This window comes from Porphyromonas levii DSM 23370 (genome assembly GCF_000379925.1).
In the GTDB taxonomy this organism is placed as follows: domain Bacteria; phylum Bacteroidota; class Bacteroidia; order Bacteroidales; family Porphyromonadaceae; genus Porphyromonas_A; species Porphyromonas_A levii.
Genome location: NZ_KB904235.1, coordinates 1 through 40728, shown reverse-complemented (window position 1 = coordinate 40728; position 40728 = coordinate 1). Strand labels below are relative to the sequence as shown.

General features: G+C 44.5%; 39 protein-coding genes, 4 tRNA genes, 1 pseudogene and 1 riboswitch. Of the genes and pseudogenes, 4 read left to right on the top strand and 40 right to left on the bottom strand.

Annotated elements, in window-relative coordinates; genetic code table 11:
* Positions 1 to 291: 291 nt before the first annotated feature.
* The 17 genes from lgt to rpsH all read right to left on the bottom strand — a co-directional run bounded on the left by lgt (position 292) and on the right by rpsH (position 10448).
* Entirely contained in the window at positions 292 to 1155 is an 864-nt protein-coding gene (gene lgt / locus A3GG_RS0102630; protein ID WP_018357774.1) for a prolipoprotein diacylglyceryl transferase, read from the bottom strand.
* A gap of 6 nt (positions 1156 to 1161) precedes the next feature.
* Positions 1162 to 1800, bottom strand: coding sequence for a DUF3575 domain-containing protein (locus A3GG_RS0102625; protein WP_018357773.1), 639 nt, complete (start codon positions 1798 to 1800; stop codon positions 1162 to 1164).
* 180 nt (positions 1801 to 1980) lie between these two features.
* Positions 1981 to 2478 carry a 50S ribosomal protein L17 gene (gene rplQ / locus A3GG_RS0102620; protein WP_018357772.1) on the bottom strand — a complete coding sequence of 166 codons (498 nt, stop codon included), beginning with the start codon at positions 2476 to 2478 and terminating at the stop codon, positions 1981 to 1983.
* Positions 2479 to 2487: 9 nt separating this feature from the next.
* The gene (locus A3GG_RS0102615) at positions 2488 to 3486 is read right to left on the bottom strand and encodes a DNA-directed RNA polymerase subunit alpha (protein ID WP_018357771.1); all 999 of its coding nucleotides are present in this window, start codon (positions 3484 to 3486) and stop codon (positions 2488 to 2490) included.
* A gap of 37 nt (positions 3487 to 3523) precedes the next feature.
* A complete protein-coding gene (gene rpsD / locus A3GG_RS0102610; RefSeq protein WP_018357770.1) occupies positions 3524 to 4123 on the bottom strand; it encodes a 30S ribosomal protein S4 in 600 nt (199 codons plus the stop codon).
* Positions 4124 to 4268: 145 nt separating this feature from the next.
* Complete coding sequence (rpsK, locus tag A3GG_RS0102605; protein ID WP_018357769.1) at positions 4269 to 4655, bottom strand: 30S ribosomal protein S11; 387 nt, start codon at positions 4653 to 4655, stop codon at positions 4269 to 4271.
* Between the two features lie 15 nt (positions 4656 to 4670).
* The gene (gene rpsM / locus A3GG_RS0102600) at positions 4671 to 5051 is read right to left on the bottom strand and encodes a 30S ribosomal protein S13 (protein WP_018357768.1); all 381 of its coding nucleotides are present in this window, start codon (positions 5049 to 5051) and stop codon (positions 4671 to 4673) included.
* A 93-nt stretch (positions 5052 to 5144) separates the two neighbouring features.
* Positions 5145 to 5261, bottom strand: coding sequence for a 50S ribosomal protein L36 (rpmJ, locus tag A3GG_RS0102595; protein ID WP_018357767.1), 117 nt, complete (start codon positions 5259 to 5261; stop codon positions 5145 to 5147).
* A gap of 129 nt (positions 5262 to 5390) precedes the next feature.
* The gene (infA, locus tag A3GG_RS0102590) at positions 5391 to 5609 is read right to left on the bottom strand and encodes a translation initiation factor IF-1 (RefSeq protein ID WP_018028987.1); all 219 of its coding nucleotides are present in this window, start codon (positions 5607 to 5609) and stop codon (positions 5391 to 5393) included.
* 54 nt (positions 5610 to 5663) lie between these two features.
* Entirely contained in the window at positions 5664 to 6464 is an 801-nt protein-coding gene (gene map, locus A3GG_RS0102585) for a type I methionyl aminopeptidase (protein WP_018357766.1), read from the bottom strand.
* 30 nt (positions 6465 to 6494) lie between these two features.
* The gene (secY, locus tag A3GG_RS0102580) at positions 6495 to 7820 is read right to left on the bottom strand and encodes a preprotein translocase subunit SecY (protein WP_018357765.1); all 1326 of its coding nucleotides are present in this window, start codon (positions 7818 to 7820) and stop codon (positions 6495 to 6497) included.
* A 23-nt stretch (positions 7821 to 7843) separates the two neighbouring features.
* Positions 7844 to 8287: a 50S ribosomal protein L15 gene (rplO, locus tag A3GG_RS0102575; RefSeq protein WP_018357764.1), complete on the bottom strand. Its 444-nt coding sequence runs from the start codon at positions 8285 to 8287 to the stop codon at positions 7844 to 7846.
* Positions 8288 to 8367: 80 nt separating this feature from the next.
* Positions 8368 to 8547 carry a 50S ribosomal protein L30 gene (gene rpmD / locus A3GG_RS0102570; protein WP_018357763.1) on the bottom strand — a complete coding sequence of 60 codons (180 nt, stop codon included), beginning with the start codon at positions 8545 to 8547 and terminating at the stop codon, positions 8368 to 8370.
* Positions 8548 to 8570: 23 nt separating this feature from the next.
* Positions 8571 to 9077 carry a 30S ribosomal protein S5 gene (rpsE, locus tag A3GG_RS0102565; protein WP_018357762.1) on the bottom strand — a complete coding sequence of 169 codons (507 nt, stop codon included), beginning with the start codon at positions 9075 to 9077 and terminating at the stop codon, positions 8571 to 8573.
* Between the two features lie 24 nt (positions 9078 to 9101).
* Positions 9102 to 9446, bottom strand: coding sequence for a 50S ribosomal protein L18 (gene rplR / locus A3GG_RS0102560; protein ID WP_018357761.1), 345 nt, complete (start codon positions 9444 to 9446; stop codon positions 9102 to 9104).
* A gap of 27 nt (positions 9447 to 9473) precedes the next feature.
* Entirely contained in the window at positions 9474 to 10025 is a 552-nt protein-coding gene (rplF, locus tag A3GG_RS0102555) for a 50S ribosomal protein L6 (protein ID WP_026215558.1), read from the bottom strand.
* 27 nt (positions 10026 to 10052) lie between these two features.
* Positions 10053 to 10448 (bottom strand): 30S ribosomal protein S8, encoded by a 396-nt coding sequence (gene rpsH, locus A3GG_RS0102550; RefSeq protein WP_026215557.1) that lies wholly within the window; start codon positions 10446 to 10448, stop codon positions 10053 to 10055.
* 773 nt (positions 10449 to 11221) lie between these two features.
* On the opposite strand from rpsH, the gene A3GG_RS0102545 reads away from it, so the two are divergent.
* Both A3GG_RS0102545 and A3GG_RS13300 read left to right on the top strand, forming a co-directional pair.
* Entirely contained in the window at positions 11222 to 12196 is a 975-nt protein-coding gene (locus A3GG_RS0102545) for a phage head morphogenesis protein (RefSeq protein WP_033408215.1), read from the top strand.
* 119 nt (positions 12197 to 12315) lie between these two features.
* Positions 12316 to 12459: a hypothetical protein gene (locus tag A3GG_RS13300; protein ID WP_167657137.1), complete on the top strand. Its 144-nt coding sequence runs from the start codon at positions 12316 to 12318 to the stop codon at positions 12457 to 12459.
* 198 nt (positions 12460 to 12657) lie between these two features.
* Here A3GG_RS13300 and A3GG_RS0102535 read toward each other — a convergent pair whose 3' ends face one another.
* The gene (locus tag A3GG_RS0102535) at positions 12658 to 14955 is read right to left on the bottom strand and encodes an outer membrane beta-barrel protein (protein ID WP_248637644.1); all 2298 of its coding nucleotides are present in this window, start codon (positions 14953 to 14955) and stop codon (positions 12658 to 12660) included.
* Positions 14956 to 15043: 88 nt separating this feature from the next.
* Positions 15044 to 15217 carry a hypothetical protein gene (locus A3GG_RS13590; RefSeq protein WP_169333143.1) on the bottom strand — a complete coding sequence of 58 codons (174 nt, stop codon included), beginning with the start codon at positions 15215 to 15217 and terminating at the stop codon, positions 15044 to 15046.
* 272 nt (positions 15218 to 15489) lie between these two features.
* On the opposite strand from A3GG_RS13590, the gene A3GG_RS0102530 reads away from it, so the two are divergent.
* Positions 15490 to 16263 carry a helix-turn-helix transcriptional regulator gene (locus tag A3GG_RS0102530; protein WP_018357755.1) on the top strand — a complete coding sequence of 258 codons (774 nt, stop codon included), beginning with the start codon at positions 15490 to 15492 and terminating at the stop codon, positions 16261 to 16263.
* On the opposite strand, the gene A3GG_RS0102525 is transcribed toward A3GG_RS0102530, so the two are convergent.
* The 21 genes from A3GG_RS0102525 to A3GG_RS0102425 all read right to left on the bottom strand — a co-directional run bounded on the left by A3GG_RS0102525 (position 16255) and on the right by A3GG_RS0102425 (position 39837).
* Positions 16255 to 17019, bottom strand: coding sequence for a HesA/MoeB/ThiF family protein (locus A3GG_RS0102525; RefSeq protein ID WP_026215556.1), 765 nt, complete (start codon positions 17017 to 17019; stop codon positions 16255 to 16257). The two genes, A3GG_RS0102530 and A3GG_RS0102525, sit on opposite strands and share 9 nt — an antisense overlap.
* Positions 17020 to 17577: 558 nt before the next feature.
* Complete coding sequence (rpoC, locus tag A3GG_RS0102520) at positions 17578 to 21873, bottom strand: DNA-directed RNA polymerase subunit beta' (RefSeq protein WP_018357753.1); 4296 nt, start codon at positions 21871 to 21873, stop codon at positions 17578 to 17580.
* A gap of 37 nt (positions 21874 to 21910) precedes the next feature.
* Positions 21911 to 25723 (bottom strand): DNA-directed RNA polymerase subunit beta, encoded by a 3813-nt coding sequence (gene rpoB, locus A3GG_RS0102515; protein ID WP_026215555.1) that lies wholly within the window; start codon positions 25721 to 25723, stop codon positions 21911 to 21913.
* Positions 25724 to 25840: 117 nt separating this feature from the next.
* Positions 25841 to 26215, bottom strand: coding sequence for a 50S ribosomal protein L7/L12 (gene rplL / locus A3GG_RS0102510; RefSeq protein WP_018357751.1), 375 nt, complete (start codon positions 26213 to 26215; stop codon positions 25841 to 25843).
* 92 nt (positions 26216 to 26307) lie between these two features.
* Positions 26308 to 26853 (bottom strand): 50S ribosomal protein L10, encoded by a 546-nt coding sequence (rplJ, locus tag A3GG_RS0102505; RefSeq protein WP_018357750.1) that lies wholly within the window; start codon positions 26851 to 26853, stop codon positions 26308 to 26310.
* Between the two features lie 33 nt (positions 26854 to 26886).
* Complete coding sequence (gene rplA / locus A3GG_RS0102500) at positions 26887 to 27588, bottom strand: 50S ribosomal protein L1 (protein ID WP_018357749.1); 702 nt, start codon at positions 27586 to 27588, stop codon at positions 26887 to 26889.
* 20 nt (positions 27589 to 27608) lie between these two features.
* Positions 27609 to 28055 (bottom strand): 50S ribosomal protein L11, encoded by a 447-nt coding sequence (rplK, locus tag A3GG_RS0102495; protein WP_018357748.1) that lies wholly within the window; start codon positions 28053 to 28055, stop codon positions 27609 to 27611.
* 156 nt (positions 28056 to 28211) lie between these two features.
* On the bottom strand, positions 28212 to 28778 hold the full coding sequence (gene nusG, locus A3GG_RS0102490; protein WP_018357747.1) for a transcription termination/antitermination protein NusG: 567 nt from the start codon (positions 28776 to 28778) through the stop codon (positions 28212 to 28214).
* A 43-nt stretch (positions 28779 to 28821) separates the two neighbouring features.
* The gene (gene secE / locus A3GG_RS0102485) at positions 28822 to 29046 is read right to left on the bottom strand and encodes a preprotein translocase subunit SecE (RefSeq protein WP_018357746.1); all 225 of its coding nucleotides are present in this window, start codon (positions 29044 to 29046) and stop codon (positions 28822 to 28824) included.
* A 33-nt stretch (positions 29047 to 29079) separates the two neighbouring features.
* A tRNA-Trp gene (locus tag A3GG_RS0102480) sits at positions 29080 to 29152 on the bottom strand.
* Between the two features lie 86 nt (positions 29153 to 29238).
* Complete coding sequence (gene tuf, locus A3GG_RS0102475; RefSeq protein ID WP_018357745.1) at positions 29239 to 30426, bottom strand: elongation factor Tu; 1188 nt, start codon at positions 30424 to 30426, stop codon at positions 29239 to 29241.
* 170 nt (positions 30427 to 30596) lie between these two features.
* Positions 30597 to 30668 (bottom strand) — tRNA-Thr (locus A3GG_RS0102470).
* Between the two features lie 16 nt (positions 30669 to 30684).
* A tRNA-Gly gene (locus tag A3GG_RS0102465) sits at positions 30685 to 30757 on the bottom strand.
* Between the two features lie 50 nt (positions 30758 to 30807).
* Positions 30808 to 30889, bottom strand: a tRNA-Tyr gene (locus A3GG_RS0102460).
* A gap of 364 nt (positions 30890 to 31253) precedes the next feature.
* A complete protein-coding gene (locus A3GG_RS0102455) occupies positions 31254 to 32300 on the bottom strand; it encodes a 2-oxoacid:ferredoxin oxidoreductase subunit beta (protein WP_018357744.1) in 1047 nt (348 codons plus the stop codon).
* Between the two features lie 19 nt (positions 32301 to 32319).
* A complete protein-coding gene (locus A3GG_RS0102450; RefSeq protein ID WP_018357743.1) occupies positions 32320 to 34185 on the bottom strand; it encodes a 2-oxoacid:acceptor oxidoreductase subunit alpha in 1866 nt (621 codons plus the stop codon).
* 22 nt (positions 34186 to 34207) lie between these two features.
* Positions 34208 to 35569: an aldehyde dehydrogenase family protein gene (locus A3GG_RS0102445; RefSeq protein WP_018357742.1), complete on the bottom strand. Its 1362-nt coding sequence runs from the start codon at positions 35567 to 35569 to the stop codon at positions 34208 to 34210.
* Positions 35570 to 35597: 28 nt separating this feature from the next.
* Positions 35598 to 36716: a 4-hydroxybutyrate dehydrogenase gene (locus A3GG_RS0102440; RefSeq protein WP_018357741.1), complete on the bottom strand. Its 1119-nt coding sequence runs from the start codon at positions 36714 to 36716 to the stop codon at positions 35598 to 35600.
* Positions 36717 to 36735: 19 nt separating this feature from the next.
* Positions 36736 to 38034 (bottom strand): acetyl-CoA hydrolase/transferase family protein, encoded by a 1299-nt coding sequence (locus tag A3GG_RS0102435; protein ID WP_018357740.1) that lies wholly within the window; start codon positions 38032 to 38034, stop codon positions 36736 to 36738.
* 27 nt (positions 38035 to 38061) lie between these two features.
* Entirely contained in the window at positions 38062 to 38361 is a 300-nt protein-coding gene (locus tag A3GG_RS0102430) for a NifU family protein (protein ID WP_018357739.1), read from the bottom strand.
* A gap of 6 nt (positions 38362 to 38367) precedes the next feature.
* Positions 38368 to 39837: a 4-hydroxyphenylacetate 3-hydroxylase family protein gene (locus A3GG_RS0102425; protein WP_018357738.1), complete on the bottom strand. Its 1470-nt coding sequence runs from the start codon at positions 39835 to 39837 to the stop codon at positions 38368 to 38370.
* A gap of 255 nt (positions 39838 to 40092) precedes the next feature.
* Positions 40093 to 40330: riboswitch (cobalamin riboswitch) on the bottom strand.
* A 199-nt stretch (positions 40331 to 40529) separates the two neighbouring features.
* Between A3GG_RS0102425 and A3GG_RS0102420 the strand changes: the two are divergent.
* A pseudogene (locus tag A3GG_RS0102420) lies at positions 40530 to 40728 on the top strand (IS5 family transposase); the annotation flags it as partial.

Sequence of the window (40728 nt, the reverse complement as noted above, 5' to 3'; positions counted from 1 at the left end):
TCTTATTTAGCTTTTTATTTATGAGCGTTTGAAATGGTCTCCAATCAATGAGTTTGTCAATTTGCTCTAGAAACTCATTGCGTGCTCTAGAACTTCTCAATTCGGTAAACACCTCAGTAAATGAGGGTGCATTGTTGCTCGTTTGCTTGAATCCCATAACTATTGTCGCTATAAATCAATACTATATCCTCCCCTTAATTACACAATAAAGATACTAATAATCAATGATATACGCAATAATTTGAGACGGTTTTTCGTGCAACATTCTCATATAGTAAACTGTTTCAAAAATTATCTCTTCTCATAGATGCTATTGCCGCCACGCTGATACTCTTTTTCTGGGCGCTTGAGGCTAAATGCAACAGCAGCGATACCGATTAGGATAAATGGCAAACTGAGCCACTGTCCCATATTGAGACTCATATCGACCTCGAAGCCTACCTGATCATTCTTCACGAACTCAATCAAGAACCTAGCCACAAAGATCATAATCATAGCCACTCCAAAGATAAGGCCTTCGTGCTTGTAGGCATCTTTCTTCCAGTACAACCACATGCACACTCCGAATGTAAGGAGGTATGTCAATGCCTCATACAACTGGGTCGGATGCGAGGGTGCTGTGAAGATAGGCTCTGCCCCCATCTGCCATTGTGGGATATTTTCGATAAATCGGAATGCCCAAGGCACGTCGGTGGCATGCCCATATATTTCATGATTTGCAAGATTCCCAAGCCTAATCATCGCTGCGACTAACCCGGTAGGGACACAAAGACGATCAAAAGTCCATAGCATACTTTGTTTGCTCACCTTCTTAGAATACAGATAGACGGCAACCATTATACCTATCACACCTCCGTGGCTAGCAAGACCACCCTTCCAAGTCTGGAGGATTTCCAAAGGGTTGGCTAGATAATACGCTGGTTCATAGAAAAGGCAATGCCCAAGGCGAGCTCCTACGACCGTTGCAACAAGAATATAGACCACAAGCCAATTGTAGGACTGATCGCTAAGACCCTCGTGTTTCCACATCTTCCCTAAGATGCCACCCCCGAAGACAATAAGTCCGACAGCGAAAAGTATGCCGTACCATCCGACTCTAATGCCTCCAAATTGAAAGAGAATTGGATCTAGAGTCCAAGTAATAACTCCTATCATATTGTACTAAAATCTCTTGCCTATAGAGAAGACGAAGTTACCATAGATAGAGACAGGATCGGAATGCACGATATTACGACCTAATATGCAGCCCAACTCAAATGTCCAGTCTCTAGTGGTGACCCACCTATAACCGAGACCGACACCAAGACCGAAGGCTGAAACAGCACCCTTCTGCCCCTCTTCCAAAGCAACACGTTCGCCATCAACATAGACACTCTTGAGCATTAAACTACTATCATAGTAATTGTATGCAAGATTGGCCTCCACAAAGAAGCCTCTAAGGGAATTGCCTCTACTCTCTTTATAGAAGTGCCAACGCGCATAGGGCGATAGTGTGAACTTACCCATCTGGCTATTAGGCACGCCTACTATATCAAAGCTATATGCCATACGTCCTCCGAAGGAAATATCGGGGTTTAGGGTGTAGTCATAGGCAATCTCGGGATGAAAAAGTAAAGCAGTGCTCAGCAAGTTGAGCTTAACCTCGTGTGGTCGACTCACCAACCGCTCATAAGCGCTATTGTCGCTACCGCTCCAAGAAATAGAAACGCTCCTAGAAGAAGAGTTCTGAGCATAGATGCTCACTACGCTAGTAGCCAAAACGACTACGCCTAATGCTATACGACGAACAAAGTTTTCCATGGGAAATTATACTATACATTTGTACACAATCATTCAGCTACAAATCTACTAAAAAACTCAATATGAGCCTGAAGTTACTATGTCATTTATACTTACAATGGCTCCACAAGATACGAGAAAGGCTGGAAAGAATCTCGGAAGATTCTTTCCAGCCTTTGTAGGAGTTACACGTAGAGATTATTACTCAGCAGACTCTGCTGGTGTCTCCTCTACTACTGGTGCATCTGCCTTAGGTGTCTCGGTAGCTTTCTTGCTACGGCGGGTACGACGGGTCTTGCTACCCTTAGCTGCCTTCTTATCTTCCTTCACGCGGTTCTCGTTGAAGTCAACAAGCTCGATAAGGCACATCATAGCATCGTCACCCTGACGGCGTCCAGTCTTCAAGATGCGGCAATAACCACCAGGACGATCACCTACCTTCTCTGCGATAGTGCTGAATAGCTCTACTACAGAATCGCGGTTCTGAAGCTTTTGGAATACCACGCGACGAGCATGTACACTCTCGGTATTCTTTGCCCTAGTGATGATAGGCTCTACATATACCTTTAGTGCCTTAGCCTTAGCAAGGGTGGTGAAAATACGCTTATGCTGGATAAGCGAATTTGCCATATTTGAGAGCATAGCCTGACGGTGTGAAGCCGTACGACCAAGGCTATTGAATTTCTTATTATGTCTCATTGTCTATAATTACTCGTTGTCTAGTTTGTACTTAGAAACATCCATTCCAAAGGTGAGACCGAGACGATCAAGTAGATCATCAACCTCATTTAGCGACTTCTTACCGAAGTTTCTAAACTTAAGTAGCTCGCTACGACTGCACTTCACTAGGTCTCCAATAGTCTCAACGTCGGCAGACCTGAGGCAATTGAGAGCACGAACCGACAAGTCTACCTCAGAGAGTCTATTCTTAAGTAGCTGACGAGTCATGATCATACCTTCGTCAAAAGAGTCATCCTCCTGCTCGCTCTCTAGCTCTACATCGATATTCTCATCGCTGAAAAGAACCAAGTGCTGCATCATTGTATTTGCAGCATCCTTGAGAGCTTCCTTTGGCTGAATAGAGCCATCAGTATCCACCTCGATGAGAAGCCTGTCATAGTCGGTCTTCTGACCTACACGAGTATTCTCTACCGAAATCTTTACATTAGTGATAGGAGTATAGATGGCATCGATTGCAATCTGCATAGGGTCATCGAAAGTCTCAGCGATTTCTGAGGCGGGAATCCAACCACGACCCTGGTCGATTGTTAGCTGGATATTGAAGGTAGCCGACTTATCAAGACGACAAATCAGCTGCTCCTTATTGAGCACCTCAAAGTTCTTAAGCCCCTCAGAAATCTCCTTGCCGGTAAAGATATCATGCTCCTTACCACTCACCTTGATTACTGCGGTTTCTGCGACCTCACCTGGTGTCACCTGCTTGAGACGAATCTTCTTGAGGTTGAGGATGATATTAGTTACATCCTCAATCACACCAGGGACAGTTCCAAACTCGTGCTCTACGCCATCAATCTTGATACTATTGATTGCAAAACCCTCTGGACTGGATAGTAAAATACGTCGAAGAGCATTACCTATAGTCATGCCATAGCCTGGCTCGAGAGGCTTGAACTCAAACTTACCATGAGTTGGAGTATTCTCGAGCATCACCACTTTCTCTGGTTTTTGGAATGCAATTAAAGCCATATCTCTTCTGTAAAATTAATTGTAAAAAGGGGCATCATTACTTAGAGTAAAGCTCAACGATGAGCTGCTCCTTGATGGTCTCTGGGATATCAGCACGCTCTGGGATATGTAGGAATGTACCCTTCATAGAGGCAGCATCCCAAGAGAGCCATGCATACTGATTGTGAGAGAAAGTCTGTACAGCCTCGGTAACGACAACAAGCGACTTAGAGCGCTCGCGAATACCGATAGTCTGACCTTCTGAAACTGTGTAAGATGGGATATCAACTACTTGACCATCAACCACGATATGACCATGGTTAACGAGCTGACGAGCAGCATTGCGCGAACGAGCTAGACCGAGACGGTAAACAACGTTGTCAAGACGACGCTCAAGAAGCTGCAAAAGTACCTCACCACGCACACCAGGCATACGAGAAGCACGCTCGTATAGGTTGCGGAACTGACGCTCTAGGACGCCATAAGTGTACTTCGCCTTCTGTTTTTCGCGCAGCTGCAACCCATACTCAGATGTCTTGCCACGGCGTGAGTTGCCATGCTGACCAGCAGGGTAATTCTTCTTAGTCTTGGCATTGCCAAAGATAGGCTCGCCAAACTTACGATTAATTCTGGCTTTAGGACCTGTATATCTTGCCATTGTAAAATATTGAAATTTGCTTAGTAACCATGAAGCCTCACTACGCACAGCTGCGTCGGAATACCATCAGAGTGGTGCATCCATTAGTGATACTGCGTAGCAGCCTCATTCTAATATATTTCTCTTCTGTATGTACCTGAGGGAATCAAGGCTTACGACGCTTTGGAGGGCGACATCCATTATGTGGAAGTGGTGTAACGTCTACAATCTCCATGACCTCGATGCCAGCACCGTGGATCGTACGGATTGCGCTCTCACGACCATTACCTGGACCCTTTACATACACAGTCACCTTCCTTAGACCAGCGTCAAAAGCAACTTTAGCACAGTCTTGCGCTGCCATCTGAGCAGCATAAGGGGTATTCTTCTTAGAGCTACGGAAGCCCATCTTACCCGCACTAGACTGAGAAATTGCCTGACCTTGATTATTGGTAAGGGTGATAATGATGTTATTGAAGGAAGAGTGGATATGAGCTTGCCCGATAGGATCCACATGCACCTTCCTCTTCTTAATAGCAGTTTTCTTTGCCATACTTTCTTCCTTTACTTACTTAGTAGCTTTCTTCTTATTCGCAACAGTCTTCTTACGACCCTTACGTGTACGTGCATTATTCTTGGTACTCTGACCTCTCAAAGGAAGACCATTACGGTGACGGATACCACGGTAACAACCGATATCCATGAGGCGCTTGATATTTAGCTGTGTCTCGCTACGCAAGTCCCCTTCTACCTTATAAGTAGTAGAAATAATCTCACGGATAGCAGCAGCCTGATCGTCAGTCCAATCTTGCACCTTAATGTTTGGGTCTACACCTGCCTTGTCTAGAATAGTAGCTGCTGCACTACGACCAATACCATAGATATAGGTAAGGGCGATAGCACCACGCTTATTCTGTGGGAGATCGACACCAACAATTCTTATTGCCATATAAAACTTAGTTATTAGTTACGTGTAACTCTCTTACGTTATCTTTCTAAAACTCCGAAGAAACTCAGGAAAGCTAGCCACGAGAAGTAATACTTACTTCTGGCGCTGCTTCATCTTAGGGTTCTTCTTGTTAATGATATAGAGGCGTCCCTTGCGACGAACGATCTTGTCGTCTGCAGTGCGCTTCTTTAGTGATGATCTAACTTTCATATTCTCTCACTCTTGTACTATACCCCAGCTCTCACTAAAGGTGTGTATTACTCTTTTCTATTATCTTAATCAGCCAAAAGAGAGAAACTCTCTTCTGCACAAGGTACTATGGCACCTGCTCTGAGATGATTACTTGTAGCGATACGAGATGCGACCTTTAGAAAGATCATAGGGAGACATCTCCACCTTCACTCTATCTCCAGGGAGAATGCGGATGTAGTGCATACGCATCTTGCCAGAAATATGAGCGGTGATCTGATGCCCATTATCTAGCTCTACCTTAAACATAGCGTTGGAAAGCGCCTCCAATATCACTCCATCTTGCTCTATAGCGGGTTGTTTTGCCATAAATATACTTTCTTTACTCTCTTCAAATAATTTAATTACTGACAGACTTGTCTCTCAGAAAGGCATTCCTCCTAGGGCTTCCTCCACATAGTCGAAGGTGCTCATAAGCTTGGCCTTTCCATCAACGACTGCGATACAGTGTTCAAAGTGTGCCGATGGCTTACGGTCCTTGGTGCGTACCGTCCAACCATCATCATACATCACTACATTTTTACTGCCAAGATTAATCATAGGCTCTATACAGATACAAAGACCCTCTTCGATCTTGGCACCAGTGCCACGCCTACCATAGTTGGGCACATTAGGTGCTTCGTGCATACTCCTACCGATACCATGACCGGTAAACTCACGAACCACGCTATAACCACGCTTCTCACAGTAGGTCTGAACAGCATTGCCAATATCACCTATACGGTGACCAACTTGCACTGCCTCTATCCCCACATAGAGTGACTCATAGGTAGTACGCAGAAGACCTCTTACCTCCTCAGATACCTCCCCCACAGGGAAAGTAAAGGCACTATCGCCTACAAAGCCGTCAAGGATTGTACCGCAGTCTACACTGATGATATCACCCTCCTTAAGGATTACCTTATCGGAGGGGATACCATGCACTATATATTCGTTGATAGAAGTACATAAGCTACCAGGGAAACCACTGTAACCAAGGAAGGCAGGCTTAGCGCCATGATCAAGAATAAACTCGTGCGCTATTTTATCTAACTCCTTAGTAGATACTCCTGGCTTGATATGCTTAGCGAGCTCTCCATGAGTCATGCCGACAAGCTGATTAGCTTTTGCTAGTTTCTCAATCTCCTCAGCACTCTTTAGGTATATCTCTCTACGTCCTATCATAGCTTATGAATTGCCTTTTTAGACATCTTATCAATACAGATTGCCTGAGCGTCCTTTAATCCTACCAGTCTCCAATAGACCATCATAGTGGTGCTGTAGAAGGTGGCTTTCTACCTGCTGTAGGGTATCCAATACCACACCTACAAGGATGATCAAAGATGTACCACCGAAGAATTGACTAAATCCTGCCGACACACCGAAAAGCCTTGCGAAAGCTGGTAGAATAGCTACAACCGCTAGGAAGATAGCTCCAGGGAAAGTAATCTTACTCATCACGCTATCAAGGTACTCCTTGGTAGCCTTACCCGGCTTCACACCAGGGACAAATCCATTTGAGCGCTTAAGCTCATCGGACATCTGACCAGGATTAATGGTCACCGCTGTATAGAAGTATGTGAAGACGATGATGAGGAATGCAAAGATGAAATTATACCAGAAACTCTGACCAGTCACGAAGCCCTGCCAAAAGGTTGAGGTAGATGTCATCGATGGGAAAAGTGTTACAGGGATGAACATAATTGCCTGAGCGAAGATGATAGGCATCACGTTGGCAGCATTCACCTTAAGAGGGATATACTGACGTGCGCCACCGTACATCTTATTGCCCACAGTACGCTTAGCATACTGGACAGGCACGCGACGTGTACCCTGTACAAGCATGATAGCACCAGCAATCACCAATAGCAGTACTAATATCTCTATAATGAATAGGAAAATACCACCAGGGTTATTGAAGCGAAGTGTGAACTCCTGCACCACTGCAGATGGGAAACGAGCTAGAATACCTACAAGGATGATAAAGGAAACTCCATTACCAATACCCTTATCAGTAATACGCTCACCCAACCAAAGGGCGAACATCGAACCAGCAGCCATGAAGATGGTGCTAGAGAAGCTAAACCAAAAACCGCTTGGCATAGAAGCTCCTGCAGCAGCCAACTGATGGCTTAGGTTAATCAAATACACTGGTCCCTGCACCAAAAGGATTGCAATGGTGAGGTACCTAGTCCACTGATTGATCTTACGTCTGCCGCTCTCTCCCTCTCTCTGCATCTTTTGGATGGTAGGTACCACGATAGCCAACAGCTGCAACACAATAGATGCAGAGATATATGGCATGATACCAAGAGCCATGATAGAAGCGTTACTAAACGCACCTCCGGAGAACATATCCAGAAGCGCCATCACTCCACCGGCAGTCTGACTCTTCAGGCTAACAAGCGCAGAAGTATCAATCCCAGGAAGAACGATGTGAGTACCCAGACGATAGATAATAATCAGCCACACCGTAGTGATAATACGCTGTTTGAGATCCTCTATCTTCCAGATATTCCGGAGTGTCTGAACTAATTTCATCGGTTACTCTCTCTACTCAGTTATTATAGAATCACCAGCTCACCACCGGCCTTCTCGATCGCCTCCTTAGCGCTCTTAGAAGCTGCGTGTACAGAAAGCTTCACCTTGCTGGTAAGCTCACCCATACCCAACACCTTTACACGAGCATCCTTGTGCACAAGACCAGCTGCTACAAGCTCAGTAACACCAATCTCAGTGATACCCTTCTGTGCTAGCTCCTCAAGCTTACCAAGGTTTACAGGAGAATATTCAACCCTATTAGGATTGCGGAAACCGAACTTAGGCAATCTCCTCTGAAGAGGCATCTGACCTCCCTCAAAACCGAACTTCTGCTTATAACCAGAGCGGCTCTTTGCTCCCTTGTGACCCCTTGTAGAGGTACCGCCTAGACCACTACCTGGACCACGACCAATTCTCTTGCGAGTCTTAGTAGAACCAGCTGCTGGCTTCAAATTTGTTAGGCTCATAATGTCTTAATTCTTTTGATCTAAATTCGCAAGCGACTCGCTTATCAGGAGAGTAGAAGCTCCCACGGTCGCTCACTCGATTAATCTTCTACTACAGCAATTAGATGGCGTACCTTATGGACATTGCCGAGTACAGCCGGATTCTTAGGGAGCTCTACTACCCTATTGAGTTTCTTCAGTCCTAGTGCATCTAGCGCTGCCTTCTGATCCTTTGGGCAACGGATGCGACTACGCACCTGCTTAATCTTTATAGTCTCCATATATAATATATGTACTCTTACAATTATCCCTTAAATACCTTCTCTACCGAGATACCACGTACCTTAGCTACCTCAAGAGGATCACGCATCTCTGATAGTGCCTCAATTGTAGCCTTCACAAGGTTGTGTGGGTTGCTAGAGCCCTGGCACTTTGCAAGCACGTCGGTCACACCCACGCTCTCAAGCACAGCACGCATAGCACCACCAGCTACTACTCCGGTACCCTCTGATGCTGGTCTCAAGATAACACGTGCACCACCAAACTTAGCCTCCTGCTCGTGAGGTACAGTACCTTTGTGCACAGCCACCTTTACAAGGTTCTTCTTAGCAGCCTCAGTAGCCTTCTGGATAGCAACACTTACTTCACCAGCCTTACCAAGACCGTAGCCAATGATTCCATTCTCATCACCTACCACTACCATAGCAGCAAGCGTAAAGGTACGACCTCCCTTTGTCACCTTAGTCACACGGTTGATCGCCACTAGCCTCTCCTTCAGTTCGAGACCATTTACGGAGTTTACTCTCTTCATATTACTTACTATTTATGGTCAGTATTAGAATTTCAATCCACCCTTGCGAGCGCCCTCAGCTACTTCCTTCACACGACCGTGATAAAGATAGCCATTGCGGTCAAATACCACGCTCTCAATGCCTGCAGCGATAGCCTTCTGAGCTACACCCTCACCTACCTTATTAGCGAGCTCGCTCTTGGTGAGCTTTTCCTCAATACCCTTTGAGCTATATGCTGCGATGGTCTTGCCATTCACGTCATCAATCACCTGAGCATAGATCTGCTTATTGCTCCTGAATACAGAGAGCCTTGGGCGCTCTGCTGTACCATAAGTATGCTTGCGCACACGAGCCTTGATCTTTAGTCTTCTTTCTCTCTTAGTTATCATAGATTACTTATCCTTCCAAAAGTGTGATTACTTAGCTGCCGACTTACCTGACTTCCTACGGATGTACTCACCGACAAACTTAATACCCTTGCCCTTGTATGGCTCAGGCTTACGGAATGAACGAATCTTAGCGCACACCTGACCAAGAAGCTGCTTATCAGCAGACGAAAGGGTTACTAGTGGTGCTTTGTTACGCTCCATCTTAGTCTCTACCTTAATCTCGCTTGGTAGCTGAATAAAGATAGGGTGAGAGTAACCTACAGCAAGCTCTAGGAGCTGACCCTCATTTGAAGCCCTAAATCCAACACCGATTAGTTCAAGTGTCTTGGTATAACCCTCAGACACACCGACTACCATATTATTGAGCAGTGAACGATAGAGGCCATGAAGCGAACGCTCCTCTCTCTCATCTACACTACGCTCAAGGGTTAGCACACCATCCTCAAGGTTCAGCTTGATACGCGGATCTACCTTCTGAGTTAGCTCACCCTTTGGTCCCTTTACGGTTACTACATCATCCTTAATAGTAACAGTCACACCGCTAGGGATAGAAATTGGCATTTTACCTATTCTTGACATAACTTCTGTTCCTTTCCTATTAAGTGATTAGTAGATGTAGCAAAGCACCTCACCACCAATCTTGCGGTCAGCTGCCTCCTTATTAGTCATCACACCTTGGCTAGTAGATAGGATAGCGATACCGAGGCCGTTGAGCACACGTGGCATATCCTTGTAGCCTACATAACGACGAAGTCCCGGGCGAGAAACTCGCTCGAGATGCTTGATTGCATTCTGCTTAGATACGACATCATACTTAAGCGCAATCTTGATACTCCCCTGTGGGCCATTCTCATCAAACATGTAATTGAGGATGTACCCCTTCTCAAAAAGGATCTTAGTCATCTCCTTCTTGATGTTGCTCGCAGGTATCTCTACCACTCTGTGCTTTGCCATGATAGCATTGCGCAGGCGAGTCAAATAGTCCGAAATTGGATCTGTCATAAAAAAGTTGGTTAAATTAATCTGAAAGTCGAGCCTATACATCTTCTCTAGCCCGCACCTCAGACAATATTTACACTCATTACTTCTCACGAAGCACCCCTTGCTGTACGTTTTTCCACTTATAGGCAAATGGGCAACTCCCTAGAACTAGAGCCGCTGCTCTAGCCACAAAACATTGACTAGCTACCACCATTAGCACCCTCGAGAAGTACCACAGTGAAGCCACTCAACACTTTGATTAGGCACAAAGGTACTAAACATTCCTCAATTATCCAAATATATCAATCTTCGAAGTCACTATATCTCAATACAAAAAGGGAGTTGAAATAGATCCGCTACAGACATAAGGATATCACCGAAATAGGGAACAGAATTAGCAGCTACTAGGAGAGAACAAGTTGCTCCTACCTAGTCTACAAAGAGTCTCTCCCGCGAGGAACTGGAGTTTATATGGGGAGGAACTGGAGTCCCTCCCCAGAGGGACTTTCTTTCCTCAGGCGAGGCACTGACAACAGGTATGCAATTCCCCAAAGACACGCCCATAGATCAAAGTAAAGGAAAATAGGAATAATGGTGCAAGGTCATACTATTACTTACTTCGAAGAATATGCAATAGTTGGTGATGTGCTTCCTAAAATCAAATGAGCCATCTTAATTGATGGCTCATCATCGAAACGGACGCTCCTATTTGCGCAGGTCTACCTCCCGCACGAAGAAGGTACGTAAACTATTCGATATAAGCGAACAATGGTATTCAGGAGTTCACAATAGTGTTGGGAGCAAAACGCGAAAAGCGACAGAAGTTCCTGCGCTCTTTTGCTCAATTCCGCAAGGCTGTAAAAGGGGTGAATGTGCAGTGGAACGAGCAATGGCTACGCACGGAGTACAATACTGCGGTGCGCTCTGCACGCTCTGCAGCTAATTATCGTGACGCACTCCGCTCTAAGGATATGTACCCTAATATCGAGTACCTCGAAAGCATCGCAAGGGATAAGCGCAAGGAGCACCTTGGGTTTGTCGGTACTATCCTGCCTATCGATCATCCGTGGTGGGATACCCACCTGCCACCAGTAGAGTGGAACTGCAAGTGCAGCTGGAGACCAACCGATAAGCCCACTACCGATGTGCCTATCACCACTGAGGAGGTGCCTCCTGTGTTCCAAAACAATCCCGGCAAGACTGCAGAGTTCGTGAAGCTCAGCGAGCACCCCTACACCAAAAACCAAGGTCACGCCTCTTGCCCTGAGTGTCGCCGTCAAGGACTAACCAAAAACGCAGAGCTTATTGACTATGAGGACTTACTTTGTCCAATGCACAAAGCTGCCTGGGATAAGTTGCACGATGACTGGAAAGAACAACGAAAGTTAGCTGACAAAATAGTCAAAGAATGGTCTGGAAGGTCTATCCCTGAGAATGGGTCGCTTATAAAGGGCGATAAATTCCTTACCGGGAAGGTGCGGGTTTTTAGAAAGTCCATCGATGATCTGCTCGGTCACATTGCAGATGCTCAGCAAAAACTATTAGCGATGAAGATAGAGGAAATACTCAAAGAATGTAAGTATAAGCGTAATGCTGCTCTAGTAAAAACATCGCATAATCTGAAAAAGAAACAAGCTAGGGGAGCAGTTGGATTTGCCTACTATGAATTTGAAGTAGAGGGCGACATATACCAACTGGACATGGAAATCCGAACACAAGGATTTGAGACACCTTACTGTATCAGAAAAATAAAAAAGAAGAGTCTTTGAGACAGAGAAGCAGCCTAACATCAGCTGCCGTATCTCAAAAACCCTTCTGTTTATGCGACAAAGGTACGTAAACTATTCGATATAAGCAAACAATGGATATTCAGGAGTTCAAAAAAGTGATGGAAGCGAAGCGACAAAAGCTACAGGAGTTTATGCGCTCTAGTCAGCTCAAGGATGCTGTCGGGCGAGAAGCCATTGATCTACAGTGCTGCACGAGTAATCCCCTAAAGTACCTGTTTGGTAGTGCTGGAAGTTCATCTTGAACCTCGATTCTCCTCTGATTGTTTTGACGCCAATTGATTCAACCGCTGTGCATTAACCAAGGAGTGCGTCTCGCTCCTTGGTTAATGCACAGCACGCCGTATCTCTTAGATATTAGCTGTAGATCAATATGTTTAGTTATCATTGCTAAACACTATGGTCCACAAATCATAGCATCTTATTGAGATAATATTTTCATATTACATATTGAGTCGACTTATCGATTCGATTGCAGTACTCTTCCTTTGGCGGACATTCTTTTGATTAAATCGATAACGGATCTGAATGGATACACTACGTGTGTCTCTGTAAGTCTTATCATACAATCTAATCCCCTCTATTTTGGTCGATCCTATATCCCAAGCTGTTTTCAAGAGATCCGTTCCAAGAATAGAAATATCCATTTTCCCTCCAAAAAATTGTTTTCGTAATTCAAGATCCAATTGATGTTTCTGTCCAGCTTCAAAAATTCCAGATGTCAGCGGACTTTGATATGAATAATTTAACTCTATATCACACCACCTAGGTACAGTAAACGTTTGAGTTAGTCGAGTATAGAATAACGGTTTTTGCTTAATATTCAAATCGTATTTTCGACCATCAAGTTGCTCCAATTGGACCATTCCCAATAAGTTCAAGGAGTACCAGCCCCAACTCTTAGCAATATTTCCCATTAGTTGGATTCTATGATGATGATCAAAATTAGTTTTGGATATGATATAACCTGGTGTTGAATCATCCTTTTTCTGAATGTAATTATCAATATGATCCCGCGAGTATTGATAGTTTACACCAAGATAAAGGATCCTGTAAATAAACTCATACCCTATTCGGTAATTCTTCTCAGGCAATAAGTTCGGATTCGAATTTGACGACACAAATTGGTTAGAATAATAACTATTATTGCTTAAGTCTTCCAAACTTGGTCTGCGTGTCCCGGAAGTAATGCTGAAATTATGCATCGACATTCCCATTTTTCCAGCTATCTTCCCAACAAAGAAAATATCATTGTAGCTACGGTTAATATTATTCTGTGGCGCATTTGGATCTAATAATAGGCTATTTGCATGTTCAAAACGAACGCCCAAAGATGCACTCCACATTCTTAGAGGAAATGAATAGTTGAGATACCCCGCATACACTCTTTCGTGGTTAGTCCCCATATTTTGGTAGCTTGCATCTGTGTTTTGCTTTCTAGATCCATTAATGTGGTATACATCCACCCCTCCTTCAAAAGTTCGACTGTCAGTAAGGCTATAAGACAGATATGGTGAAAGCTGAAAAAGAGCATAATGTGCGTTAGTGGAGATTTGATGATTTCCGATTTTGACCATATCATTCTCTCTTGTTGTTTGCTGACGATTCATAGTTTTGATAAAAGCATCGGCATTGATTTCGAGTTTTAATCTGCTGGTAACATTCCACTCTGTATATGCATTAAAATGATGAGAGGTAATTTTGTTGTCGAGATAAGTATTAGAGATCAAATTTTGCCATTCCTGTTTGTTTGTATAATATCGAGTGTTATCTCCACTATGATCATTTATTTTACTACTTGACAAATTATATCCTACCCCCCACGTCAACGTTTTATGAGGTGTAAAGTTAGCCTTGATGAGTATATTTCTTGTCAAATCACTGACTGTATCTACAAGTTGAGTCTGGAGATATAACTGAGGAATAACTTGAGCATCTATGCGTTCTGTCTTATTCATACGACTATTCCCCTGATTGAGTTGAAGACTGATATTGCATTTATCATTGACATAGCCTAACAAGATATCTCCTAAGTATGAAACTGCATGGTTTAATTGGAGCTTACTCTTTGCTTGACCTGTGAAATTATCTTTTTGACGTTTAGTCTTGATGTGAAGGACAGCGTTAACACTGCCACGATATCTTGGTCCAGGATTCCGATCAAAAGTTATCGTTGTGATTACTTTAGGATCTATTGACTTAAGTTCATCATGAGAAAGCACCTCTTTATTATCTAATAATATAAGGATATTTCCTCCTCCAAGTAATGTTGCACCACCATTCCCATCCACTGCGACTCCAGGAAGTTGCGCCAAAAGTCGATCAATGCTCGATTGCTGCGCCAAAGGTGTACCTTCTACATTCACTTGTAGTTGATGATTACTCAATTTTAATCTTCTCGTATTTCCTTTTATTATCACCTCTCCTAGAGTATAGGACAGAGGACGCATCTCCACTTCTATAGGGAGTTCGTTTATGTTTATCTTTTGTGACTCATAGCCTATACAAGTGAAACACAAGTAATTCATTTGCATGGATTTTTCTATACTGAAAAGACCAGTACTATCAGTAACAACTCCCTTCAATAATGTACTATCTTTGCTATAAGCAACGACATTACAAAACTCCAATGGTAATTTATTTTCGTCTACAACCAAAGATTTAATAACTTCTTGTCCCCATATAGATGATATGTTGACACATAAAGCCAAAAGGACAAACAAAATTCTATATGTTCTCATATTCATAAATCATTTACTATGACAAGCTATACAATTTGGAGCTCCATAAAGGTCTCTCTTGTATTTTAAAGCTCTAACTCTACATGAATTACAGTCTTTTACTTCCAATGGTGGTCGTACTCATGCTAGGCTGCAAAGTTGTGTCGTAACAACAAACAGCTAGTTCAAAACATCCATCCAATAGAGAGCCGTACTCTGCACCACCTACAATTTCTGACAACATTTCTGTAGAAAACTCGTCGATGTTTAACTTATCATTCATAACTCGTATTTGTTAAAGGACGCCTACTCTTCAGAGTTTTTCGGCTTACACTCCCCATTTGAATAGTTGGGTCTATGGTAATCCTTAGGACACTATAGAAAGTACCTTACATTATCTTTACACTTGCAAAGTTCCCTACTTATTATCCTCCCTGCAATACCCAAAAGGGTAATTTGGGGACGTATTCTGAACTTTCACCCTTTCGGGTAATCTCTTTGCCTTTGAATGAGTATATTTGCATCATTATTATATGGATGTCAAATGGATATAGAATGAGTGTGATTCTTAACGAAAACAATCGCCTGCAATTACCACAGGACGTTCGCCCTCAAATAGGCAACGAGCAATACTGTGGCTTACAGCCTTATATTGACTCTGCAAAGGCATTTGCCCAAATTACATACAAGTCTCTTTATATCATCGACTATAATAGGATGAACTTTCTATATGTATCGGACAACCCTCTATTTCTCTGCGGAGAGAGCGTGGCAACGGTACAACAAGAAGGATACGACTTTTACTATAATCATGTACCGGAAGAAGACCTTGAATTCCTTACACAAGTCAATAGAGCAGGCTTTGACTTTTTCAAAGGAATTGCCGTATCAGAGCGCACTCAATACACCATATCCTACAATTTTAGAGTCAATAAACAAGAGTCCAAGGAAAGCGTATTGATCAATCATCAGATAACTCCCCTTAAACTGGATTCGATGGGAAATATCTGGTTAGCACTCTGTTTGGTGTCACTGGCTCCATCCCAAGAAAGAGGTGTCGCCTATATGACTGCGGTTAATTCTAATACGATGTGGCAGTTTTCCTTGAAGAGTGGTCGTTGGAAACAGGTTGAAAGTATTGTTCTGAGTGAATATGAAAAAGCCGTGATTCGGCTGGCGAACCAAGGCTTATCAGTTGGAGAGATTGCCAACGAGATTAATCGGTCGGAAGACTCTGTGAAAGGCTATCGAAAAAACATATTCCAAAAACTCGGAGTCGGGAATATATCCGAAGCAATTGCTGTGGCTACACACCGCAGACTAATTTAGATCATCGCACTCCGAATAGTAGTAGAATTTAGGAAATACCTTCACAAATTCTCCTCGAACAATACGCATAAGGATAGAGGTACAGATTCCTCCGACCAAAGAGGACGCAATAGATAGTTGTGGTGGTGGCAAAGTCATTCCCTCGTCTTCATACTTTCGTATCACCTCTTCTATCCATATTTTAGGTCGAACCCAATAATTGAAATAGTCAGTAACGTGCTGTACGGCTCGTTTTTCAAAACCCAAATAACTCTCTCCCTCAGAGAGCAAGCTCTCTAAGTTCGCCCCATCGGGAGAAACAACCATAACAATACCTGCAAACCCAACATTGTAGGGATGTAGTACATAAATTCCTGACTTTGCACATACACGGTCAAAAACGAAAGGAATGTCGCTATTGAAATCAAGAGTATTGATTGCTATATCATGCCCTGCGACAATATCCTCTATATTATCGTGATCAATAAATGTGTTTATGGTCGATATTTGTGCTTTAGGATTGATACTGAGCAGTCGTTTTTTCAATGCTTCTACCTTAGGGATACCCAAATCTTCCTCTGTATAGTTCTGCCTGTTGAGGTTGCTCTCCTCCACCACATCTCCATCGACCAACGTTATAGTTTCAAATCCTATTCGCAACAAAGTTTCCGCAATATTGCTCCCTATTCCTGCACCAGCAAGTAAGACTCGAAATTCTTTGATTTTTATTTGATCTTCATCGGAAATGTAGATTCGATTTCGTTCGTATCGTTTCATCTGAATGATATTTTGGTTAGACATTTACGCCAGCAAAGTTCTCATCTTATATGCATTCCTGCAATACCCGAAAGGGTAATTCTATATACGATTTAGCATTAATATGAGTTTTCCAAGAAGGTAACTCTCCCAAAACGGGCGTATTGTGTCGGTTTATTATTGTAGTCATCTAATACCTGAACAACTTCCAACCGCAAAGATGACTACAATAATAAACCGACAGTAACTCTCCCAAAACGGGCGCGTAAGGAGAGAATAAAATAGACTGTAGGTACCAAATCGTACCTACAGGCTATTTTATTCTCTCCTTACGCGCCCGTTTTGGGAGAGTTACTAATAAACCGCCACAATACGCCCGTTTTGGGAGAGTTACAAATAATCAACCTCCTCCCAGGTCACATAGAAGTCTAACTCAAAAAGACACCGAGACACAAAATAGCCTGTAGGTGCCAAATCGTACCTACAGGCTATTTTATTCTCTCCTTACACGCCCGTTTTGGGAGAGTTACAGAGCTGTGACGCTCTCAGGGCTTTTATCATTTCAAATTGAGGTAGTGTTTAGTCTGGCACTACAATGTCCTCCATGCGAGAAGCGTTTCGAGAGGCTTCCAAAAGGCGCTTACTCTCCATCTCACTCTTAGATGCCACTACAATCTTATCGTATTCACGAAGACCTGTACCAGCAGGAATGAGGTGACCGCAGATGACATTCTCCTTTAGAGCTTCTAGCTTATCAACCTTTCCTTCGATAGCAGCATTATTCAACACTTTTGGAGTCTCTTGGAAGGATGCTGCCGACATGAAGCTATTGGTCTGTAGTGCTGCACGAGTAATACCCTGAAGCACCTGCTTAGTAGTAGCTGGAAGTGCATCACGAACCTCGATCGTCTTCTTATCGGCACGCTTGAGTAGGCTATTCTCCTCACGTAGATGGCGAGTTGTGATAATCTGACCCTCAAAGAAGCGAGTAGATTCACCTGCGTCAGTGACTACTTTCTTGCCCCAAAGACGGCTATTCTCTTCTTGCACCTCTAGCTTATCTACGAGTTGCTGCTCAAGGAAGTTAGTATCACCAGCGTCAATTACCTCTACCTTACGCATCATCTGACGGACAATGACCTCGAAGTGCTTATCGTTGATAGACACACCCTGTTTGCGGTAGACATCTTGTACGCCATTGACGATATAGTTCTGTACCGCATTAGGTCCGAGAATCTCTAGGATATCAGTAGGTGATACGGAACCATCTGACAATGGCTCACCTGCACGAACGAAGTCGTTTTCCTGTACAAGGAGCTGACGTGTCTGACTAATCTGATACTTACGCTCTTCCCCTGTACTACTAGTGACAATCACTTCACGGTTACCTCGGCGCACACGTCCTAGAGTTACCTCGCCATCAATCTCAGCAACAACGGCTGGATTGGTAGGGTTACGTGCCTCGAATAGCTCAGTGACACGAGGTAGACCACCGGTAATATCACCAGACTTGACTACGGTACGAGGGATCTTGACAAGGATATCACCTGCCTTGACACTTGCGCCCTGTTTCTTTGTTAAGTGCGCACCCACTGGAAGGTTATAGGTCTTGATAACATCTCCCTCCTTATCTGTAATAGATAGTGCTGGGGATAGGTTACGATCCTTACTTTCAATGATGATACGATCGGAGTGACCTGCAGCTACATTGGAGTCGGTCTGTACGCGGAAAGTAGAACCCTCTACAACATCTTCGTACTGCAACTTACCAGCTGCCTCGGCAATGATAACCGCATTGAATGGGTCGGTCTCAAAGATAATATCATCTGCTTTGACTTCTACACCAGACTCGATAAAAAGCTTTGCACCATAAGGGATATTTTCGGTGATGAGGGTCATGTGGGTATGTGGGTCGATAACACGCATCTCAGCCTGACGACCAACGACCACCTTGAATGACTTACCCTCTTCGTCCTTAGCATCTACGGTTCGAAGCTCATCTATCTCAAGAATACCATCATACTTAGCTTTGATCAAACGCTCGATGGTATCGGTACTTGCCACACCACCGGCGTGGAAAGTACGGAGTGTAAGCTGTGTACCAGGCTCACCGATAGACTGGGCGGCTACGACACCTACGACCTCACCCTTCTGTACAAGGTGATTGTGGGCGAGGTTGCGACCATAGCACTTAGCACAAACTCCATGTTTGCTTTCGCAAGTGAGTACTGAACGAATCTCGACCTCTGTAATAGGTGAGCTTTGGATTTTCTCTGCCTTGATCTCGTCTATCTCATCTCCAGCAGCTACAAGGAGCTCTCCAGAAATTGGATGGATTACGTCATGAACAGACACACGACCTAGGATACGCTCATAGAGTGAAGCTACGACGTTGCTACCCTCCTTGATCTCCTTACGGACAATACCACGGAGTGTACCGCAATCCTCTTCGGTAATAATCACATCCTGCGACACATCCACGAGACGGCGGGTGAGATATCCTGCATCGGCGGTCTTGAGAGCCGTATCTGAAAGCCCCTTACGTGCACCGTGGGTAGAGATAAAGTACTCAAGCACAGAAAGACCTTCCTTGAAGTTGGAAAGGATAGGGTTCTCCATTGTCTGAGCACCTTCACCACTTCTCTGTGGCTTAGCCATAAGACCACGGATACCGCTAAGCTGCTGAATCTGGTTGGCAGAACCACGAGCTCCAGAATCCATCATCATAAAGATTGGATTGAAACCCTGATCGTCCTCCTTTAGCTCCTTCATAAGGATTGCAGAGAGGTTGTTATTGACATTTGTCCAAACATCAATGATCTGATTGTAGCGCTCATTATTGGTGATATTACCCATATTGAAATCATCAACAATCTCACTAACCTCCTCGTATCCCTCTTGGATCAGCTCTCCCTTCTCTTCTGGGATAATCACATCTGAAAGGTTGAAGGAAAGACCACCCTTGAAGGCCATATAGTAACCAAGATCCTTAATATCATCGAGGAACTGTGATGTACGAGAAATACCACAATACTTAATCACATCTCCAATGATGGTGCGCAGACTCTTCTTTCCGATTACCTGATTGAGGTAACCAAGTTCGGCAGGAGCCTTGCTATTAAAAAGAAGCCTACCGTATGAGGTCTCGACAAGATGTCTAATTGGGTTACGATCCTCATCTAGGTCATCTACCATTACCTGAATCTTGGCATGAATATCGATCTTACCATTGTTGTAAGCGATGCGTGCCTCCTCTGGAGAGTAGAACTTATAGCCTTCTCCCTCAACTTCATCACGGAGCTTAGTGATATAGTATAGACCAAGCACCATATCCTGTGATGGCACAGTAATAGGGGTACCATTAGCAGGGTTAAGGATGTTGTGTGAAGCTAGCATGAGGAACTGAGCCTCAAGGATAGCATCGTTGGAGAGAGGTAAATGCACTGCCATCTGGTCTCCATCGAAGTCGGCGTTGAACGCAGTACAAGCTAGTGGGTGCAGACGGATTGCCTTACCCTCGATTAGCTTAGGCTGGAATGCTTGGATACCAAGACGATGTAGGGTCGGTGCACGGTTTAGAAGCACTGGATGACCCTTTACCACATTCTCAAGAATATCCCAGATAACTGGTTCGCGACGGTCTACAATACGGCGAGCACTCTTTACGGTCTTCACAATACCACGCTCTATCAACTTACGGATAATAAATGGCTTGTAAAGCTCAGCTGCCATATCCTGTGGCAGACCACACTCATGCATCTTCAAGTTTGGACCTACGACGATAACCGAACGAGCAGAATAGTCTACACGCTTACCTAGAAGGTTCTGACGGAAACGTCCCTGCTTACCCTTGAGAGAGTCGGTAAGAGACTTAAGAGGACGATTAGAGTCGCTCTTCACAGCACCCGACTTGCCGCTGTTATCAAAGAGACTATCTACAGCCTCCTGAAGCATACGCTTCTCATTGCGAAGAATCACCTGTGGTGCTCTTGTCTCAATCAATCGACGAAGACGATTGTTACGAATAATCACACGACGGTAAAGCTCATTGAGGTCTGAAGTAGCAAAACGTCCACCATCCAGAGGTACGAGAGGGCGCAGATCTGGTGGAATCACAGGAACTACATCGAGTACCATCCACTCTGGACGAGTATAGCCGTGACTTGCACGGAAACTCTCTACGACCTGAAGTCGCTTAAGTGCCTCCTTCTTACGCTGTTGAGATGTCTCCTTAGAAGCCCTAGCACGGAGCTCATAGGAGAGGGTGTCAAGGTCAACCCTTGCCAATAGTTGCTGGATAGCTACAGCGCCAATATCCGAGAGGAACTTGTCATGGTCATCATCCTCGAGCTCTGCATTCCCTTCTGGAAGAGCTTGGAGACGATCCAAGTACTCCTCCTCTGTCAGCAAATCACCTACAGCAAGATCTTCAAATGGTCCAGGTTGAACCACCACGTAGCTTTCGTAATAGATTATCTTCTCAAGCTTCTTGGCAGGGATACCCAATAGGTAAGCAATCTTATTAGGCACAGAGCGGAAGAACCAAATGTGTACGATTGGTACCTCTAACTTGATGTGCCCCATACGCTCACGACGCACCTTCTTCTCTGTAACCTCTACCTGACAACGGTCACATACAACACCCTTGTAGCGTACCCTCTTGTATTTTCCACAATGGCATTCGTAGTCCTTTACTGGGCCGAAGATGCGCTCGCAGAATAGACCATCGCGTTCAGGCTTATATGTACGATAATTAATGGTCTCAGGTTTGGTAACTTCACCGTATGAGTTTTCGAATATCTCTTCTGGGGAAGCGATACCGATACGAATCTGATTGAAGTTGGACTTTATCTTTGTATCTCTAATGAAAGCCATATCTCTTTCTTTATATCAATAAGGGGTGTGCTGAATATCACTGTAGTTCGAAGCTTAGGCCAAGACCCTTAAGCTCGTTGAGCAGTACGTTGAGCGACTCAGGAATACCTGGAGTTGGCATTGGGCTACCCTTCACGATAGACTCGTAGGCCTTTGAACGACCTACAACGTCATCACTCTTAATGGTGAGCATCTCCTGTAGCACATGAGCTGCGCCATAAGCCTCTAGAGCCCACACCTCCATCTCTCCGAAACGCTGACCTCCGAACTGAGCCTTACCACCAAGTGGTTGCTGAGTAATCAGAGAGTAAGGACCAATAGAACGGGCGTGCATCTTATCGTCAACCATGTGACCTAGCTTGAGGAAGTAAGTAACACCAACAGTAGCAGGCTGATCAAAACGCTCACCAGTCTCACCATCGTATAGGTAGGTACGTCCATTGCGTGAAATACCAGCCTTATCTGTCCACTTGTTAAGGTCTTCAAGCGAAGCCCCATCGAAGATAGGGGTAGCAAACTTAACTCCTAACTTCTTACCAGCATAACCCAATACAGCCTCAAATATCTGACCAAGGTTCATACGAGATGGCACACCAAGCGGATTAAGACAGAGGTCTACCGGCGTACCGTCAGCGAGGAATGGCATATCTTCGGTACGAACCACCTTAGAAACGATACCCTTATTACCGTGACGACCTGCCATCTTATCACCGACCTGAATCTTACGTTTCTTAGCGATAAGCACCTTCGCATTCTGGATGATACCGTTAGGTAGTTCATCACCAAGAGTAGAGTCAAACTGTTTACGACGATAGTCACTCTCTATCTGCTTGAGCTTCTTGATATAATTTCCTAGGAGTTGACTGATTAGCATGTTACTCTCATCATCCTCTGTCCAATTGGCGAAACCAATCTCCTCGTAATTGAGCTGCTCAAGGATTGTGTTATTAAACTTAACCCCTTCAGCAACAACGACGGTGCCCATATAATCTTCTACGCCTCTACATAGTTTACGAGCTGTAAGCTTAGAGAGTTTAGAAATCATAGTCTTTCTGAGCTGATCCTTCTCACTTGCCTCATCCTCCTCAAGCTTCTTCTTAAGCTCACGGGTAGAAGTACGGCTATTCTGACCCTTCAAAATCTTAGAGAAGAGGAAGGTCTTGTAAACCACACCACTCAGAGATGGATTAGCCTTAAGAGACGCATCCTTTACATCACCTGCCTTCTCGCCGAAGATAGCGTGGAGCAACTTCTCCTCGGGTGTAGGATCACTTTCCCCCTTAGGGGTAATCTTACCCACTAGGATATCACCAGGATGTACTCTAGCACCGACCCTGATAATACCCCTCTCATCAAGATCCTTGGTAGCGTCTTCACTTACATTAGGAATATCACTAGTAAGCTCTTCTACACCACGCTTGGTTTCACGAACCTCTAGGTTGTATTCGTCTACATGTACAGAGGTAAAAAAGTCCTCACGAACCATACGCTCACTGAGCACGATAGCATCCTCATAGTTATATCCCTTCCAAGGCATATAGGCGACCATTACATTACGACCCAGTGCTAGCTCTCCGTTCTGAGTTGAATAACCCTCCGTAAGTATCTGACCTGCCTCAATTCTATCACCCTTCATCACGATTGGACGGAGGTCAATAGTAGTACTCTGATTCGTCTTTCGGAACTTTGGAAGCTTGTAAACGACTAAGTTATCGTCAAAGCTAACAAATTCCTCATCCTCGGTACGATCAATGCGCACTCTAATCTCGTTTGCATCTACATACTCAATCACTCCTGAATGATCTGAGGAAATCTGACTACGAGAGTCGTGGATCACGACACCCTCCAGACCAGTACCCACGATTGGAGCATCGGTTTGGATAAGTGGCACAGCCTGACGCATCATGTTAGATCCCATGAGTGCACGGTTAGCATCATCGTGCTCCAAGAATGGAATGAGCGAAGCTGCTATAGAAGCAATCTGCATAGGAGACACGTCCATAAGATCCACCTCTGATGGTGGTACTACAGGGAAGTCCGAACCATAGCGGCTCTTAACGGTATCTCTTATGAAAGCTCCCTGTTCATCTAGAGGTGCATTACCCTGACCCACAGTTTTATCCTCCTCTGCCTCGGCAGTATAATACTCTACACCCTCAGGAGAGAAATCCACCTTACCATCCACTACCTTACGGTATGGAGTAGAGATAAAGCCTAGTTCATTAATCTTTGCATACACGCAAAGAGAGTTAATCAAACCGATATTAGGACCCTCAGGTGTCTCGATAGGACAGAGACGACCATAGTGGGTATAGTGAACGTCTCGCACCTCAAAACCAGCACGATCACGACTGATGCCACCAGGACCAAGTGCTGAAAGCCTACGCTTGTGCGTAATCTCAGCAAGAGGGTTGGTTTGATCCATAAATTGCGAGAGTGGATTGGTTCCAAAGAATGAATTGACCACGCTCGATATAGTTTTAGCATTAATAAGGTATACAGGAGTAAACACCTCATTATCTCGTACATTCATACGCTCCCTTACGGTGCGTGCCATACGAGATAGACCTATACTAAATTGCTGTGAAAGCTGCTCGCCTACAGTGCGTACGCGACGATTACTCAAGTGATCGATATCATCGATAGCCGCTTTACCATTCTTCAGTGCAACTAGATACTGGATAATGGCAGAAATATCTTCATTAGTAAGAACCTTAATCGTATCATCAATTTCAAGGTTCAATTTCTTGTTAATACGATATCTACCTACGTCACCCAAATCATAACGCTTGTCTGAAAAGAAGAGGTTATTAATCACCTCCATCGCAGACTGCTCATCCACAGGATCCTGACTACGAAGCTGCTTATAGATATAATACACAGCTTCCTTTTGAGAGTTAGAAGGATCCTTTTGTAGTGTATTAGTAATTACACTATAGTCTAAACCAGTTTCAGAATCAGCCAGAAGAAGAATTGTCTTTGTACCGGACTCAAGAATGCGCTCGATATTATCCTCCGTGAGTTCCTCATCACGATCAAGAATAATTTCGTAACGGTCTAGAGAAACCACCTCACCAGTCTCCTCGTCAACAAGATCCTCTACCCAACTATTAAGAACACGTGCAGCAATCTTTCTCCCCACATGCTTATTGAGGTTGCTCTTTGTCACTTTAACCTCCTCGGCAATTCCAAAGAGATTAAGGATATCCTTATCAGCCTCATAACCTATCGCACGAAGAAGCGTAGTAACAGGAAGCTTCTTTTTACGATCGATATAAGCATACATTACATTACTGATATCAGTGGCAAACTCTATCCAAGAGCCCTTAAAAGGGATAACTCTTGCAGAAAAAAGCTTGGTACCATTGTTGTGTACGCTCTCACTAAAGAATACACCAGGTGAACGGTGCATCTGCGATACCACTACACGTTCCGCGCCATTAATAATAAAGGTACCTTGTGGAGTCATGTATGGAATCTGTCCCAAATACACATCCATTACTGAGGTATCAAAGTCCTCATGATCAGGATCTGTACAGTACAGCTTCATCTTAGCTTTCAAAGGTACATTATAGGTGAGACCTCTAGTAAAGCACTCCTCTATGGTGTACCTTGGTGGGTCAATGAAATAATCCAAGAACTCCAGCACAAAGTTGTTGCGCGTGTCATGGATAGGGAAGTTCTCCATAAAAACTTTATAGAGACCCTCATTTTTTCGCTGATCAGATGGAGTATCAAGCTGCATGAAGTCACGGAATGACTGCAACTGTATATCCAGGAAGTCTGGGAATTCCAGAGGGTTCTTAATCGAAGCGAAACTTATTCTCTGTGTACTATTTCTTGGGGACATAAAAAACCTTAAAAAGCCAAAAACGAACAAAGACACGAAAAGGTTAAGAACCCACTACCTATTTTTCGTGGGTTCTTAACCATCACCTGTATATTCTACAGGGAGAACAAAGTGAGATTACTGAATCTCTACCTCTGCACCAGCCTCCTCAAGAGCAGCCTTAAGTGCATCAGCCTCAGCCTTGTCTACACCCTCCTTAAGCTTAGAAGGAGCGCCATCAACTAGATCCTTAGCCTCCTTTAGACCAAGGCCCATATGCTCCTTAACAGCCTTAACGACCTGTAGCTTAGCAGCACCAGCAGACTTAAGAACTACATCAAATGCAGTCTTCTCTTCTGCAGCATCACCAGCAGCAGCAGGACCAGCAGCAACAGCAACAGCTGCAGCAGCAGGCTCGATGCCATACTCGTCCTTAAGGATATTCTTTAGCTCAGAAACCTCGATTACAGTTAGGTTTACTAGTTGTTCAGCAATAGCTTTGATATCTGCCATAATCTTATATATGTAAATATGGTATTTATACTTTAAAATTAAATCTTATTTCATGGAGTGACCTCCACGTCAGTTATATTGTCGATGGTCAATCAAACGCGCTCTTCGAGCGTCTTGAGTAGACCATGGATAGTACCACCAGCTGAATCCAGTGCAGAAACCACACCTTGGATTGGACCATCGAGAAGGGATAGGATATCGCCGATAAGCTCCTCCTTGCTCTTCACGTTTACAAGTGCCTCTAGCTTGTCAGCACCGAGATACAGACTCTCCTGTACGTATGCAGCCTTAAACTCAGGCTTTGCCTTCTTGTCAGCATCTGCAGGCTTATTCTCCTTAACGAAATCTTTAATCAAGCGAGCTGGTACATTTGCAGTCTCAGCAAACATGATTGCAGTATTTCCTTTTAGGTACTCAAAGATAGGAGAGAACTTCTCCTCATCAATCTGAGTAAGCGCAACACGTACAAGTGAATTCTTAACCATCATCAGCTTCACTCCCTTATCGAAGCAAAGACGACGAAGACCACTTGTCTTATCAGCTGGGAGCGCCTCTATGTCGACTAGGTAGAAATTTGGATATTGCTCTACCAGACCGACTAGGTCGCTAACTACTGATGATTTCTTTTCCTTATTCATATACTATGCGTGTCTCCTTTTCTCTGGTGTTAGTTACTCTTTCACATCAACGGAGCGAGGATCCACCTTGATACCTGGGCTCATAGTACTTGACAGGAAGATACTCTTGATATAAGTACCTTTAGCAGCACTTGGCTTTAGCTTAACAAGCGTATTGATAAACTCTCTAGCGTTATCGCTAATCTTATCAGCGGTGAAAGACACCTTACCGATAGAGGTATGAACAATACCAGCTTTATCTACCTTAAAGTCGATCTTACCTTGCTTTACTTCACGCACAGCAGTACCTACTTCGTTAGTTACAGTACCACTCTTAGGGTTAGGCATAAGTCCACGAGGACCTAGGACACGACCGAGTGCACCAATCTTACCCATCACAGATGGCATAGTAATGATCACATCGATATCAGTCCAACCACCCTTAATCTTTTCGATATACTCGTCCAGACCTACGTAGTCAGCACCAGCCTCTTTAGCTTCAGTCTCCTTGTCAGCAGTACACAGTACCAGCACCCTTGTCTCCTTACCAGTTCCGTGGGGTAGTGATACTACGCCACGTACCATTTGGTTAGCCTTACGTGGGTCAATGCCAAGACGGACATCCACATCCACAGAAGCATCGAACTTTGTAGTAGTAATCTCCTTAACAAGAGATGATGCTTCCGATAGTGTGTATACCTTTCCAGGCTCAATCTTACTCAGGGCCAACTTCTGATTTTTAGTCAGTTTACTCATAATTCATCAATTGGTCTTGATTATTGAACATCCTCTGGAAAAGCGCCCTTCACAGCGATACCCATACTTCTAGCTGTACCAGCTACCAATTTCATTGCACTTGCAATAGTAAAGCAGTTAAGGTCAGGCATCTTATCCTGAGCAATAGCTTTTACATCGTCCCAAGTGATGGTAGCAACCTTTTTTCGGTTAGGCTCAGCACTACCGCTCTTCTTCTTAGACTTCTCAAGTAGCTGTACTGCTACAGGAGGAGTCTTTACAACGAAGTCAAATGACTTATCGCTGTAGTAAGTAATGACTACAGGTAGAACCTTACCAGCCTGATCCTGGGTTCTGGCGTTGAACTGCTTACAGAAGTCCATGATATTGATTCCCTTAGAACCAAGTGCAGGACCTACAGGAGGAGAAGGATTAGCAGCTCCACCTTTGATTTGCAGTTTAAGCTGACCAGCAACTTCTTTTGCCATGATTAAACACTTTTTCTTATTAAAAACTCACTCGTAGAAAAGTACATTCAAGTACATAGGTTCATCGCCTTCGCCTCAGCGACACTACTACCAGACGACTTGTAGCATTTACAACTACTTTGGTAACACCGTCCTCAGAGTAGACTGATCCCCTAGTTATGGCATACTCTCCTTTTCCACTTGCACGAAATCCACCTCCATAGAGGTCTCTCTGCCAAACACTTTGACAAGTATCTTTAAGCGCTTACGATCCGAAAGCACCTCAGTAACTTCACCGAAAAAGCCTGAGAAAGGCCCGAAGACCACCTTCACACGCTCGCCTTCAATGAAGTTCAGTTCGCTACTATCCAAAGATTCTGGAAGAGTATCAATAAGCTTCTTGATCTCGTCAACATCCCTTTGGCTCAAAACCTCAGGATTATCATCGTCTAAGCCCAAAAAACCTAATACATTAGGAATACGACGAAGAGTAAACTTCGTTTCACCCACCAAACGAGCCTGCACGAACACATATCCAGAGTAATAAGGACGAGTACGCTCAACTCTACCACCCTTAGCTGTCTTATTCAGCTGGTAGTAGGTTTCCATTGGCACTAATACTTCACCTACATGCTCTCTAAGCACAGGCACAGCATCCCTCATGCTCTCGATATAATCAGCTACGTCCTTTTCCTTACCAGTAATGGTACGAAGGACGTAGTAATGCATCTGCTGGTCTTCCATCAAAATAAACTTCAATAGTAGCTATAAATTTCTCTCCTAACAATTAGGCAAGAAATCCGTAAATACTAGTCATAATAAATTCGAACGCCTTGTCCACCAAGAAAATGAATACTGACATAACTATGGAAGCAAATAGAACCAGTATTGCACTGCTCGAAAGCTCCTTCTTGGTAGGCCAAGTCACCTTATAACGCAACTCTTCAAAAGAATCGCGAACGTAAGAGACAGCTCTTACAAAGAAATTGGATTTCTTCTCTGGGTTAGCCATATAACCGTTGTATCTTATATACCTATAAAAAAGCACGGGCAGTAAGATTCGAACTCACGACACCTGGTTTTGGAGACCAGTGCTCTACCAGCTGAGCTATGCCCGTGTATAAGAAGTGATAAAGCGGGGGAGAGTGGCTCTCCCCCACTCCATACACTTCAATTATTATTTTCTCTGTCTTCCGACCTAATATTAGTCAAGAAGCTCAGTGATCTGACCAGCACCTACTGTACGACCACCCTCGCGGATTGCGAAGCGAAGACCGATGTTACAAGCTACTGGATAGATAAGTTCTACCTCGATAGTTACATTATCACCAGGCATTACGATCTCCTGACCCTCTGGAAGAGTGATCTCACCAGTTACGTCAAGCGTACGGATGAAGAACTGTGGACGATACTTGTTCTTAAATGGAGTGTGACGACCACCCTCTTCCTTCTTAAGTACATACACCTCAGCCTTGAAACGAGAGTGTGGCTTCACACTACCTGGCTTACAGAGTACCATACCACGCTTAATCTCATCCTTATCGATACCACGAAGGAGAAGACCTACGTTATCTCCAGCCTCACCAGTATCAAGAATCTTACGGAACATCTCTACACCAGTGATTACAGACTTCATCTTGTCTGCACCAAGACCAATGATATCAACCTCGTCACCAGTATTAACAACACCAGTTTCGATACGACCAGTTGCTACAGTACCACGACCAGTGATTGAGAATACATCCTCTACTGGCATTAGGAATGGCTTATCGATATCACGTGGAGGAAGTGGAATCCAAGCATCAACCTGCTCCATAAGATCACGGACTGACTGCTCCCACTTAGCTTCGCCATTGATAGCACCAAGAGCAGAACCGCGAACTATAGGAGTGTTATCGCCATCGAACTCATAGAAACTAAGAAGCTCACGCATCTCCATCTCCACGAGATCAAGCATCTCCTCATCGTCAACCATATCACACTTGTTCATGAACACAACTAGACGAGGCACGTTCACCTGACGAGCTAGAAGGATGTGCTCACGAGTCTGTGGCATAGGACCATCTGTAGCAGCAACCACGATGATTGCACCATCCATCTGAGCAGCACCAGTTACCATGTTCTTTACATAGTCGGCGTGACCAGGGCAGTCAACATGTGCATAGTGGCGGTTAGCAGTCTCATACTCTACGTGAGAGGTGTTGATAGTAATACCACGCTCCTTCTCCTCTGGTGCGTTATCGATAGAATCGTAAGAGCGAAGCTCAGTGAAACCATCCTTTGCAAGCACAGTAGTAATAGCAGCAGTAAGAGTAGTCTTACCGTGATCCACGTGACCTATCGTACCGATATTCACGTGTGGCTTCGACCTGTTAAAATGTTCTTTTGCCATAGTTCAATAACAATAAAATATATTTGAGTTTATATTACATCTCAGTCAAGACGCAAGAAGCAACAGCAACACTCTAAGGCATTCTACCATTCTCTTAGCGCAGAGTTAAGTATCATCTATACGACTCTCTACGCACCCACTCCACGCACCTTGTCCCTCATATTCTCTTGAGCCGATGCCGGGATTTGAACCCGGGACCTCTTCCTTACCAAGGAAGTGCTCTACCACTGAGCTACATTGGCAATCACAAACAATGTGAGCGGAAGACGGGGCTCAAACCCGCGACCCTCAGCTTGGAAGGCTGATGCTCTATCAACTGAGCTACTTCCGCAAACTTCCCAAAACGCCCGCTTACACGCAGAACATCTTTAAGACCTATAGTGGGCAGTGATGGATTCGAACCACCGAAGGCTAAGCCAGCTGAGTTACAGTCAGCCCCATTTGGCCACTCTGGTAACTGCCCATTACAGCGCCTACATTCCTAGCAAACCTTGCCAAGCAAGTATTGTAGGCTGAACTGGTTGCAAAGATACGCAACTTATTTCTTTCCACCAAACATTTCCCAAAGTTTTTTGATCCTACTCATTATATCCTCCACACAATATAATATAAATACACACTATACAGAGGAGGTCCCACACTAACCAATAAGGATATAATAAGGAATAATACGCACCATGAGCAAATCGGGAACAAAGTAAATAATGCTCTCGCATATATAACGATGGCGGCACAGTTACGCAACTATGCCACCACCTCACAACTCTCTCTGCAGTTATCCAATATCGTATCTACAATTGCGTTAGCATAGGACTGCAGTTAGTAACTCACTCTACAACCCAACGAGTGAGATGATTTAGATGTTTCTGGATATCCTGATCAGGATTACGCTCTTGTACCTCAATCAATTGCTGAGACACTTCAAAATCATATGCTGGAGCCTCTACATCCCGAATTACTCCGAGGGCAATTGGCATCCCTGGCTGGGTATGCATCATTGCCAGCAAAGAGTGCAACACATGATTTTGCGTAGTCGCATCGTGCACCAGAATATCTTCTAGTTTCACACCATTCTCTCCAATTGTCACGCTCTTGAGTTCAAAGCCCTCCAAAACAAGACCTTTATTACGATCCTTACCGTAAATCATAGGCTCGCCTTGCTTGAGCACAATGGTCATATCGTCACGCACTTCCTTATCGGAATACTGCTTATGGATACCATTATTAAAGATAACACAATTGACCAAAGCCTCCACAACAGCCGCACCTCTGTGCTTTGCTGCCGAGAGCAAACAATCCTTAGTAAGCGCCAACTCTACGTCAATAGTACGAGCGAAGAAGTTTCCCCTTGCACCCAAAACCAATTCCGCTGGGATAAAAGGGTCTTCCACCGTACCAAATGGAGAAGACTTAGATACAAACCCTCTATCACTTGTAGGAGAATATTGCCCTTTGGTAAGGCCATAAATCTTATTATTCATAAGGATGATATTAAGATCTACATTACGCCTAATCGCATGGATAAAGTGGTTACCGCCAATTGCCAGAGCATCGCCATCGCCAGATACAGACCACACACTGAGGTTTGGATTACTTACCTTGACACCAGTGGCGATAGAAGATCCACGTCCGTGAATCGTATGCATACCATAAGTGTTCATATAGTATGTCAGACGAGACGAACACCCGATACCACTCACAACCACTGTCTCATGAGGAGCGACACCAAGCTCTGCCATCGCCTTATGAAGTGAATTGAGGATGGCATGGTCGCCACATCCTGGACACCACTTCACAGGACCAGCACTCTTAAAGTCCCTTGGCTCGTACTTTAGACCATTGGGTTTTGCCCCGTTTACCTGATTTATCTTCATTGCATTATACTCCTACTAGTTATTTATTGCTGCCATTTAGGATCTGATTGACAAAGTCAACAATACCTTCGACCTTCAAAGGCTGTCCCTCAACCTTATTGTATCTAAAGATATTGAGACCGCTGATCTGACCAGAAATGAACTGAGCAAATTGACCCATACTCTGCTCAACAATAACGATATTCTTATATCGTCTGAGAACTTCCTCAGTATTCTTAGGTAGTGGATTGATAAACTTGAAGTGAGTCATTGCCACGCCTCTACCATCCTTCTCCATTTGGTCTACAGCAGAAAGGATATGTCCATACGTACTACCCCAACCAACAACGAGAGTATCTGCCGATTCATCACCATAAACTTCGAGTAATGGAAGTTCCTCAGCAATACGTGCAATCTTTTCCTGACGGAATTGAACCATCTTGCTATGGTTCGTTGGCTCAGTACAGATAGCTCCAGTATCGCTGTGCTTCTCGAGACCACCAACACGGTGCATGTACCCCTCTGAACCAGGGACAGCCCAGTACCGAACGAGGCTCTTCTCGTCACGCATATAAGGAGTCCAAGGTTTATCTCCCTTGTAATACTCCTGTACATAACGTGGAGTGATAGTAGGATAAGTGCTTAAGTCAGGTATTCTCCAAGCCGAAGCACCATTACCAATAAAGGCATCTGTGAGCAATATCACAGGAGTCATGTGCTCAACAGCAATCTTAGCAGCAGTAAATGCGGCGTCGAAGCAGTCATTAGGCGAAGTCGCTGCAATCACCACTAATGGACTCTCTCCATTACGTCCATGTAACGCCTGTAGGAGGTCTGTCTGCTCACTCTTGGTGGGCAAACCAGTAGAAGGACCACCTCTCATCACATCGATAAGGACAAGTGGTAGCTCTGCCATCACCGTATAGCCCAGCGCTTCACTCTTAAGAGCGAGACCCGGACCAGACGTTGTGGTCACAGCCAGCGATCCAGCATAAGAGGCTCCGATAGCAGTACAAATACCCGAGATCTCATCCTCTGCTTGCACCGTCTTAACCCCGAGATGCTTTAGCTTAGCCAATTCATGAAGGATATCTGTAGCAGGAGTGATAGGATAACTACCGAGGAATAGACCTAGACCAGCCTTATCTGCTGCAGCCACCAAACCATAAGCGGTTGCAGTGTTACCGTTGATATCGGTATAATTGCCTGGCTTCTGATCACGCCCTTCGATACGATAGGTAGTGGTCGTAGCATGGATATTATGCCCATAGTTATATCCATCGGTAAGAATCTTCAGATTGGCTTTGAGTGCCTCCTGTTTCTTTGAGAACTTCTTCTGGAGCTGCTGCTCTGCTGGTGCTATCTCTTTATTATACAGCCAGAGAATAAGACCTAGAGCAAACATATTTTTACTCCTATCAATAGCCCTCACGTCCATACCTGTATCCTTGAGACCATCTCGAACCATCTCAGAGATAGGCACTTCAAGCACCTGAACATGGTTCAGTCCAAGCTCTGTAAATGGATTGTCCGTCTTGTATTCTCCCTTTTTCAGCCCCGCTTCATCGAAAGCACTGCTATCAATGATAATGGTAGCTGTTTCCTTGATATTCTTGGTATTGACCTTGAGAGCCGAGGGGTTCATGGCGACCAATACATCTGCATAGTCACCAGGAGTATAGACCCCTTCAGTTCCGATACGCACTTGGAATCCCGATACGCCCCCAAGGCTACCCTTTGGAGCACGAATCTCCGCAGGGTAGTCAGGGAATGTTGATATCTGATTGCCCAATATTGCAGAGACATCAGAGAAGATTGAGCCAGTTAGCTGCATACCGTCTCCAGAGTCTCCTGCAAATCGTACTACCACATCATTTAGTACCTGGACACTTGGCTTTTCGTTCATAATATATTCTTTTTCCTTCGCTTTAGTTCATTGCCCAGATCTCTTCGTCTGTTGGCACAGTGATAGTTGTGGACATGCGTGCGATACGCGTGATATTCATGAGGTGCTTGTAAGTTAGGTTCTCTGAGATAGAGTTGTTACCCCAGCTACCGCAACCCAAAGTGGTGGTTACTGACAAACCGTTCTGAATAGAACCACCTGCCGTAATAGAGCAAGGTGCATTCACAATAAGGCGAGACACCTTAATATCATTACCTGCCTTGATAATATTACCTTGGTTATTAGAATGGATACCTGCAGAGTGACCGCTACCCTCCATATTGAGGTTCTCATTAGCGATAGCGATAGCCTCGTCAAAGTGCTGGTAAGGCAGACAAGTCATAACTGGGCACATCTTCTCCTTACAGATAAGGTCGGCAGTAGCTACTCCCTTGGCAGGCACTACGAGGATACGAGTTCCCTCTGGAATCTCTATACCAATCATCTTAGCGATGATCTCAACATCCTTACCAACTACATCGCGATTGATAGCGTTATTCTTGAAGATGGTATTCACAGCCTGGTCATGATACTCTTCAGGAACGAAGTAAGCACCATTACGCTTGAATGCACCGAAGATCTCTTCCTTATATTTCTCAGGATAGATGAAGCACTGCTCACCAGAGCAAATGATACCATTGTCGAAAGACCTACCTCTGATAATGATATCAGCAGCTTCGTCGAAGTCATTGATATTCTCATCGATGATTACCTGCACATTACCTGCACCTACACCGAAAGAAGGTTTTCCAGATGAGTAAGCAGAGTGCACCATACCCATACCACCAGTAGCGACTACTACATCCACTAGCGACATAAGCTCCTGAGTCTCATCAAGACCTGGAGTCTCTAGATACTGTACCAAGTTCTCAGGCACCTTTAGCTCTTTTAGCTTTGCCTTGATAAGCTCTATCGTATGCCCTGAGCAATTCTTTGAGCGTGGGTGAGGTGAAACGATAATAGCATTCTTTGCCTTCAGTGCGAAAGCGATATTTGCCATTGGGGTCACGATAGGATTGGTTGTAGGAGTGATTGCACATACAACACCCACAGGCTTAGCAATCTTCATAAGACCTGTACCTTCCTCAACACCTATTACACCCATTGTCTTCTTGCCCTGAAGGTTACTCCAAACGCCCTTAGACTTATTGCGGTTCTTAGCTACCTTATCTTCGTAGCGACCCATACCAGTCTCATCTACGGCCTCACGAGCTAGCATTTCGGCATTGTCATAAACCACCTTACAGAGCTCCTTTACTACATGGTCTGTACTCTGCTGGTCGAACTTCCTCTCAAACTCCTGCTGTGCCACCCTTGCGAGTGCCACCATCTCCTTAATATCCATAATGTTAGTATAATGTTGATTATTTTGGCTAGAACAATTTCTTATAAATATCTCTTATTTCATCCCTAGTCAGAGGCACATAGTTATTGGCAAGAAGCCTCTGCTGAGTAGCTATTACAGCATCTGCGAAGCCCTCAATCTCCTCCTCCTTCATACCATAGGTATGGAGCTCGTTCTTAGAGATAAGTGCTGACAAAAGCTTATCCATCTCGGCGAACACCTCAGATGGCTCACACACAAGCTCCTTAGCGAGCTTCTCTTTGAGCTCCACAATACGACCATTAGGCTCCTTCTGCTCATAGACCATGAATACCTCGGTAAAGAACTGATAGTTGGCCTCACCGTGAGGAACATGGTAAGCACCACCTAGAGGATATGAAAGCGCATGGACTGCTCCCACGCCAGCATTACCGAAAGCGATACCTGCAAAGTTACTTGCCATAATCATCTCTCCCATAGCACTAAAGCGGAAGGTCTCTCCACGTTCCTTGATTTTACGGAAGACATCGATGATAATGCGCCAAGCCGCCTCACTAAATATCTCAGTGTATGGATTAGCCTTAGGAGACACGTATGCCTCTACTGCGTGAATCAGTGCATCGATTGCACTACATGCGTAGAACTTAAATGGCAATCCCTTAAGTAGCTCAGGGATAATCACTGCATTATCAGCTACGATAGCATCATCGGCAAGACCCATCTTGGTCCCCCTACTCTTTATCTCTGCAATAGAGATATTAGTTACCTCACTACCAGTACCACAAGTAGTAGGCACTACGATAAGCTGCTTGCCCTTCTCTAGTGGCAGCTTGCGGTCAAAGGCAAGTAACACATCATCCTTGAGTCCCTTGAGCACAAAGAGCTTAGAGATATCTATTACAGTACCACCACCAATAGCGATGACTCTATCAAACTCCTTGTCTTGCACGTCATGGAGTATCTTATTCATCATCTCGTCGGATGGCTCTCCCACACCATACTTCTCCTGCATCACGAAGTGACACTTGAGGTTACAAGCCTTCATAAAAGGCTCATATAGGAAGTCATTGGTGATTACCAAATCTCTCTCTCCAAGATTGAAAGCCTCTGCAAACTCTGCGAATGACTCGAAGCGATCAATAGTCGTCTTTAGCTTGAATAGTTGCATATTAGTATATAGAAATAGATTATTTTTCAAACCTTTCGGCATAAGCTGCCTCTAGCTCTGCCCTAAACTGTGGATGAGCGATAGCGATAAGAGCCTTGGCTCTCTCCCGTAGGGTTTTGCCTTTGAGCTTAGCAATACCATACTCTGTCACAATATAGTCCACATCGTTGCGTGGGGTAGTCACTGCTGCGCCCTCTGCGATAAGTGGCACGATACGTGATAAGGCACCACGGCTTGCTGTAGATGGCATAGCAATAATGCTTCTACCGCCCTTAGATCTTGCAGCTCCACGAACGAAGTCTACCTGACCACCAGGACCGCTAATCTGTCGCAACCCGATACTCTCCGAGACGACTTGCCCCATGAGGTCAACCTCCACACAGCTATTGATGCTCACCACATTGTCATTCTGTGCGATCACAAAAGGATCATTGACATAGTCCACAGGATACATCTCCACACTATCATTGCCATTAACGAAGTCATAGAGTGCCTGAGTACCCATCAAGAAGGTAGCTACAATCTTTCCAGGATTTATCTGCTTACGACTACCATTGATGACCCCTGCATTCACTAGCTCTAGAATACCATCAGAGACCATCTCGGAGTGGATACCAAGATCTTTCTTGTCCTTTAGGAATAGCAGTACAGCATCAGGGATGGCACCAATACCTAGCTGAAGGGTGTCGCCATCCTTTACAAGCTGGGCACAGTTCTTTCCTATAGCTTCTTCTACCTCCTTTATCTCTGTTGGGGCAATAGTATGCAGCGGATAATCCGCCTTTACGATATAATTTATTTTAGAGATGTGAATGAGATTATCACCGCCTACAAACGGCATCTGACGATTCATCTCTGCAATCACAATCTTAGCATTCTGGGCTGCTGGCTTGGTGTAATCACATGAAACACCGTAGCTACAATACCCTTCTTCGTTAGGATAAGAGACCTGTATCAGAGCTACATCAGGATCCAATAGCTCTCCTGGAGCCATCAGACTAGGCACCTCAGAGAAGTACCCAGGGAAGAAGTCTACTCTCCCCTCCTTCATGGCCTGTCTCATATTTCCACCAATAAAGTTGGTAATATGATGCAGATGCCCCTCCATCTCAGGAGCATTGCAAATACCTTTACCCAGTGTGAGCATGTGGAATACCCTCACATTGTGGTACGCTTCGTAATTATTGATTAGCGCATCCACACACAATTGTGGTGCTCCAGCGGCATGTGCCACGACCACTAGATCGTTGTCTTTTATGTGTGCAACCGCCTCTTCCGCAGTGACCTGCGGAACATTATCTAAGTTGTTCCAGTCCATATAATCGGTTGGAAATATGATATTTAACTATCTACGAATAATCTTCAGAGCCTCTTGGATTAAATTCCGACTTACTCCTCTATCTACCTCTACCTTGAGAGATGGGACTCCAAGACTCTCCTGCACAGCCTGCAAGATAACTTCCTCAATGGTATCACTGAGTGAAGGACAAGATTGGCAAGCGCCCGAGACTTTTAGCCTCACGGTAGTACCCTCGATATCTATGAGATGTATGTCGCCCCCATGTGCTTGCAGACGAGGTCTAACTCGTTCTGCAAGCACGGCGGCAACAGTTTCTTGGGATATATGAGTATTGATGTCTTGCATTTCAGTTTACTTCTCCCTACTATCTAGAGAGGTGTCTACTCCTGCGATGTTCCTAGCCAATTGTTTCTTAGCCTCCATATTGCACTGGCGAGAAATCATAATACGCTGAGCTTGTGGCGAACCAGCACCGTGTAGGCTCTCTGTACGATAACCCACTGCAGCAGTACCGAGGGTAAGGTTTTCAATAAGGCGAAGCACACGCATACGATTAACAGTAGCAGTACCCTTAGCACCTACCAAGTATTTCTTGATGATTGGACCAAGTTCATCGTGCTTAAGGTCGGCCTCAGATGGCATGGTCACCATCAGACCACCAGCGATATCCTCAGCCAGACGAGTAATCTCGTAAGGCAGACGGGTAACATTCTGCTTGCAGACATTGGCAAGAAGCATATCAATCAGATAGTTACCTGATGCTGTAGGCTTACCCTCGGCAGAACATGCGATACCGCAGCTATAGAGGGTCTCATTGAGGTGTACCATCTCTATCAGCTTATCCTTGATATGTGAAGCCTTTGGTACACCATTATAGTCGGCAGCAAGTGCAGCAGCACCGATAAGTACATCACCTACACCTACCTTACATCCACCGTAAGACTGTCTGTGGTAACCAGCAAAACGCTCTACCAGCATATTAGAGAACTGATACTCACGGCACATAAAGATACGATCATTAGGAACGAAGACATGATCCATTACGAAGAGTGTCTCATGACCACCGAACTGAGCGTTACCAAGGTCTATCTCCGCTCCTGGCTCCATCTTCCTAGTATCGCAAGACTGACGACCATATATGATGGTCACACCCTCAGCGTCACTTGGGATAGCGAAAGAAACTGCATAGTCTGCATCCTCCTCCTTCATGGTGCAAGTAGGCATGATAAGATGCTCATGAGAATTAACTGAACCAGTCTGGTGTGCTTTAGCACCAGTAACGACGATACCGTCGGGGCGAATCTCATCGATATGAACGTATAGGTCTGGATCCTCTTGCTGAGATGGAGAGAAGTTACGATCACCCTTAGGGTCGGTCATAGCACCGTCTACTACGAGGTCATTCTCCTGCACATACTCAAGGTATTTCTTGAAGCGCTGGTGGTAGTCAGTACCCAAGGCCTCATCCATCTCATAAGTGGTACTCCATACAGCGTTGAAGGCATCCATACCCACGCAGCGCTGGAAACATGAAGCAGTCTTCTGACCCAAAAGGCGCTGCATCTTTACCTTATTCACGAGGTCCTCAGTACTCATATGGATATGACAGAATCGGTTGATCTTCTTACCTGTGAGGCAAGAAGTAGCCGTCATCACATCCTTGTACTCATCTTGCTGTGCAAGCTCATAGGTCATAGCCAATGAGTTGAGGGATGGTCTGATCATAGGATGGTCTACTGGGTTATCGATCTTCTTACCCATAAACCATACGTTTAGATTTAGCTTTCTCAGGCTCTCAATGTACTCTTCTCTTGTCTTCATATCAGTACTTCTTAGAGTGGTTTGTATCAATATATCTACTACTATTCAGTCACCATCATTTTTTGCTAGGAGATATAATCGAAACACTAAAAAGACTAGATACAGAGCCAGATACCAAATGCCACTAGATTCCTTTCGACAAGGAATGTACGGGTTTGCTATAAGAAGCAATGATGCTCCTCTGCTAGTAGCAACAACAAAAACTCAGTCTTAGTACAAATGTCGTGTTTTGCCTTCAAATCCCCGAAAACAAAAAAACCATCATCCAAAAAGGCAGGTCTTCTGACTCATTCTGTCAACCAAGGTTGTCGCTTTGCAGTCTCCCCATGAATCGCCCACCTTACGGAGGCTCTATCCACAGTGACTTTATAGAAGGCAAAGCTGTCTTACAGAATATACAGCTGAGGGCTCAGTCCCAGACTCTCACTGGGTTCCCTTTTCAATTGAAGCGCATGGGTTACGCACCACAATCACCTTTTCGGGGTCAAAGTTAGGCATTTATTACTAATTAGCCAAACTTTTCAGCAATTATCTACCACAGCCCTCACTTTCCCCTATTTTCACCCAATATTTAAGGTTTGCTAGAGAATATACAGAGACTGTTGCACAAAAAACTGCGTTAAACACTTGTTTATCTCATTGGTTATCAGTATATTTGTATATGTTTAACAAGGAATAATTACTGATTCCATATGTCTTTCAAGAGTACATCCAACGATAATCCAAGTTTTGTAGAAGTTTTCACAGAGCAGAGACGAGCCAAAGCACGTAATGGCTTCTTAGAGCAAGTTGATATTCTTATTGACTGGCGCCCCATACAGACCTTTATCAATAAAAAGCTCAATAAGAGAGCAGAAGCACAAGGGGAGCCCACCTATGATGGTGTTCTGA

Bases quoted from the DNA above. Each gene is read 5' to 3' on its own strand.
- A3GG_RS13590 (WP_169333143.1), bottom strand. From the start codon at position 15,217: ATGAATGATAAGTTAAACATCGACGAGTTTTCTACAGAAATGTTGTCA.
- A3GG_RS0102440 (WP_018357741.1), bottom strand. From the start codon at position 36,716: ATGCAACTATTCAAGCTAAAGACGACTATTGATCGCTTCGAGTCATTC.
- rplA (WP_018357749.1), bottom strand. From the start codon at position 27,588: ATGAGTAAACTGACTAAAAATCAGAAGTTGGCCCTGAGTAAGATTGAG.
- A3GG_RS0102435 (WP_018357740.1), bottom strand. From the start codon at position 38,034: ATGGACTGGAACAACTTAGATAATGTTCCGCAGGTCACTGCGGAAGAG.
- rpmJ (WP_018357767.1), bottom strand. From the start codon at position 5,261: ATGAAAGTTAGATCATCACTAAAGAAGCGCACTGCAGACGACAAGATC.
- A3GG_RS0102615 (WP_018357771.1), bottom strand. From the start codon at position 3,486: ATGGCTTTAATTGCATTCCAAAAACCAGAGAAAGTGGTGATGCTCGAG.
- A3GG_RS0102430 (WP_018357739.1), bottom strand. From the start codon at position 38,361: ATGCAAGACATCAATACTCATATATCCCAAGAAACTGTTGCCGCCGTG.
- rplF (WP_026215558.1), bottom strand. From the start codon at position 10,025: ATGTCAAGAATAGGTAAAATGCCAATTTCTATCCCTAGCGGTGTGACT.
- nusG (WP_018357747.1), bottom strand. From the start codon at position 28,778: ATGGAAGACCAGCAGATGCATTACTACGTCCTTCGTACCATTACTGGT.
- secE (WP_018357746.1), bottom strand. From the start codon at position 29,046: ATGGCTAACCCAGAGAAGAAATCCAATTTCTTTGTAAGAGCTGTCTCT.
- rpsM (WP_018357768.1), bottom strand. From the start codon at position 5,051: ATGGCAATAAGAATTGTTGGTGTCGATCTCCCACAGAATAAGCGTGGT.
- rplL (WP_018357751.1), bottom strand. From the start codon at position 26,215: ATGGCAGATATCAAAGCTATTGCTGAACAACTAGTAAACCTAACTGTA.
- A3GG_RS0102530 (WP_018357755.1), top strand. From the start codon at position 15,490: ATGAGTGTGATTCTTAACGAAAACAATCGCCTGCAATTACCACAGGAC.
- lgt (WP_018357774.1), bottom strand. From the start codon at position 1,155: ATGATAGGAGTTATTACTTGGACTCTAGATCCAATTCTCTTTCAATTT.
- rpoC (WP_018357753.1), bottom strand. From the start codon at position 21,873: ATGGCTTTCATTAGAGATACAAAGATAAAGTCCAACTTCAATCAGATT.
- rpsE (WP_018357762.1), bottom strand. From the start codon at position 9,077: ATGAAGAGAGTAAACTCCGTAAATGGTCTCGAACTGAAGGAGAGGCTA.
- rplR (WP_018357761.1), bottom strand. From the start codon at position 9,446: ATGATAACTAAGAGAGAAAGAAGACTAAAGATCAAGGCTCGTGTGCGC.
- A3GG_RS13300 (WP_167657137.1), top strand. From the start codon at position 12,316: ATGGAAGCGAAGCGACAAAAGCTACAGGAGTTTATGCGCTCTAGTCAG.
- A3GG_RS0102455 (WP_018357744.1), bottom strand. From the start codon at position 32,300: ATGAAGATAAATCAGGTAAACGGGGCAAAACCCAATGGTCTAAAGTAC.
- rpsH (WP_026215557.1), bottom strand. From the start codon at position 10,448: ATGACAGATCCAATTTCGGACTATTTGACTCGCCTGCGCAATGCTATC.
- tuf (WP_018357745.1), bottom strand. From the start codon at position 30,426: ATGGCAAAAGAACATTTTAACAGGTCGAAGCCACACGTGAATATCGGT.
- A3GG_RS0102425 (WP_018357738.1), bottom strand. From the start codon at position 39,837: ATGAAGACAAGAGAAGAGTACATTGAGAGCCTGAGAAAGCTAAATCTA.
- A3GG_RS0102450 (WP_018357743.1), bottom strand. From the start codon at position 34,185: ATGAACGAAAAGCCAAGTGTCCAGGTACTAAATGATGTGGTAGTACGA.
- rplK (WP_018357748.1), bottom strand. From the start codon at position 28,055: ATGGCAAAAGAAGTTGCTGGTCAGCTTAAACTGCAAATCAAAGGTGGA.
- rplQ (WP_018357772.1), bottom strand. From the start codon at position 2,478: ATGAGACATAATAAGAAATTCAATAGCCTTGGTCGTACGGCTTCACAC.
- A3GG_RS0102525 (WP_026215556.1), bottom strand. From the start codon at position 17,019: ATGAAACGATACGAACGAAATCGAATCTACATTTCCGATGAAGATCAA.
- map (WP_018357766.1), bottom strand. From the start codon at position 6,464: ATGATAGGACGTAGAGAGATATACCTAAAGAGTGCTGAGGAGATTGAG.
- A3GG_RS0102625 (WP_018357773.1), bottom strand. From the start codon at position 1,800: ATGGAAAACTTTGTTCGTCGTATAGCATTAGGCGTAGTCGTTTTGGCT.
- rpmD (WP_018357763.1), bottom strand. From the start codon at position 8,547: ATGGAGACTATAAAGATTAAGCAGGTGCGTAGTCGCATCCGTTGCCCA.
- A3GG_RS0102535 (WP_248637644.1), bottom strand. From the start codon at position 14,955: ATGAGAACATATAGAATTTTGTTTGTCCTTTTGGCTTTATGTGTCAAC.
- rpsD (WP_018357770.1), bottom strand. From the start codon at position 4,123: ATGGCAAGATATACAGGTCCTAAAGCCAGAATTAATCGTAAGTTTGGC.
- rpoB (WP_026215555.1), bottom strand. From the start codon at position 25,723: ATGTCCCCAAGAAATAGTACACAGAGAATAAGTTTCGCTTCGATTAAG.
- rplJ (WP_018357750.1), bottom strand. From the start codon at position 26,853: ATGAATAAGGAAAAGAAATCATCAGTAGTTAGCGACCTAGTCGGTCTG.
- secY (WP_018357765.1), bottom strand. From the start codon at position 7,820: ATGAAATTAGTTCAGACACTCCGGAATATCTGGAAGATAGAGGATCTC.
- rplO (WP_018357764.1), bottom strand. From the start codon at position 8,287: ATGAGCCTAACAAATTTGAAGCCAGCAGCTGGTTCTACTAAGACTCGC.
- infA (WP_018028987.1), bottom strand. From the start codon at position 5,609: ATGGCAAAACAACCCGCTATAGAGCAAGATGGAGTGATATTGGAGGCG.
- A3GG_RS0102445 (WP_018357742.1), bottom strand. From the start codon at position 35,569: ATGGATATTAAGGAGATGGTGGCACTCGCAAGGGTGGCACAGCAGGAG.
- rpsK (WP_018357769.1), bottom strand. From the start codon at position 4,655: ATGGCAAAGAAAACTGCTATTAAGAAGAGGAAGGTGCATGTGGATCCT.